This window comes from Actinomadura napierensis, assembly GCF_039529375.1.
Lineage (GTDB): Bacteria > Actinomycetota > Actinomycetes > Streptosporangiales > Streptosporangiaceae > Spirillospora > Spirillospora napierensis.
This window is the reverse complement of record NZ_BAAAMR010000009.1, coordinates 1-55806: the sequence shown is the minus strand read 5'-3', so window position 1 is coordinate 55806 and position 55806 is coordinate 1. Positions and strand designations below refer to the sequence as shown.

The 55806-nt window shown below is 72.0% G+C and carries 56 protein-coding genes and 1 pseudogene (1 of these 57 only partly in view); 35 read left to right on the top strand and 22 right to left on the bottom strand.

Annotated features, from left to right (window positions below; translation table 11 throughout):
* The 4 genes from ABD296_RS07830 to ABD296_RS07815 all read right to left on the bottom strand — a co-directional run.
* Positions 1–221, bottom strand: the start of a protein-coding gene (locus ABD296_RS07830; RefSeq protein WP_344263203.1) for a hypothetical protein. 1330 nt of this gene lie to the left of the window's left edge; 221 of the gene's 1551 nt are visible here — the first part of the coding sequence; the start codon lies at positions 219–221; the stop codon falls past the left edge of the window.
* 171 nt (positions 222–392) lie between these two features.
* The gene (locus ABD296_RS07825; RefSeq protein WP_344263059.1) at positions 393–641 is read right to left on the bottom strand and encodes a hypothetical protein; all 249 of its coding nucleotides are present in this window, start codon (positions 639–641) and stop codon (positions 393–395) included.
* Between the two features lie 141 nt (positions 642–782).
* Positions 783–1559, bottom strand: coding sequence for a cytochrome b/b6 domain-containing protein (locus ABD296_RS07820; protein WP_344263058.1), 777 nt, complete (start codon positions 1557–1559; stop codon positions 783–785).
* Positions 1546–2247: a molybdopterin-dependent oxidoreductase gene (locus tag ABD296_RS07815; RefSeq protein ID WP_344263057.1), complete on the bottom strand. Its 702-nt coding sequence runs from the start codon at positions 2245–2247 to the stop codon at positions 1546–1548. The genes ABD296_RS07820 and ABD296_RS07815 overlap by 14 nt, the downstream gene beginning before the upstream one ends.
* 157 nt (positions 2248–2404) lie before the next feature.
* On the opposite strand from ABD296_RS07815, the gene ABD296_RS07810 reads away from it, so the two are divergent.
* The 3 genes from ABD296_RS07810 to ABD296_RS07800 all read left to right on the top strand — a co-directional run bounded on the left by ABD296_RS07810 (position 2405) and on the right by ABD296_RS07800 (position 7453).
* On the top strand, positions 2405–2986 hold the full coding sequence (locus ABD296_RS07810) for an HhH-GPD-type base excision DNA repair protein (RefSeq protein WP_344263055.1): 582 nt from the start codon (positions 2405–2407) through the stop codon (positions 2984–2986).
* Positions 2987–3388: 402 nt separating this feature from the next.
* Positions 3389–5527: a SpoIIE family protein phosphatase gene (locus ABD296_RS07805; protein WP_344263053.1), complete on the top strand. Its 2139-nt coding sequence runs from the start codon at positions 3389–3391 to the stop codon at positions 5525–5527.
* A 264-nt stretch (positions 5528–5791) separates the two neighbouring features.
* Positions 5792–7453: an RNA polymerase sigma factor gene (locus ABD296_RS07800; RefSeq protein ID WP_344263051.1), complete on the top strand. Its 1662-nt coding sequence runs from the start codon at positions 5792–5794 to the stop codon at positions 7451–7453.
* 96 nt (positions 7454–7549) lie between these two features.
* Here ABD296_RS07800 and ABD296_RS07795 read toward each other — a convergent pair whose 3' ends face one another.
* Positions 7550–8290, bottom strand: coding sequence for a YaaA family protein (locus tag ABD296_RS07795; protein WP_344263049.1), 741 nt, complete (start codon positions 8288–8290; stop codon positions 7550–7552).
* Positions 8291–8331: 41 nt separating this feature from the next.
* On the opposite strand from ABD296_RS07795, the gene ABD296_RS07790 reads away from it, so the two are divergent.
* Entirely contained in the window at positions 8332–9075 is a 744-nt protein-coding gene (locus tag ABD296_RS07790) for a GNAT family N-acetyltransferase (RefSeq protein ID WP_344263046.1), read from the top strand.
* Positions 9076–9271: 196 nt separating this feature from the next.
* Here ABD296_RS07790 and ABD296_RS07785 read toward each other — a convergent pair whose 3' ends face one another.
* From ABD296_RS07785 to ABD296_RS07775, 3 genes are all read right to left on the bottom strand, one after another.
* Positions 9272–9496 carry a DUF7455 domain-containing protein gene (locus tag ABD296_RS07785; RefSeq protein WP_344263044.1) on the bottom strand — a complete coding sequence of 75 codons (225 nt, stop codon included), beginning with the start codon at positions 9494–9496 and terminating at the stop codon, positions 9272–9274.
* Positions 9497–9633: 137 nt separating this feature from the next.
* Complete coding sequence (locus ABD296_RS07780; protein ID WP_344263042.1) at positions 9634–10707, bottom strand: ABC transporter permease; 1074 nt, start codon at positions 10705–10707, stop codon at positions 9634–9636.
* A complete protein-coding gene (locus ABD296_RS07775; RefSeq protein WP_344263040.1) occupies positions 10704–11606 on the bottom strand; it encodes an ABC transporter ATP-binding protein in 903 nt (300 codons plus the stop codon). Before ABD296_RS07775 ends, ABD296_RS07780 begins: the two co-directional genes overlap by 4 nt.
* Positions 11607–11832: 226 nt before the next feature.
* Between ABD296_RS07775 and ABD296_RS07770 the strand changes: the two genes are divergently transcribed.
* On the top strand, positions 11833–13923 hold the full coding sequence (locus tag ABD296_RS07770; protein ID WP_407061449.1) for a DNA gyrase/topoisomerase IV subunit B: 2091 nt from the start codon (positions 11833–11835) through the stop codon (positions 13921–13923).
* 167 nt (positions 13924–14090) lie between these two features.
* On the opposite strand, the gene ABD296_RS07765 is transcribed toward ABD296_RS07770, so the two are convergent.
* Positions 14091–14960 carry a hypothetical protein gene (locus ABD296_RS07765; RefSeq protein WP_344263038.1) on the bottom strand — a complete coding sequence of 290 codons (870 nt, stop codon included), beginning with the start codon at positions 14958–14960 and terminating at the stop codon, positions 14091–14093.
* 255 nt (positions 14961–15215) lie between these two features.
* Here ABD296_RS07765 and ABD296_RS07760 point away from each other — a divergent pair, with 255 nt between their 5' ends.
* The 7 genes from ABD296_RS07760 (at position 15216) to ABD296_RS07730 (ending at position 20877) form a co-directional block, all read left to right on the top strand.
* Positions 15216–15698 carry a hypothetical protein gene (locus tag ABD296_RS07760; RefSeq protein WP_344263036.1) on the top strand — a complete coding sequence of 161 codons (483 nt, stop codon included), beginning with the start codon at positions 15216–15218 and terminating at the stop codon, positions 15696–15698.
* Complete coding sequence (locus tag ABD296_RS07755; protein WP_344263033.1) at positions 15695–16831, top strand: sensor histidine kinase; 1137 nt, start codon at positions 15695–15697, stop codon at positions 16829–16831. The genes ABD296_RS07760 and ABD296_RS07755 overlap by 4 nt, the downstream gene beginning before the upstream one ends.
* Positions 16832–16847: 16 nt before the next feature.
* Complete coding sequence (locus ABD296_RS07750) at positions 16848–17510, top strand: response regulator transcription factor (RefSeq protein WP_344263031.1); 663 nt, start codon at positions 16848–16850, stop codon at positions 17508–17510.
* Between the two features lie 122 nt (positions 17511–17632).
* Positions 17633–17989, top strand: coding sequence for a hypothetical protein (locus ABD296_RS07745; RefSeq protein ID WP_344263029.1), 357 nt, complete (start codon positions 17633–17635; stop codon positions 17987–17989).
* A 53-nt stretch (positions 17990–18042) separates the two neighbouring features.
* Positions 18043–18405, top strand: coding sequence for a nuclear transport factor 2 family protein (locus tag ABD296_RS07740; RefSeq protein WP_344263027.1), 363 nt, complete (start codon positions 18043–18045; stop codon positions 18403–18405).
* A gap of 45 nt (positions 18406–18450) precedes the next feature.
* Complete coding sequence (locus tag ABD296_RS07735; RefSeq protein ID WP_344263025.1) at positions 18451–19002, top strand: flavoprotein; 552 nt, start codon at positions 18451–18453, stop codon at positions 19000–19002.
* Between the two features lie 195 nt (positions 19003–19197).
* Entirely contained in the window at positions 19198–20877 is a 1680-nt protein-coding gene (locus tag ABD296_RS07730) for a purine-cytosine permease family protein (protein ID WP_344263023.1), read from the top strand.
* A gap of 59 nt (positions 20878–20936) precedes the next feature.
* On the opposite strand, the gene ABD296_RS07725 is transcribed toward ABD296_RS07730, so the two are convergent.
* Complete coding sequence (locus tag ABD296_RS07725; RefSeq protein ID WP_344263021.1) at positions 20937–21146, bottom strand: DUF397 domain-containing protein; 210 nt, start codon at positions 21144–21146, stop codon at positions 20937–20939.
* Positions 21143–21994, bottom strand: coding sequence for a helix-turn-helix domain-containing protein (locus ABD296_RS07720; protein ID WP_344263019.1), 852 nt, complete (start codon positions 21992–21994; stop codon positions 21143–21145). The genes ABD296_RS07725 and ABD296_RS07720 overlap by 4 nt, the downstream gene beginning before the upstream one ends.
* Positions 21995–22153: 159 nt before the next feature.
* Between ABD296_RS07720 and ABD296_RS50515 the strand changes: the two are divergent.
* Positions 22154–22534, top strand: a pseudogene (locus ABD296_RS50515) (ATP-binding protein); the annotation flags it as partial.
* A 251-nt stretch (positions 22535–22785) separates the two neighbouring features.
* Positions 22786–22911: a hypothetical protein gene (locus ABD296_RS07715; RefSeq protein WP_344263016.1), complete on the top strand. Its 126-nt coding sequence runs from the start codon at positions 22786–22788 to the stop codon at positions 22909–22911.
* Positions 22912–22944: 33 nt separating this feature from the next.
* On the opposite strand, the gene ABD296_RS07710 is transcribed toward ABD296_RS07715, so the two are convergent.
* The gene (locus ABD296_RS07710) at positions 22945–25440 is read right to left on the bottom strand and encodes a DNA gyrase/topoisomerase IV subunit A (RefSeq protein WP_344263014.1); all 2496 of its coding nucleotides are present in this window, start codon (positions 25438–25440) and stop codon (positions 22945–22947) included.
* 174 nt (positions 25441–25614) lie between these two features.
* On the opposite strand from ABD296_RS07710, the gene ABD296_RS07705 reads away from it, so the two are divergent.
* Positions 25615–26781: a lactate 2-monooxygenase gene (locus tag ABD296_RS07705; RefSeq protein ID WP_344263012.1), complete on the top strand. Its 1167-nt coding sequence runs from the start codon at positions 25615–25617 to the stop codon at positions 26779–26781.
* Here the strand turns inward: ABD296_RS07705 and ABD296_RS07700 are convergent.
* Positions 26735–28210: an FUSC family protein gene (locus ABD296_RS07700; RefSeq protein ID WP_344263010.1), complete on the bottom strand. Its 1476-nt coding sequence runs from the start codon at positions 28208–28210 to the stop codon at positions 26735–26737. The two genes, ABD296_RS07705 and ABD296_RS07700, sit on opposite strands and share 47 nt — an antisense overlap.
* Before the next feature lie 50 nt (positions 28211–28260).
* On the opposite strand from ABD296_RS07700, the gene ABD296_RS07695 reads away from it, so the two are divergent.
* The 5 genes from ABD296_RS07695 (at position 28261) to ABD296_RS07675 (ending at position 32609) form a co-directional block, all read left to right on the top strand.
* The gene (locus ABD296_RS07695) at positions 28261–28695 is read left to right on the top strand and encodes a MarR family winged helix-turn-helix transcriptional regulator (RefSeq protein WP_344263008.1); all 435 of its coding nucleotides are present in this window, start codon (positions 28261–28263) and stop codon (positions 28693–28695) included.
* Between the two features lie 53 nt (positions 28696–28748).
* Positions 28749–30041: an alpha-amylase family glycosyl hydrolase gene (locus ABD296_RS07690; RefSeq protein ID WP_344263006.1), complete on the top strand. Its 1293-nt coding sequence runs from the start codon at positions 28749–28751 to the stop codon at positions 30039–30041.
* A gap of 91 nt (positions 30042–30132) precedes the next feature.
* Positions 30133–30789 (top strand): ATP-binding cassette domain-containing protein, encoded by a 657-nt coding sequence (locus ABD296_RS07685; RefSeq protein WP_344263004.1) that lies wholly within the window; start codon positions 30133–30135, stop codon positions 30787–30789.
* A 75-nt stretch (positions 30790–30864) separates the two neighbouring features.
* Positions 30865–32007 carry a sensor histidine kinase gene (locus tag ABD296_RS07680; RefSeq protein ID WP_344263002.1) on the top strand — a complete coding sequence of 381 codons (1143 nt, stop codon included), beginning with the start codon at positions 30865–30867 and terminating at the stop codon, positions 32005–32007.
* Positions 32004–32609: a response regulator transcription factor gene (locus ABD296_RS07675; protein WP_344263000.1), complete on the top strand. Its 606-nt coding sequence runs from the start codon at positions 32004–32006 to the stop codon at positions 32607–32609. The genes ABD296_RS07680 and ABD296_RS07675 overlap by 4 nt, the downstream gene beginning before the upstream one ends.
* 224 nt (positions 32610–32833) lie before the next feature.
* Here the strand turns inward: ABD296_RS07675 and ABD296_RS07670 are convergent, their stop codons facing one another.
* The 5 genes from ABD296_RS07670 to ABD296_RS07650 all read right to left on the bottom strand — a co-directional run bounded on the left by ABD296_RS07670 (position 32834) and on the right by ABD296_RS07650 (position 36759).
* The gene (locus ABD296_RS07670) at positions 32834–33523 is read right to left on the bottom strand and encodes a class I SAM-dependent methyltransferase (protein ID WP_344262998.1); all 690 of its coding nucleotides are present in this window, start codon (positions 33521–33523) and stop codon (positions 32834–32836) included.
* Positions 33524–33562: 39 nt separating this feature from the next.
* The gene (locus tag ABD296_RS07665; RefSeq protein ID WP_344262996.1) at positions 33563–34324 is read right to left on the bottom strand and encodes an SDR family NAD(P)-dependent oxidoreductase; all 762 of its coding nucleotides are present in this window, start codon (positions 34322–34324) and stop codon (positions 33563–33565) included.
* A 309-nt stretch (positions 34325–34633) separates the two neighbouring features.
* Positions 34634–35215 (bottom strand): TetR/AcrR family transcriptional regulator, encoded by a 582-nt coding sequence (locus tag ABD296_RS07660; protein WP_344262994.1) that lies wholly within the window; start codon positions 35213–35215, stop codon positions 34634–34636.
* A gap of 40 nt (positions 35216–35255) precedes the next feature.
* Positions 35256–35828 (bottom strand): hypothetical protein, encoded by a 573-nt coding sequence (locus tag ABD296_RS07655; RefSeq protein WP_344262992.1) that lies wholly within the window; start codon positions 35826–35828, stop codon positions 35256–35258.
* A 97-nt stretch (positions 35829–35925) separates the two neighbouring features.
* A complete protein-coding gene (locus ABD296_RS07650; RefSeq protein WP_344262990.1) occupies positions 35926–36759 on the bottom strand; it encodes a hypothetical protein in 834 nt (277 codons plus the stop codon).
* Positions 36760–36932: 173 nt separating this feature from the next.
* Here ABD296_RS07650 and ABD296_RS07645 point away from each other — a divergent pair, with 173 nt between their 5' ends.
* From ABD296_RS07645 to ABD296_RS07590, 12 genes are all read left to right on the top strand, one after another.
* Positions 36933–38204, top strand: a complete 1272-nt coding sequence (locus ABD296_RS07645) for a sensor histidine kinase (RefSeq protein ID WP_344262988.1) — start codon at positions 36933–36935, stop codon at positions 38202–38204.
* Positions 38192–38839 carry a response regulator transcription factor gene (locus ABD296_RS07640; RefSeq protein WP_344262986.1) on the top strand — a complete coding sequence of 216 codons (648 nt, stop codon included), beginning with the start codon at positions 38192–38194 and terminating at the stop codon, positions 38837–38839. The genes ABD296_RS07645 and ABD296_RS07640 overlap by 13 nt, the downstream gene beginning before the upstream one ends.
* Entirely contained in the window at positions 38836–39669 is an 834-nt protein-coding gene (locus ABD296_RS07635) for a DUF4097 family beta strand repeat-containing protein (RefSeq protein WP_344262984.1), read from the top strand. Before ABD296_RS07640 ends, ABD296_RS07635 begins: the two co-directional genes overlap by 4 nt.
* Before the next feature lie 701 nt (positions 39670–40370).
* Entirely contained in the window at positions 40371–41444 is a 1074-nt protein-coding gene (locus ABD296_RS07630; protein WP_344262982.1) for a methionine ABC transporter ATP-binding protein, read from the top strand.
* On the top strand, positions 41441–42097 hold the full coding sequence (locus ABD296_RS07625; RefSeq protein WP_344262980.1) for a methionine ABC transporter permease: 657 nt from the start codon (positions 41441–41443) through the stop codon (positions 42095–42097). Before ABD296_RS07630 ends, ABD296_RS07625 begins: the two co-directional genes overlap by 4 nt.
* A 32-nt stretch (positions 42098–42129) precedes the next feature.
* Positions 42130–42945 carry a MetQ/NlpA family ABC transporter substrate-binding protein gene (locus ABD296_RS07620; protein ID WP_344262978.1) on the top strand — a complete coding sequence of 272 codons (816 nt, stop codon included), beginning with the start codon at positions 42130–42132 and terminating at the stop codon, positions 42943–42945.
* Between the two features lie 98 nt (positions 42946–43043).
* On the top strand, positions 43044–44018 hold the full coding sequence (locus tag ABD296_RS07615) for an STM4015 family protein (RefSeq protein WP_344262976.1): 975 nt from the start codon (positions 43044–43046) through the stop codon (positions 44016–44018).
* Positions 44019–44040: 22 nt separating this feature from the next.
* Positions 44041–45126: an STM4014 family protein gene (locus ABD296_RS07610; RefSeq protein ID WP_344262974.1), complete on the top strand. Its 1086-nt coding sequence runs from the start codon at positions 44041–44043 to the stop codon at positions 45124–45126.
* Positions 45114–45914, top strand: coding sequence for an STM4013/SEN3800 family hydrolase (locus ABD296_RS07605; protein WP_344262972.1), 801 nt, complete (start codon positions 45114–45116; stop codon positions 45912–45914). The genes ABD296_RS07610 and ABD296_RS07605 overlap by 13 nt, the downstream gene beginning before the upstream one ends.
* Positions 45911–47203 carry an STM4012 family radical SAM protein gene (locus ABD296_RS07600; RefSeq protein ID WP_344262970.1) on the top strand — a complete coding sequence of 431 codons (1293 nt, stop codon included), beginning with the start codon at positions 45911–45913 and terminating at the stop codon, positions 47201–47203. The genes ABD296_RS07605 and ABD296_RS07600 overlap by 4 nt, the downstream gene beginning before the upstream one ends.
* Complete coding sequence (locus ABD296_RS07595; RefSeq protein ID WP_344262968.1) at positions 47203–48057, top strand: STM4011 family radical SAM protein; 855 nt, start codon at positions 47203–47205, stop codon at positions 48055–48057. Before ABD296_RS07600 ends, ABD296_RS07595 begins: the two co-directional genes overlap by 1 nt.
* 270 nt (positions 48058–48327) lie before the next feature.
* On the top strand, positions 48328–48714 hold the full coding sequence (locus ABD296_RS07590; protein ID WP_344262966.1) for an ATP-binding protein: 387 nt from the start codon (positions 48328–48330) through the stop codon (positions 48712–48714).
* Positions 48715–48813: 99 nt separating this feature from the next.
* Here ABD296_RS07590 and ABD296_RS07585 read toward each other — a convergent pair whose 3' ends face one another.
* The 3 genes from ABD296_RS07585 to ABD296_RS07575 form a co-directional block, all read right to left on the bottom strand.
* On the bottom strand, positions 48814–49965 hold the full coding sequence (locus ABD296_RS07585; protein ID WP_344262964.1) for a DUF6745 domain-containing protein: 1152 nt from the start codon (positions 49963–49965) through the stop codon (positions 48814–48816).
* Between the two features lie 12 nt (positions 49966–49977).
* Positions 49978–50304: a hypothetical protein gene (locus tag ABD296_RS07580; RefSeq protein WP_344262962.1), complete on the bottom strand. Its 327-nt coding sequence runs from the start codon at positions 50302–50304 to the stop codon at positions 49978–49980.
* A 79-nt stretch (positions 50305–50383) separates the two neighbouring features.
* Positions 50384–51754 (bottom strand): threonine/serine exporter family protein, encoded by a 1371-nt coding sequence (locus tag ABD296_RS07575; protein ID WP_344262960.1) that lies wholly within the window; start codon positions 51752–51754, stop codon positions 50384–50386.
* A 146-nt stretch (positions 51755–51900) separates the two neighbouring features.
* On the opposite strand from ABD296_RS07575, the gene ABD296_RS07570 reads away from it, so the two are divergent.
* Complete coding sequence (locus ABD296_RS07570) at positions 51901–53994, top strand: RecQ family ATP-dependent DNA helicase (protein ID WP_344262958.1); 2094 nt, start codon at positions 51901–51903, stop codon at positions 53992–53994.
* A 282-nt stretch (positions 53995–54276) separates the two neighbouring features.
* On the opposite strand, the gene ABD296_RS07565 is transcribed toward ABD296_RS07570, so the two are convergent.
* Positions 54277–54846 carry a CGNR zinc finger domain-containing protein gene (locus ABD296_RS07565; protein WP_344262956.1) on the bottom strand — a complete coding sequence of 190 codons (570 nt, stop codon included), beginning with the start codon at positions 54844–54846 and terminating at the stop codon, positions 54277–54279.
* 84 nt (positions 54847–54930) lie between these two features.
* On the opposite strand from ABD296_RS07565, the gene ABD296_RS07560 reads away from it, so the two are divergent.
* Together ABD296_RS07560 and ABD296_RS07555 are read left to right on the top strand one after the other, a co-directional pair.
* On the top strand, positions 54931–55422 hold the full coding sequence (locus ABD296_RS07560; RefSeq protein WP_344262954.1) for a carboxymuconolactone decarboxylase family protein: 492 nt from the start codon (positions 54931–54933) through the stop codon (positions 55420–55422).
* On the top strand, positions 55419–55806 hold a 388-nt coding region (locus ABD296_RS07555; RefSeq protein ID WP_344262952.1), incomplete at its 3' end, for an HPP family protein. The genes ABD296_RS07560 and ABD296_RS07555, both read left to right, overlap by 4 nt.

Sequence of the window (55806 nt, the reverse complement as noted above, 5' to 3'; positions counted from 1 at the left end):
GCCTGCCGGGGCGTGCCCAGGTACGCCATCCCGGTGAGCAGCGCGAGCGCGGCGGGCGTCCCGGCGCGCGCGGCGTGGTCGGCCAGCGCCTCGCCGATGACCACCTCGACGTCCCCGGCGGTCACCCGGTGGCCCCACCAGGAGCCGAGGATCTCGCTGACGATCAGCTCGGCGTCCAGCGGGCTGCGCACGGCCAGCAGTTCGCGGGCGTGCCGCAGCATCCCGTCGAAGATCTCGGAGACCTCGCCGGGCGGGGCGGACCCGGCCCGCGCCGGATCCCCGGACGAGGAACGGCGGCTGGGAGGACTCACGGTCCCTAGTTTCTCAGATCCCGCGGCGGCGCGCGCCCGTAAGGCGCCGGACCGCCCCGCGGGACGGGACCGTTCCGGGGCTCAGCCGTCCACCCCGGTTCCCTGGGTCCGCCCTGACGGCGGCTCGGATTTCAGCATGCCGACGAGATGTTCGCGCGCCATGCGCTCCACGCGCGCGGGCGTCGGGTCGAGCCCGAGGTGGGCCATGCACGCCTGGACGTCGGCGACGCACTGGTCCACCGCGTCCGAGGTGAAGTTCGCGAACTCGTCGGCGAGCCGCCGCGTGAGAGCGTCGCGGGTCTCGCTCCGGTGATCGGTCAGTGCAGGCATCTGCGCACACCTCCGCGCACGGGGTCCCGGCGGACGGGGATTGCCGCCGGCCGAGGCGCAGTGCGCGTGGATCACCCCTGGTAGGGGGCTTCCGCCCGAACGTCGCCTCGATGTCTCATTCCAGCGCGTTCCTGGGGAGAGTCAAGACATACCGGGGCGTCGTTTCGCAAATTCTGGACCGCCTTCTCCGGTCGCGCCGGAGACCTCCTCGCCCGATGCCGTGCCGGACCCGCCGTCCGGCGCTCTGGCGGCGCCCCGTTGGACCGCGTCCAACCAGCCCGGGTGGTGCCTGGCCGCCCAGTCGCGGTCGACGCGGCCGGTGAGCATCCCGCCGAGCGCGTTCTTGTCCCGGAACGCCTCCCACAGGTGCCCCGCCACGACGATGACGATGATGAGGAAGAGCCAGTCGTGCACGAATGTGGCGCCCGTGCGCCAATGGACCGGCCACGGGTCCGGGAACGTCAGCATCTCCCCGGTGCCGAGCATCAGCAGGATCGCGCCCGCCGTGAACGCCGCGTTCAGTTTCTGGCCGGCGTTGAACTTGCCCACGGGCAGGACGCCACGGCCGTGCCGCACGGCCCTGCGGTCGCCACGCTTCAGCCACTCCCAGTCGTGCGGCGCGAACCTGTTGAGGCTGCGCAGGTCGGTCCGGAACGCCCTGGAGACGAGGCCGAGGACGATGGGGGCCGGCAACGCGAAACCGCACCACACGTGGACGGTCTTCACCAGTTCGCGGTGCCCGACCACCGTGGACAGCATCGGCAGGTAGAGCATGCCCGCCGTGACGAGGCACACCCCCATCAGCAGCGCGGTCACATGGTGGATCGCCCGTTCGGCCCGCGTGAACCGCAGCATCCACACCGGCCGTGCCGGCCCGGGGCGGGTCGGTTCGTGACGGACGGCGTCATGTGGGTGCATCGTCACGTCCGTTCGACCGGCCGACCCAGGCGTCCACGTCGTAGCCGAGGTCCTCCCAGTAGCCCGGCTTGACCTTGTCGGTGAGTTCGATGCCGCCCAGCCACTTCAGGGACTTGTAGCCGTACATGGGCGCGACATAGAGCCGGGTGGGGCCGCCGTGGTCATGCGTGACCGGCTTGCCGTCCATCTGCGTCGCGACTAGGACGTCGCGGCGTCGCGCCTGGGCCAGTGTCAGCGACTCGGTGTAGACGCCGTCGAACGACTTGAACCGGACGGCCTTGGCCTGCGGTGACACCCCCACCGCGTCCAGGAGGTCGGGGAGGGCGACGCCCACCCACCGCACGTCCGGCACCCGCCAGCCCGTCACGCATTGGAAGTCCTTGTCGAGCACCGTCTGCGGCAGGCGCGCCAGGTCGGCCATGCTGAACGCCTGAGGCTTGTCGACCAGGCCGCCCACGGTTATCCGGTGCGTGGCGACACTGTGCCGCTTAACGCTTCCGGTGACGGAGTAGTAACGGAACCCTCCGGCCGCAGGGAGGACGTCCTGGATCCCGCCCACGGGCGCCAGGGCGCGGTTCACCTTGTTCTGTACGGATGCCCCCACGGCGACCCCCGCGACGCCGAGGCCGAGCATCCCGAGCACGACCCGCCGCCCTACGGGACTGCCTTCTGCCGGCTCCTCGTTCACCTCTCCATTCGAGCACTGCGACCTGTGAACCGCCAGGTTCCGGGCGCCCTCGTAAGACTTCTGACAGATTCGACGCCGCCGGCGCCGCCGACCGGGAGGCGGCGCCGGCCGCCTGTACCGGCCGACCGGCACCGGACGGCGGTCCTAAGCTGGCCCCATGGCCACGAAGGTTCACCTAGCGCAGCGGCCCGAGGCCGACGAACTGCTGGGCCGCAGCCCGCTCGCCGCATTGGTGGGAATGCTCCTCGACCAGCAGATCCCGATGGAATGGGCGTTCTCGGGCCCTTACACGATCGCGCAGCGGCTCGGGACGGACGATCTCCACGCCCACGAGATCGCCGCCTGCGATCCGGAGCGGTTCGCGGCGCTGTTGTCGGAGAAGCCGGCCGTGCACCGTTACCCCGGTTCGATGGCCAAGCGGGTGCAGCAGTTGTGCCGGTACGTCGTCGAGAACTACGACGGGGACGCCGAGAGGGTGTGGAAGGACGCGGCCGACGGCAAGGAGCTGTTCAAGCGGCTGAACGGGCTGCCCGGCTTCGGCAGGCAGAAGGCGCAGATCTTCCTGGCGCTGCTGGGCAAGCAGTACGGGGTCCGGCCGGAGGGCTGGCGGGAGGCGGCGGGCGCGTACGGCGAGGAGGGCTCGCACCGGTCGGTCGCCGACATCACCGGCCCGGAGTCGCTGGCGAAGGTGCGCGCCTTCAAACAGGAGACGAAGGCCGCCGCCAAGGCCGGTAAGTAGCGCCGGCGGGTAAGGGAAGCCGGACACAGAAACAGTCTTTATCGCCTTTTTTCTACCAAATCGGGCGGAGGGTGGCCGGAACGGCCGGCGACCGGAAACTCGCCGAAGCGGCGGGGTTGGCCGCCCATCCCGCCCCGGGCGCCGTAACATCGCCTACTCGCCCTCCTCATGGGCCGCGTCCGGCGTCCCGTAGGAAGGCGTCCGAATCCCGCGCCGTCGCATGGGAGCACAGAGACAAGGATGTCCTTCAGGGCTTCCGTAGGCGGCGAACCACCGGGATGATGAATACCTGACTCCGACCGGTGTTGTGATGGAGGCGGGAGCGCTAGCCTGCTCCCATTCACTCATAGTGATGAAAACTTGTCGCGCGGTACGGGACCCTCTGGGGCGGAGGTGTTGTCCATGAGCACCGAGACGTCCGTTCCCCAACCCCGCGTCTCAGGGGTGGAGGGGCAGCCCATGGATGCGTCCGACTCCGCGCTGTACGCGACCCTGCTGAAGGAGGCCCCCGGCGGCCTGGCGTTCTTCGACGGCGACCTGCGCTGCCGCAGGGCCAACGACGCGCTCGCGGCGCTGCTCGGCGTGGACGTCCGCGACCTGCAGCGGCGGCGCCCCGCCGAGGTGCTGCCCGAGACCCTGGCGGGCGCGTTCGAGACGGCGCTGCGCACCGTGCTCGCCGAGGACCGCCCGCTGGCCGACCTCGACCTCGTCGTCCCCGCCGACGGCGAGCCCGGACGCGCGGGAGAGGCGGCGGCGGTCGCCACCGCCGTCGAGGAGCGCATCCTCGCCTGCACGTGGCTGCCCGCCCGCGGGTCCGGCGGCGAGCGGCTCGGCGTCGTGCTGACCGCGCTGGACGTGACCGAGCGGCGCCGCGCCGAGGAGGTCATCCGGCGCAAGGAGCAGCGCTACCGCTCGCTCGTGGAGGCCAGCGCCCAGGTGGTCTGGGTGGCCGCGCCCGGCGGCGGCGTGATCGACGACGCCCCGGAATGGCGCGCGATCACCGGCCAGGCCTCCGAGGACTACGCCGTCGGCGGCTGGATGGCGGTCGTCCACCCCGAGGACCGTCCCCGCATCGAGGCGGCCTGGCGCGAATGCGTCGCGGAGAACCGGGTCTTCGAGACCAACTACCGGATCCGCACCAAGAGCGGCACGTACCGGCACTTCGACGTGCGGGCCGTCCCGATCCGGCGCGGTGACGAGGTCATCGAGTGGGTCGGTGCCAACACCGACGTCACGGGCCAGCGCGAGGCCGAGGAGATGCGCGGGCGGCTGACCGAGCAGCTGTCGGCCGCGGCGCTGCGCACCGCGCGGCTCCAGCAGGCCACCTCGATGCTCGCCGAGGCGCTGACCGTCTCGCAGGTCGTCCAGGTGATCACCGAGGTCGGGCGGTCCGCCATCGGCGCCGACTACTCGGCCGTGGCGCTGCTGGACGACGACAAGCTGCGCCTCAGCATCGTCACCCCGTCCCAGCCCGGCGCGGAGGGCGACGCCCGCCCGGCCTCTCGGGACGACATCAAGGTCGCCGACCAGACCGTCATGTCCGTCGCGGTGCGCGAGAGCCGGCCGTTCCTGGCCGAGCACCCCGACAGCCTGCGCCTGCAACTCGGCCGCGACGAGAAGGAGCTGTTCGCCCAGCATCCCGAGGAGCGCGCCTGGGTGGGCCTGCCCCTGCTGGCCGCGGGCGCCCCGATAGGCGCGCTGCGCTTCTCCTTCACCCGGCCCAGGGAGATCACCGAGGAGGAGCGGGTCTTCCTGGAGGCGCTCGCCGGGCAGTGCGCCCTGGCGGTGGAGCGCGCGCTGCTGTTCGAACGCGAGCACCGGACCGCCGAGGAGCTCCAGCGCAGCCTTCTCCCCAGTGACCTCCCGCAGCTGCCCGGCATGGTGCTGGCGGCCCGCTACAACCCGGCCACCCGCCATGTCCAGGTCGGCGGCGACTGGTACGACGTCTTCCGGCTCCCCGACGACCGGCTCGCGGTCGCGGTGGGCGACGTCATGGGCAAGGGCGTGCTCGCCGCGGCCGGAATGGGACGCGTCCGCAACGCGCTGCGCGCGCTCGCGCTGAACGACCCGCGGCCCGCCGCGGTGCTCGCCGGACTCGACCGGCTGTTCAGCGCCACCGAGGACGAGGAGCAGTTCACCACGGTCGCGTACGCGGTCATCGACCCCGAGACGGGCCGCGGCGCCTTCAGCAACGCCGGCCACCCGCCACCCCTTCTGATCTCTCCGGACGCGCCCGCGCGCGTGAGCACGCGCGAGCCCGGCACGCCGCTCGGCTGGCCGAGCCAGCGGCAGCAGACAAGTTTTTCCATCGAGACCGGCAACACTGTGGTCTTCTATTCCGATGGACTTGTGGAGAACCGTAGGCGTGGGGTGGACGCCGGGCTGGAGGAACTCGTCGCGACGGCCGCGGACGCCCCACCTGAAGTGGTAGGAGATCCAGAAAGACTCGTCGACTTCCTGGTCGATCGGATGCTTGCCGGGTACGAGCAGGTAGACGATGTGACCGTGCTCGCCCTGCACGTCCCGCCCAAGTCCTGGTGAAACCCGAGTGAAGCCCGCCGCAGACGGTGAGAAGTCGGTCCCGCCCGTACGAAGGACCGCCTCGCGCCCTCTAAGGTGGAGAGTTACCGGGTAGGACCTCAGGGCGGAATGCGCAGCAGTGCCAGAATGCTTGACCCAGTGAGAGCGGGTACGCTGCGGTCCCGCACCGGGAGGTCCGCCCAGTGTGTGGTCCCACCCAGTGTGAGGCCGGGCCCGTCAGGGCACTTGGGTCAACCAAGCCACACGTTCGTTCGAGAGGTATTTGTGTCGCCTGCTAGCTCGACCTCGAAAGCGTCAGATCTGCACGATCACGTCATCGCGCAACTGATCGAGCGTGGACGGTCCCAGGGTTACCTCGAAGCCGACGACGTACGCCGTACGTTCGAGGAGGCCGACATCCCCGTGTCGAAGGCCTCCAGCATTCTGCGGAGCCTCAGCAAGGAGGGTGTGACCGTCGTGGTGAGCGCTGCCGATTCCGCGGCGCCCAAGCGTTCGCGCAAGCGCGCGGCGCCGCCGGCGCGCAGGCCCAGGACCGCCGCTGCCGCCAAGGAGCAGCCCGACACGGTGACCGCGGTCGTCGGCGACGACGCGGCCCCCGAGGAGCCCGCGCCGCGCCCGGAGGCCCCGAGGCCCGCGGCGCCCAAGCCCGCTCCGCCCAAGTCCGCCAAGGCCAAGCCGAAGAAGGCCGCGCCCGCCAAGAAGGCCGCCGCGCAGCCCGCGGCGGTCAAGGCGGCCGCCCCGGCCAAGAAGTCCGACGACCCCGAACTCGACGACGAGGTCGACGTCGACCTCGAAGAGGACCTGAACGACCTCGAGGTCGAACTCGTCGAGGACGCGCCCGCCGAGGTCGAGGAGACGCCCGACGGCGAGGAGGACGAGGCCCCGGCCGCGCCCGCCGCCGAGAAGGCCGCCCCGGCCGCCAAGAAGGGCGGCGACGCCCCGGCCGAGGAGGAGGGCTTCACCCTCGGCGACGACGACGAGGACGCGCCCGCCCAGCAGATCGCCGCGGCCGGCGCCACCGCCGACCCGGTCAAGGACTACCTCAAGCAGATCGGCAAGGTCCCGCTGCTCAACGCCGAGCAGGAGGTCGAGCTGGCCAAGCGGATCGAGGCCGGCCTGTTCGCCGAGGAGCGCCTGGCCGCCGACGGCCCGGCGCTGGGCGAGGAGGACCTCGAGGACTTCGAGTGGATCGCCGAGGACGGCCGCCGCGCCAAGAACCACCTGCTGGAGGCCAACCTCCGGCTCGTGGTCTCGCTGGCCAAGCGCTACACCGGCCGCGGCATGCTGTTCCTGGACCTGATCCAGGAGGGCAACCTCGGCCTGATCCGCGCGGTCGAGAAGTTCGACTACACCAAGGGCTACAAGTTCTCCACGTACGCCACCTGGTGGATCCGGCAGGCGATCACCCGCGCGATGGCCGACCAGGCCCGCACCATCCGCATCCCGGTGCACATGGTCGAGGTCATCAACAAGCTGGCCCGCGTGCAGCGCCAGATGCTCCAGGACCTGGGCCGCGAGCCCACCCCGGAGGAGCTGGCCAAGGAACTCGACATGACCCCGGAGAAGGTCGTCGAGGTGCAGAAGTACGGCCGCGAGCCGATCTCCCTGCACACCCCGCTCGGTGAGGACGGCGACAGCGAGTTCGGCGACCTCATCGAGGACTCCGAGGCGATCGTCCCGGCCGACGCGGTCAGCTTCACGCTGCTGCAGGAGCAGCTGCACTCGGTGCTCGACACGCTGAGCGAGCGCGAGGCGGGCGTGGTGTCGATGCGGTTCGGGCTGACCGACGGCCAGCCGAAGACGCTGGACGAGATCGGCAAGGTGTACGGGGTGACCCGGGAGCGCATCCGGCAGATCGAGTCCAAGACCATGTCGAAGCTGCGCCACCCGTCCCGCTCGCAGGTGCTGCGGGACTACCTCGACTGACACGTTCTTGTCACCGTGAAGGCCCCCGTCCGGCGGACGGGGGCCTTCACGGTGGTGCGCCGGCGCGTGCGTCCGCGCGGCGCGGGCGGCGGTCCGTCAGGAATGCAGGATCACGTCGAGGTTCGCGCCGTTCAGCTCGGCGGTGTGCCCGAGGCCGGTGACGGCCTTCAGCAGCTCCTCGGGCGTCGCGGGATCGGCGCCCGCCTTGATCAGGTCATGGGCGATCGCGCCCCGGGTCGCCTTGGCCATGTGGCTGACGACCGTCCGTTCGGGCGCGCCGTCCACGATCCGCTCGCGGAAGACGCGGACCGCGACGGCCGGCCCGGGAGCCTTCCAGGCCGACGCGTACGGACCGGAGCGCATGTCGACGATCAGCCCGTCCAGGTCGAGCGTCTTCCGCATCACCGGCCGCCAGAACGTCCCCAGACGGCCCATGGGCGGCAGCGACACCGACATGGACAGCCGGTAGGGCGGGACGCGGTCGGTGAGCCGCAGCGCGCCCCACAGGCCCGAGAAGACCACGATGCGCTCGGCGGCGGCCCGCGCGTCCAGGCTCGGCAGGTCCAGGTTGTCGTAGAGGACGCCCGTGTACAGCCGCGCCGCGGGCAGCGCGGGCGCCTCGCGCAGCGCCCTGTTGCGCTCCAGCGCCTCGTCGACCTGCCCGGCCGGCAGCCCGAGGACCTCCGGCGCGTCCTTGCGGCGGGACGCCCTGGTCAGGGCGGTGATGACCCGCTTGCGCGCCGCGGTCAGCCCCGGGAAGCTCAGCGAGGCCGGGTCGAGGGGCGGCCCGTCGCCCTCGGTAGCCTTCTTCTCCGACGGCGGCAGCAGGATGTGCACGTTCCCCCCGAAAGACGGTGTTCTCTGATGGCTGGCGTTTGATGTCGAAATACTCGACGGTCCAGGGGCCACGGGACCTCGACCGGCTCGTGGCCGAGGCCTGGCCCGCGCGGTCCGTCCAGGATATTGGGGGGTGGCTGCTGCGCCACGCCGACGGCGTCACCAAGCGGGCCAACTCCGTCCTGCCCCTGGGAGCTCCTGAGGACCTCGACGGGGCGCTGCGGCGGACGGAGCGCTTCTACGGCGAGCGCGGGCTGCCTGCGGTGTTCTCCATGAGCGAGCGCGCGCGGCCGGACGGGCTCAACGCGCTCCTGGAGGCGCGGGGCTACGAGCTGGTCGATCCGACGCTCGGCATGGCGGCCGATATCGACGGCCCGTACGAGCGGGACGGCGTGGAGATCGCGGACGAGCCGTCCGCCGGCTGGCTGGACGTCTGGTGGTCGGTGGACGGCCGTTACGACCACCAGTTGCCGACGGCGACGCAGATCCTGACCGGCGTCCCGGCGGGGTACGCATCCCTCGACGGCGTGGCCGTGGGCCGGGGCGTCCCGCAGGGCGAGTGGCTGGGGATCTACGCGATGGCCGTGTCGCCGGAGGCGCGCCGCCGCGGGCTGGGGCGGCGTGTCCTGCGCGCGCTGCTCGGCTGGGGGCGCGAGCAGGGCTGCGAGCGGGCGTACCTGGTCGTCGTCGAGCGGAACGCCCCGGCGCGGGCGATGTACGCGGCCGAGGGGTTCACCGAGTCGGGCGGATACCACTATCGCGTGAAGAGCGTCACGCCGGCGTGAGAAGGCCGGCGGCGCGATGGTCCGCGTCACCGGCCGGCCATTTCATGGATACGCAGCGTGATGAATTGATCACTCAACGAATCCATTCGGTCATTGCCCGGGATGGGGTCCGATGGGACCCGCGACTGAAATGCGAACGGCGGTCACCGTCTCCGGTGACCGCCGCCCGCGGGGCGTGCTATTTCGATGCCTGCCGCTAGTCGTCCACGGCGGCGGCCGGGGTTTCGTTGAGCCTGTCGGTCTCATCCTGAATGTCGGCCCCGTTGGCGCGCAGGGCCTCCGTGTACTTACGCCCGTGGTGGGCGCAGAACAGAAGGTCGCCGCCGCCTACAAGGACCGCACGAACGTAGGCCTGGGCGCCGCAGCGGTCGCACCGGTCGGCGACGGTCAGCGGCTTGGTCGGGGCAAGGGCTCCAGTCACGGCACCTTCCTCATGCTCGGGGTCGGTACTTAGGACAACATCTAACCCGACGTGGACGTTCCCAACCTGCTTCTTCGTACGCCCACAGCAGAATGGCCCAATTAGTGACCGAGGTCACATCGTCCGGCCTGCGATTGTCACGCGGCGTCCCAGCGGAAGAGGCGCATGGCGACGAGCCCGCCCACCACCGCGAAACCGAGCAGGATTCCCATCTGCGGCAGCGCGGACATCGGCCCGAGGCCGCGGCCCATCACGTTCAGCATCCCGGTGTTCAGATACCGCAGCGGGAAGATGTAGGCCAGCGTCCGCATCCACGTCGGCGAGGCGTCCAGCGGGAAGAACGAGCCGCCGAGGAACGCCATCGGCAGCACCACCAGCTGCGTCACCGCCTGGGCCGTCTCCTGCGTCTTCGCCCATGCGCCGATCACCATCCCGATCGCCAGGAAGGCCAGCACCCCCGAGAGCACCATGGGGATGGCCATCCACCAGTAGTGGCCGAGTTTCAGCCCGAACACCGGCAGTTGCGCCACCGCCACGAACAACCCGAACTGCACGAGCGCCACGGCCAGGCTCACCGCGACCCGCGCGGCGAACACCGTGGGCACCGGCGCGGGGGACAGCTGGAGGCGGCGCAGGATGCCCTTCGTCCGCCACGTCACGAGCGTCTGGGACGCCCCGAACACGCCGGCCGACGCCAGCGCCCAGCCCAGCAGGCTCGGCGTGAAGAACTGGATCGCCTTGAGCGAGTCGTCCTCCACCTGCTGCGAGGTCACGCGGTAGGCGGGCGGCTTGCCGGTCGCCGCCTGGTTCGCGCCCTGGACGATCGAGTTCATCAGGCCCTGCACGGTCCCGGACTTCACCTGGTCGGCCGCCGAGTAGTGCACGACCAGCTGGTTCCCGACCTGCTCCACCGCCGCGTCCGCGTCGCCCTTGGTGACCTTGTGCAGCGCGTTGTGCCGGTCCGAGGTCTTGGACAGCTTGAGGGTGTCGCCGAGCTCGTCGCCCCCGTGCGCCATCGCCTGGTCCAGGATCGACACCCGGCCGATCTCCAGCACCTTCACCTTGGAGGTGCTCTGGTGGCCGAACACGCCGCCGAAGATCACCAGGAACATCAGCGGGAACAGAACGGTGAAGAACAGCGCGCCCCGGTCCCGCCGGAAGCCCAGGAACATCGCCCGGGACAGGCTCTTGAAACTCTCCAGTGTGCTCACGCCCTGTACTCCCGTCCGGTGAGCTCCAGAAAGACGTCCTCGAGGGTGGCGCCGCGGATCTGCACCCCGTCCAGCGCGTCCTTGGCGGCCATGGCCGCCACCACCGCGGAGGGGTCCCGGGTGGAGATCGTCAGCGAGACGCCGTCGTCCTCGGCGTCGTCGGCGCCGGGCAGCCGGCGCGCGTCGGCCTCGTTCAGCACGCCGCTGGCGATGCTGATGCGGGCCGGCGCGTCCAGCCCGCGCACCAGCACCGCGGGCGGCCCGAGCCGCAGGATCCGGCCCGAGTCCATGATCGCGACCCGGTCGCACAGCGACTCGGCCTCGTCCATGTAATGCGTGGTCAGGACGATGGTGCGGCCCTCGGTGTTGATGGCGCGCAGCACATCCCACAGGTTGCGCCGCGCCTGCGGGTCCAGCGCGGCGGTCGGCTCGTCCAGGAACACCAGCTCCGGGTCGTGCACGAGCGCGCACGCGATCGACAGCCGCTGCGCCTGCCCGCCCGACAGCTTCTCCACCCGCACGTCCGCCTTGTCGGAGAGCCCGACGGTCTCCAGCATCGCGTCGGCCTTCTTCGCCGGGACGCCGTACAGCGACCCGAACGTCCGGAGCTGCTCGCGCGCGGTGAGCCGCTCGAAGAACGACGACGCCTGCAGCTGCACGCCGATCCGGGGGAGCAGCCGCGGGTTGCGCGGCCACGGGGGGAGACCGAGGACCGAGACCGTCCCCTCGTCGGCCTGCCGCAGCCCCTCGACGATCTCCAGGGTCGTCGTCTTGCCGGCCCCGTTGGGCCCGAGGATCCCGAAGAACTCGCCCTCGTCGACGGCGAACGTCACCCCGTCCACCGCGTTGACGTCCCCGTAGCGCTTACGGAGGCCGCTGACCTCGATCGTTTCTGCCATGGGCAGGACATTAGGGAAGCGTGACGGGCCGGTGCACCCACCTATAGGTGGACGTTGCGGCGGTCCACCCCCGGTTGGGGGAGAATCGGACGGACCGCGGGGGACCGGCGGGAAGATCGTCCGCACGCGCGTGCCGGAAAGGCCGAGGCGGCGAGCCCTTCGAACGTTTGTCGGTGCCCGGGGGTACCCTCTTGCCGAATGTCCTACCCCCGAGGAGCACACGCAGTTGACCGCCGCGACCGCCGAAGCGATGACCGATGACCCGCACGGCTACTCCGCCCGGCACCTCTCGGTGCTGGAGGGGCTGGAGGCCGTGCGGAAGCGACCCGGGATGTACATCGGGTCGACCGACAGCCGTGGCCTGGCGCACTGCCTGTGGGAGATCGTCGACAACAGCGTCGACGAGGCCCTGGCCGGGTACTGCACGCACATCAGCGTGACGATGCGCGCCGACGGGTCGTTCGAGGTGGGCGACAACGGCCGCGGCATCCCGGTCGACCTGGAGCCGAAGACGGGCCTGCCCGGCGTCGAGCTGGTGATGACCAGGCTGCACGCCGGAGGCAAGTTCGGCGGGGTGTCCTACACCGCGTCCGGCGGCCTGCACGGCGTCGGCGCGTCCGTGGTGAACGCCCTGTCGGCCCGGCTGGACGTCGAGGTCGACCGCGAGGGCCACACCCACGCGATCAGCTTCCGGCGCGGCCTGCCCGGCGAGTTCGCCGACGACGGCCGCCCGAACGCCCGGTTCAAGAAGAAGTCGGGGCTGCGGCAGATCCGCAAGGTCGCCAGGAAGGTGACCGGCAACCGCACCCGGTTCTGGCCCGACATGCAGATCTTCCTCCAGGACGCCACGGTCGAGCAGTCCCTCGTCCTGGACCGGATGCGCCAGACCGCCTTCCTGATCCCGGGCCTGACCATCGACGTCCGCGACGAGCGCGGCGAGGAGGTCGTCGAGGAGAGGTTCCGCTTCGACGGCGGCATCAGCGAGTACTGCACCTACCTGGCCAAGGACGCCGCCCTGGTCGAGGTGCTGCGGCTGCAGGGCCGCGGGCACTTCACCGAGACCGTCCCGGTGCTGGACGAGCAGGGCCACCTGACCCCGACCGACGTGGAGCGCGACTTGGAGGTCGACGTCGCGCTGCGCTGGGGCACCGGCTACGACACGGTCACCAGGTCGTTCGTGAACGTGATCGCCACCCCGAAGGGCGGCACCCACCTGCGCGGGTTCGACCGCGCGGTGCTCAAGGTCGTCAACGAGCAGCTGCGCGCCACCCGGCTGCTGAAGAACGGCGACGAGGACGTCATCAAGGAGGACGTCCTGGAGGGCCTGACCGCGGTGGTGACGGTCCGGCTTCCCGAGCCGCAGTTCGAGGGGCAGACCAAGGAGATCCTCGGCACCTCCGCGGCCACCCGGATCGTCTCGCAGGTGGTCACGCGGGAGCTGAAGGAGATCTTCGAGAACCCACCGCGCGGCCAGAAGCAGCCGCTGCGGGCCGTGCTGGAGAAGATCGTCGGGGCGGCCAAGACCCGGATCGCGGCCCGCACCCAGCGCGACAACCAGCGCCGCAAGACCGCGCTGGAGAACTCGGCGCTGCCGGCCAAGCTGGTCGACTGCCGCAACGCCGACGACCGCAGCGAGCTGTTCATCGTCGAGGGCGACTCGGCGCTCGGCACCGCCAAGCTGGCCCGCGACTCCGAGTTCCAGGCGCTGCTGCCGATCCGGGGCAAGATCCTCAACGTGCAGAAGGCGTCCGTCGCGGACATGCTGAAGAACGCCGAGTGCGCCGCGATCATCCAGGTGATCGGGGCCGGGTCGGGCCGCACGTTCGACATCGACGCCGCCCGCTACGGCCGGATCATCCTGATGGCCGACGCCGACGTCGACGGGTCGCACATCCGCACGCTGCTGCTGACGCTGCTGTTCCGCTACATGCGGCCGATGCTGGAGGCGGGGCGGGTGTTCACGGCGGTCCCGCCGCTGCACCGGATCGAGCTGGTCAAGCCCAAGAAGGGCCAGGAGAAGTACGTCTACTGCTACAGCGACGGCGAGCTGACCCGCAAGCTGGTGGAGTTCGAGCGCAAGGGCCAGCGCTGGAAGGAGCCCATCCAGCGGTACAAGGGCCTCGGTGAGATGGACGCCGACCAGCTCGCGGAGACCACGATGGACCCGCGCCACCGCATCCTGCGCCGGATCCGGGTGGAGGACGCGGACGAGGCGGCGAAGATCTTCGATCTGCTGATGGGCAGCGATGTGGCGCCGCGCCGGGAGTTCATCACCGCCGGCGCGTCCGAGCTGGACACCGAGCGCATCGATCTGTAGGCGCATCGGTTCGCGCAGGCGCACGGATCTGTGGGCGCACGGATTTGTGGACGCGCCGGCATGTGGCCGGCGCTCCGGGGGCGGTGCGGGTGCCGCCCCCGGGTGCCGGTGACGCCCGGTGCGGGGCCGGGGCCGTCAGGTCGTGCACGGCCCCGGGGAGGGGCGGGTCAGCGGCCGATCCGCAGGTCGCGCAGCCGCTGGATCGGGTCCTGCGCCTTGCGCTGCACGGCGGCCGACGTCGGCGGGGCGTACGTCGCGAGCGCGAGGTAGGTGTCGAACGACGCGGTGTTCTGGCCCGACGCCGAGGGCAGCCCGGCCTTCCAGTCGATCACCGGCCCGAACAGCCCGCAGCCGGACGTCTTCGGCACCGCGAAGGCGGTGTCGGAGGCCGGCGTGTGCAGGACCGGCGGGTGGTGGAAGGTGTCGTTCGGGTCGCCCTCGTCGACGACGCTGATCTGGCCGAGGTCGACGCCGAGGTTCAGCTTGACCGGGTCTTTCTTGGAGCCGATCGAGCAGCCCTTCCCGACCGCGTCGTTGATGATCTTGATCTTCATCTCCAGCCCTGCGTTGGGCAGGTCGAAGGTGAAGCCGCCGGTGTACTTCGGCTGCACCTGGACCTTGTTGAACGGCAGGTCGTCGAGGCCGGGGACGTTCAGCCCGAGCAGCCCGAGCACGCCGCCCGGGACGGTCATCGGCTTGCCCGTCAGCGTCACGCTGGTGAACTCCGACGGGGACGAGGCGTCGGCCTGGACCGACTGGACGGTGATCCGCATCGGCTGGGTGATGGTCTGGCCGAGCCCGCCGAGCTTCATGGTCCCGCCGGTCACGACCATCTGCATGCACAGCCCGAGGGACGGGTCGATGCCGGCGGGCAGCGGCGGGCAGTCCTTGGCGAAGTCGAACGCCGGCACGCCGGGCGCGGGCGCCTCGGTGGCCGTCGAGGGGGTCCGGGGGGTCGCCTGGGCGGGTGCGGCGACCGCGCCGAGCGCCAGGGCGAGGGGCGCCGCCACGGAGGCGGCGCGGAGGATGGATTTCACGGGTTCTGGACGCGCCTTTCGTCACGATGCGCGGACCGCTGGTTGGAGCGATCCACGCCGGAGTGGTACCCGATTCAAAAACGTGAGCGTTTCTCGAAGCAAGATCGCGGAGCTGGCCGGTTTCGGCCAGCTGCCACGGGCAACGTTCGGCGGTGAACCACTGGTCACGGAGGGTTCTCCACCCGCCGGTGGAGGCCCGCAAGTCCAGCCGGACGCCGATCCCCGGCACGGCCGCCCGGACCTACGGTCGAGACCATGAACACCGCCGACAACGTGCTCATCGCCCTCGCCGTGCTCGCGCTCGTCCTCTACCGGCAGCTGCGCTCCCGGCCGGTCGGCGAGCGCAGGCTCTACACCCTCCCCGCCGTCCTCGCCGTCATCGGCGTGGCGCAGGGCGGCCTGCTGGACCAGGCGCACGCGGGATTGAGCGTCGCGCTCCTGGCGGTCGAGGCCGTCACCGCCGTCGCGTTCGGCGCCCTACGCGCGGTGACCGTCCGGCTGTGGCGGGCGGACGACGGCGAGCTGTGGCGGCGCGGCACCGCCTGGACGCTCGCGGCGTGGCTGGTGTCGATCCTCAGCCGCGTCGGGTTCCTGGCGGCGGGGCACGCGCTCGGCCTGAAGGTCGGCTCCAGCGTCTTCCTGGTCTTCCTCGCCCTGACGCTGATCGTCCAGAACCTGCTGGTCGCGTGGCGCGGACGGCGCCTCACCGCGGCCGCACCGGTTGGCGTCGCATCGTGAGGTTCGGACCCTTCGCCGTCGAGGAGCGGCTCGTCCGGACGGTCGCGATCTCGGTCGTGCTGATCTGGGGCGCCGTGGCCTACCTCCACGGGCTCCTGCGGGGAATGCCCGCCCCGGCCCTGCACGGCACGGGGCTGGCGGTCGTCCTGCTCAACGCCGCGACGTTCGTCCTGCTGGGAACCGGCCTGTGGCTGGGCCGGCCGAAGGACTCCCCGTGGCGCTGGGCGGGGATCTCGCTGCTGCTCGCCTCGATGGGGACGTCGCTGTCGCTCTACCCGATCGCCCCGCACGGCGGGGGCGGCTACTACTTCTCGATGGCGGCCCTGTGGGCGCTGCTGATGCGGATCCCGGCGCGCTGGGGCCTCGGCCTCGGGACGGCGACCGTGGTCTCCGTGGCCGCGCTGGGCGAGGCCGCCGGGCACGGGCCCGACTACGGGCTGCTGGCCGCGTTCGTCGGCCTGACCCTCGGCGCCCTCGCCAGCCGGCAGAGCGTCCTCGCGCAGGAGGCCACCCGCCGCGCGGAGGCGGCCAACGCGGTGCTGGCCGAGCGCTCGCACATCGCGCGGGAGATCCACGACATCCTCGCGCACTCGCTGTCGGCGCAGATCGTCCACCTGGAGGGCGCGCGGCTGCTGCTGTCCCGGGACGGGGACCGCGTGCAGGCCCTCGACCGGGTGGAGCGCGCCCGCAACCTGGCCCGCTCCGGCCTGGAGGAGACCCGCCGGGCGCTGGCGACGCTGCGCGGGGAGATCCGCGAGCCGAAGGACGTCATCGCGGAGCTGGCCGAGGAGTTCTACGTCGGCACCGGCCGCCCGTGCGACGTCCAGGTGACGGGCGCGCCGCGCGAGCTGACGCCGCAGGCGGGGCTCGCCGTCGTCCGCACCGCCCAGGAGGCGCTCACCAACGTCCGCAAGCACGCGCCGGGAGCCCGCTCCCATGTCACGCTGCGCTATCTCAGCGACGCCGTCGAGCTCGAGGTGTCCGACACCGGCGGCACCGAGCCCGTCCTGGAGATCGAGGGCGGCGGCTACGGGCTGGTCGGCATGCGGGAGCGGGCGGAACTGATCGGTGGGACCCTGGAGACCGGGCCGGAGGGCAGGGGATTCCGCGTCGCCCTCCGGGTGCCGGCGTGACACGAGGCGGGGCACGGTGAGCGACGAGACGAGGATCCTGGTCGTCGACGACCAGACGGTGGTGCGGGAGGGCCTGGTCCTGCTGCTGGAGCTGCTGCCCGGCATCGAGGTGGCCGGGTCGGCCGGCGACGGCGAGCAGGCCGTCGCCATGGTCGCCGAGCTGTCCCCCGACGTGGTGCTCATGGACCTGCGGATGCCGCGGGTGGACGGGGTGGAGGCGACCCGGCGGATCAAGGCGGCGCACCCGCGGGTCGAGGTCGTCGTGCTGACCACCTACGCCGACGACGAGTCGATCTTCGCGGCGCTGCGCGCCGGCGCCCGCGGGTACCTGACCAAGGACGCCGGCGCCGACGACATCGCCCGCGCGGTCGCCTCCGTCCGCGGCGGCGCGGCGCAGCTCGACCCGGCGATCCAGCGCCGCCTGGTCGAGGCGGTCGCCGCCGACCGGCGCCCGGCCCGGCGGCCCGGCGGCGAGCTGCCCGACGGGCTGACCCGGCGCGAGGCCGAGGTGCTCGCGCTGATCGCGCAGGGCCGCTCGAACGCCGAGATCGCCGGCGACCTGTTCATCAGCGAGGCGACCGTGAAGACGCACATCAACAACCTGTTCGCCAAGGCGGGCCTGCGGGACCGCGCGCAGGCCGTCACGTACGCCTTCCGGCACGGGCTGGCCGGGTCCTAGACCGGTCCGCGGGGCGGGGACGATCAATCGGTCAGCGGGCGGCAAGACCTCGGTCAAGGCGCCCGCCCCGGGGCGGCGCCGTCCCCAGCATGGGAGGTCCCGGAACCCGGAAGGACCTCGGCGTGCACAGAACCCTGATGATCGCGGAGTACCTGCGGCCGTACGCGCAGTGGCGGATCGCCCGCCCCGACCGCACCGACGACTGCCGCAACGCCCGCGCCGCGATCGGCCTCATCGACGCGGCCGCGTACGTGACGCAGCTGGACGACTGCGACCGCGTGATCGTCCGGATGGCCGTCGCCGGCTGCTTCGCCAAGGGCCGTTTCGACCCCGGCCCCGAGGGCGAGGCGCTCGTCCGCGACTGGCACTACGAGGAGGCCGTGGACGGCCCGGCGGACCTGCTGGAGGGCCTGGCCGCGTGCGCGGAGCGCGCCTGCGCCGACCGCGCCGACCGTCCCGCCGTCCTCAGCCTGCCCTAGGCGCGGCCGGACGCGCGGGGGTAGCCAAGCGTGCGCTTGGTAGCCTCGGTCGCATGCCGACCGAGGAACAGATGAAGAGCGCGCTCCAGGCCTATGTCGACGGCTTCAACTCCGGCGACCCCGCGGCCGTCACCAGCCTGTTCGCCGACGACGCCGTGGTGGCCGACCCGGTCGGCAACCCGCCGATCGAGGGCCGCGCGGCGATCGACGAGTTCTACACCGGAGCCGTCGGCGCCGGCGCGAAGCTCTCGCTCGACGCCCCCATCCGCGGCTCGCACGGCGACCGCGCCGCGATGGCCTTCAGCGTGCACATGCCCGGCATGCGCATCCGGGTCATCGACATCATGACCTTCGGCGACGACGGCAGGATCGTCCGGATGGAGGCGCACTGGGGGCCCGGCGACGTCGAGTCCTGACCGGCCCGTGGGAGGGTGGGACCCGGTCGAGAACCTGGAGGTCGGGTGCCCGCGCGTCCGGTGCTGTACGTGATCGCCTGCGGCGGGCGGCCCGCCGCAGAACTGCCGGCCTTCGTCGAGCGGCTGCTCGGCGACGGCTGGACGGTCTGCGTCGTCGCGACGCCGTCCGGCACGAAGTTCGTCGACGCGCCGCGCCTGTCCGGGCTGACGGGCTTCCCCGTCCGATCGGACTACAAGCGGCCCGAGGAGCCCGACGTGCTGCCGCCCGCCGACGCGTTCGCGGTCGCGCCCGCCACCTTCAACACGGTCAATAAATGGGCGCACGGGACCAGCGACACGCTGGCGCTCGGCCTGCTCAACGAGGCCGTCGGCCTGGGCCGCCCCATCGTCGCCGCGCCCTGGCCCAACGCGGCGCTCGCGCGCCACCCGGTCTTCACCCGCAGCATCGCCGAACTGCGCGCCTGGGGCGTCACCGTCCTGCTGGACCCGGACCGCCTCCCGAACCCCGACTCCGAGAAGCCGAGCGGCGCGGCGTTCCCCTGGACGGAGCTCCACGACCACCTGCTCTCGCTCCGCGCCGGTCTGACAGAGAAATGACCCGGCCGACCGGACCGGCCGAAACCCGCCCGGACTCGGCGCATGCCCCGCCCGCCGGTACGAACCCGCAGGCCAGAGCCCCTGCGCCACCGGACGACCCGGCGTAACGGGGCGCAACCGGTTCCGACACCCCGGAGAAACATCCCGTTCCTAGCTTCTGCGGTGCCCGCCGCCCCGCTAGGAAAGGAGCCGGGTTTGGATCTGGCCGAGAACCCGCAGATGGAGGACTACTCCCTGCGGTACACGCCAAGCGCGTTCCGCACCTGGTCGCCGTGGATGGTGTTCCTGAGCTGCCTGGTGGGACTGTCCGCCATGGCCGGATACGCGCTGGACGCCGCGTTCGTCAACGAGTTCGGCTTCGGCAGCTCGCTACTGGGGTTCGCCGTCGCGAGCGTGGTCACGCTGCCGCTGACCATCGTCATCGCGTTCGCCATCACCCGCAGGCACATCGACATCGACCTGCTCACCCGCGGCTCCGGGTTCGGCTACCTGGGCTCCACGGTGACCTCGCTGGTCTACGCGACCTACACGCTGATCTTCCTCGCCTACGAGGGCGCGATCATGGCGCAGGCGGTGACCGCGCTCTTCCACGTCGACGTCCACATCTCGTACGTGATCGTGTCCGTCGTCATGGTGCCGCTGACGCTCTACGGGATGACCTTCAGCTCGAAGTTCCAGGCGTGGACGTGGCCGCTGTGGATCCTGCTGATCGGCTTCGCCCTGGCCATCGCGGCGACGTCCCCCTCCGCCGGCCACCACATGGTCCACCCGGTCACGGCGCACGGCGCGGTGGCCGTCGGCGGCCTCACCCTGACCGCGGTGTTCACCATCGCCGCCGCGCAGCTGTCGTTCGCGGTGCAGATCGGTGAGCAGGGCGACTACCTGCGGCTGATGCCCGATCCCGAGGGCGCGGCGGGCCGCCGCAGATGGCGGCTGGCGGTGCTGATGGGCGGCCCTGGCCTGTCCCTGTTCGCCATCGTCATCTTCTTCGCGTCCACGCTGCTCGTCGGCTACGCCGACACCGAGACGACGCCCGACCACGTCGCGGTCCCGGTCGACCTGTTCACGGTCGTGTACGAGCGCGCGGTCGGCGACCACACGGTGGCGCTCGTCCTCGCGGGCGTCCTGGTGCTGCTCTCGCAGATCAAGATCAACATCATGAACACCTACTCGGGCTCGCTGTCGTGGTCGAACTTCTTCTCCCGGCTGCTGCACCGGCACCCCGGCCGCGCGGTGTGGGTGGTCCTCCAGGTCGCCCTCGCGCTGGTCCTCATGGAGATCGACATCTTCGCCCACATCGTCACCGTGCTGGCCTGGTACGCCAACATCGGCATCGCCTGGATCGCCGCCATGGCGTCCGACCTGGTGATCAACAAGCGGTGGCTCAGGCTCAGCCCGCCCGAGGCGGAGTTCCGCCGCGCCCACCTGTACAACGTGAACCCGGTCGGCTTCGGCTCGATGGTCGCCGCCGCGGCCGTCTCGATCGTCGCCTACTACGGTGCGTTCGGCTCCACGGCCGCCGACCTGTCGCCCTTCATCGCCTTCGTCCTCGCGCTGGCGCTGCCGCCCCTCGTCGCGGCGGCCACCCGAGGCCGCTGGTACATCGCGCGGACGAGCGTGTTCCCCGACGGCGCGACCGAACTGCCCTGCGCGGTGTGCGGCGGGTCCTACGACGTCGTGGACATGGCCACCTGCCCGTTCCACCAGGGGTACATCTGCTCGCTGTGCTGCTCCACCGAGGGCTCCTGCCGGGACGCCTGCAAGCCCAGCGCCTGGCGCCCGCCCAAGGGGCCCGTCCTGCTCGGGATGCCCGGCGCGGCGCCGGCCCCGTCCGTCTCCACGTCCCTCGACCAGGCCCCGGAAGCCCTGCGATGACCGACGTCCTCATCGTGTTCATCAGGGCGACACGCCGCAGGACAACGATGCGGACGGTGTCAGCGGAGGTCGTGGGCGCCTGTTTTGATGGTGCGGACGAACGCGGACCACGCATGGGGAGTGAGCGCCAGGACGGGGCCGTCCGCGTCCTTGGAATCGCGGACGGCGCACGCCGCCCCCAAGCCGGCCACCTCCACGCAGTCGTCGCCTGCGGGTTGGGAGTAGCTGCTCTTGCGCCAGACGATCACAAGCCGGGGGGCAGGACTCATTCGATCACCTCAATCAGGCGGTCGCGCGTCGCCTGTGGATCGAGCGCGACTGCGCACAGCCGACCGAACCTGAGCATATAGGTACGTAGTTCGTCCTTCTCTTCGAGCATCCGGGCATCGACGGCGGTCTCCAGGAAGACGATGTCCCGCTCTCCCGGATCTGAGAAGCCGAGGTGGGTGAAGGCTTCGCCCGCCCCTTGGTACAGCCCGGCCCCGGTCGGAACGAGCTGGACGGTGACGTGCGGCAGGGCGGTCATCTCCACGAGATGCCGTAGCTGCGGTTCACGGATGCGAGGGTCGACCATTCTTGCGATCACGTTCTCGTCGATCACGGCGTGCAGGCGGCACGGTGCTTCGGGCCGCGTAAGGAGCTGCTGACGCTTCAGCCGGGCGTCGACATGCCGCTTGATCTCCGCGGGGTCCTCGATTCCCACGACCGGTGGAAGCGCCTTCATGTACGCGGCCGTCTGGAGAAGTCCCGGCAGGTAGATCGTCTGGTAGGTCCGGATGCTCGAAGCCGCCGCCTCGAAACCCGGGAACTCGCTTCGGAAGACGTCGTTGTATCTCGTCCACCATCCGCGTTCGCGTGCTCCCTGGGCGAGGCGTTTCAGGGCTTGGCGTTCGTCGCCCTCTATTCCGTAGAGGTCGCACAGGTCCGTGACCGCGTCGCTGTTCGGTGTGATCCACTTGGCCTTCTCGATGTAGTTCAGTTTGGTGGCGCTCCAGCGAAGCCGCCTGCACACCTCTGTGGTGGTCAGGCCGGCCTCCTTGCGGGCGGCCACCAGCTTGCGGCTCAACGCGCGCTTCTTGATCGTCGGGCTGTATCCGCTGGCGTGGATCTCACTCACCGTGACACCTTCCCACGGCTGCGGTGACGGTGTCCGGTGATCCGTTGATAGAGACTCTTTTAGAGAATCTATTGCGATCTTGCAAATGAATCGCGACTCTATGTGTCGACGGCAACACGTTCGGCGAGGAAGCCGGGTCGGCCCAGGAGGGTGATCTTCATGTCGGGTCTCGTGGACGGTGCGGGGGACGCGGAGTGGGGGGCGGAGGTGATCCGGGGTGGCGGGTGCGTGGTGTGGGCGCTTCCCGTGGACGCGACGTGCGCCGCGTTCGCTCGGACGCGGTTGGCGGCGACCATGCGTGCGCTGCGGATGCCCGACGTGCTCGTCCGCGACGCGGAGACGATGGTGTCGGAGCTGGCGACCAACACCTACCGGCACGCGCCCGGGACCTCGGCCGAGCTGTACGCCTACCGGACGGGGGAACGGGCGCGGATCGTCGTGAAGGTCTTCGACGGTGCGTCCTGGAAGGGCACCGCGCCGCCGGGGTCGCCCTCGTCCCCGCTGGACGAGGGCGGCCGGGGGCTGGAGCTGGTGAAGGCGCTCGCGTGGGAACACGGCGGGTTCTGGGGCGTGCACCGCAGCCGGTCCAGGCTGGCGTTCGCGCCCGTCGCCGGGAAGGCCGCCTACTTCGCGTTGCCGATGCCGGGCGTCACGCTGCCGGTCCCGCGCAAGGATCCCGCCGGGGCGGCGCGGGAGCTGGAGGCGGCGCTCGCCGGGCGGGGCCTCCGATCGCTGCACCGGTGCCAGGGCTGGGACATGGCGGTGCTGTCCGTCCGCGCGGAGATCACCGTGTGGGCGCGGCGGCACGGGTTCGTCGTCACGATGCCGTCCGTGGGACCGTCCGGTATCCGCTGTGGGAGGTCACCGAGGTGGCCGAGGCGATCGTGCGGTGCGGCGAGGACCTCGACGCCGGGTGAGCCGGGCCCGCGGGTCGCGGGCCCGGCTCACCGTCATGCGTCGTCGGTCTCGGTCTCGGAGTCCGGCGGGACGGGGCCGATGGGGCCGCTGATCGACACGATGCGGGTCGTCAGCCGCTCGCCGGAGCCGTCCCGGCGGCCGAGCGTCGCGTTCAGCGTGGCAGGCTTGCCGTTCGCGCCGGCGGCGCGCAGCGGGGTCGGCGCGGCCCACGCCTGGAGCAGGACGTCCTCGCCCTTGAGGAACCGGTGCGCGCGGACGCCGCCGGTCGCGCGGCCCTTGGCCGGGAAGTCGGCGAAGTCGGCCAGCTTGATCGCGCCGGTCTGGGTGCCGGGCAGCGCCGACGACGAACCGGAGATCGTGATCACCCGGGCCTCGCGGCCGGGGTCGAGCGCGCCGAACCACAGCACGCGGGTCTCGGCGCCGAGCTTGATGCCGGCCACGCCGCCGGCGGCGCGGCCCTGCGGGCGGACGAGGGACGCCGGGAAGTGCAGCAGCTGCGCGTCGGTGCTGATGAAGACGAGGTGCTGGTCCTCCGACATCAGCTGGACGGCGCCGACCACCCGGTCGCCCTCCTTGAGGCCGATGACCTCGAACTCGTCGCGGTTGGCGGGGAACTCGGGGACCACCCGCTTGACCACGCCCTGGGCGGTGCCGAGGGCGAGCCCGCCGCCCTCGTCCGTCAGCGCCGCCATGCCGACGACCGTCTCGTCCGGTTCCAGCTCGACGTACTCGGTCACCGGCGCGCCGCCCGCCAGGGACGGCGGCGTCGCCGCCGGGGGCAGCCCCGGCAGGTCGAGGACGTCGATGCGGATCATCCGCCCGAACGAGGTCACCGCGCCGACCTGCCCGCGGGCCGTCGCCGGGACGACCGAGATCAGCACGTCGTGCGGGGCGCGCGGACCGCTGTCGGGCAGCGGCTCGGGGCCGTGCGTGCGGGCCAGCAGCCCGGTGGACGACAGCAGCACCGTGCACGGGTCGTCCGCCACCTCCAGGGGCACGGCGGCCGCCGCGGTGTGGCCGGAGGACTCCAGCAGGATCGTGCGGCGCGGGGTGGTGTACTCGGAGGCGACCTCGCCCAGCTCCTTGGACACCAGGCCGCGCAGCTTCCTCTCCGACTCCAGGATCGCGGTCAGCCGGGCGATCTCCTTGGCCAGCTGCTCCTTCTCCTTCTCCAGCTCGAGCCGGTCGAAGCGGGTGAGGCGGCGCAGCGGGGTGTCCAGGATGTACTGGGCCTGGATCTCCGACAGCTCGAAGATCTGCATCAGCCGCTGCTTGGCCTGCGCGGCGTCGTCGCTCTGCCGGATGACCTGGATGACCTCGTCGATGTTCAGCAGCGCGACCAGCAGGCCGTCGACGAGGTGCAGGCGGTCCTCGCGCTTCTTGCGGCGGAACATCGACCGGCGCCGCACGACCTCGATGCGGTGGTCGACGTAGACCTGCAGCAGTTCGCGCAGGCCGAGGGTGCGGGGCCGGCCGTCGACGAGCGCGACGTTGTTGATGCCGAAGGTCTCCTCCATCGGCGTCAGCTTGTAGAGGTCCTGCAGGACGGCCTCGGGGTTGAAGCCGTTCTTGATCTCGATGACCAGGCGCAGGCCGACGTTGCGGTCGGTGAGGTCCTTCAGGTCGGCGATGCCCTGGATCTTCTTGGCGTTGACCAGTTCCTTGATCTTGGCCTTGACGCGCTCCGGGCCGACCGCGTACGGCAGCTCGCTGACGACGATGCCCTTGCGCCGCGGCGTGACGTTCTCGATGGTCGTGGTGGCGCGGGTGCGGAACGTCCCGCGGCCCTTCTCGTAGGCGTCGCGGATGCCCTCCAGCCCGACGATCATGCCGCCGGTCGGCAGGTCGGGGCCGGGGACGAAGCGCATCAGGTCGTCGAGGGTGGCGTCGGGGTGGTCGATCAGGTGCCGGGCCGCCGAGATCACCTCGCCGAGGTTGTGCGGGGCCATGTTGGTGGCCATCCCGACCGCGATCCCGGACGCGCCGTTCACCAGCAGGTTGGGGAACGCGGCGGGCAGGACCTCGGGCTCCTGCTCCTGGCCGTCGTAGTTCGGCCGGAAGTCGACGGTGTCCTCGTCGATGGAGGCGACCATCATCAGCGCCTCGCGCGACATGCGGGCCTCGGTGTACCGCATGGCGGCGGGCATGTCGTCGCCGCCGAGCGAGCCGAAGTTGCCGTGCCCGTCGACCAGCGGCATGCGCATCGCCCACGGCTGGGCCATCCGCACCATCGCGTCGTAGATCGCGCTGTCGCCGTGCGGGTGCAGCTTGCCCATGACCTCGCCGACGACGCGCGCGCACTTGACGTGCCCGCGGTCGGGGCGCAGCCCCATCTCGTTCATCGAGTACAGGATCCGCCGCTGGACGGGCTTCAGCCCGTCGCGGGCGTCGGGAAGCGCCCGCTGGTAGATCACCGAGTACGCGTACTCGAGGTAGCTGCCGCGCATCTCCTCGGAGACGTCGACGTCGACGATGTTCTCCTCGAAGTCCGGCGGCGGGGGAGGGGCTTGGGATCCGCGTCGTGCCATGCCCCACATTGTGGCCGGTCCCGCCGACATCTTTCGCCCGCCCCACCGGATGAGGCGCGGATCGGATCGCGGAGCCGCCGCGGCGTCCGATCCGGTCAGCGGCCGTGGCAGATTGGTTCCGGACGGTTTCCGCCCGCGGCCGCGCCCCGGCCGCGTCCCCCGTGGAGGTATCCGATGAGCGCGCTGGCCGACTTCCAGAACTCCATCTACCTGCAGGGACTCGGCGACGTGCGGCCCTCGCTGCCGACCGACCTGACGCGGCTGGAGGGGCTGGCCGAGGGCGTCCTGTCGGCGCAGGCGTTCGGATACGTGGCCGGATCGGCCGGCAGTGAGACGACCGCGCGGGCCAACCGGGAAGCGTTCGACCGATGGCGGATCGTGCCGCGATTCCTGCGGGACGTGGCGCACCGCGACCTGTCGGTGGAGGTCCTCGGCACCGCGATGCCCTCGCCGGTCCTGCTCGCGCCGATCGGCGTGCAGTCGATCCTCCACCCGGACGGGGAGCTCGCCACCGCGCGGGCGGCGGGGGCCGAGGGGGTGACCATGGTGCTGAGCACAGCGTCCTCCCACTCCATCGAGGAGGTCGCGGAGGCCAACGGCGAGAGCGTGCCCCGCTGGTACCAGCTCTATTGGCCGAAGGACCGGGACCTCGCCGTCAGCTTCCTGGAGCGGGCCAAGGCGGCGGGCTACACGGCGCTGGTCGTCACGCTCGACACGTTCACGCTGGCGTGGCGGCCCCGCGACCTGGACCAGGCGTACCTGCCGTTTCTGCGCGGCATCGGGGTCGCCAATTACCTCAGCGACCCGGTCTTCCAGAAGAAGGTCGGCGGCCCGATCACCGACGCCAACCGCGACGCCGCGATCCTGCACTGGGTCGCCACCTTCGGCAACCCCTCGCTCACCTGGGACGACCTCGTCTTCCTGCGGGACCACTGGGACGGGCCGATCGCGCTGAAGGGCGTCCAGCACCCCGACGACGCGCGCCGCGCGGTGGACGCGGGGATGGACGGCGTGATCGTGTCCAACCACGGCGGGCGCCAGGTGGACGGCGCCATCGCCTCGCTGGACGCGCTGCCCGGCGTCGTCGAGGCCGTCCGCGACCAGGCCACCGTCCTGTTCGACAGCGGCATCCGCACGGGTTCGGACGTGGTGAAGGCGCTCGCCCTCGGCGCCAAGGCGGTGCTGCTGGCGCGTCCGTACGCCTACGGGCTGGCGCTCGGCGGGCAGGCCGGCGTACAGCACGTCCTGCGCTGCATCCAGGCCGAGCTGGAGCTGACCCTGGCGCTGTCGGGGGTCACCCGGCCGGAGGAGCTTTCTCCGGAGGTCCTGGTTCGCGCGTAGGCGCTGTTGTAGGCGGGGCCCCTCTTGCGCGCGGGGCGTAGATCTCGTGGATGCGGGCCAGCCCCGCATCGATGGCGTGCGCGGCCGGGTCGTCGTCGTTCAATGCGAGCGGCTTGTAAGACGCGCCGTTATGTCGTCCGGCTATAGCGCGCCGTACGGCGCCCACGTTGGCGCGTAATGCCTTGGCGCCGGGCCCGAGGGCGCGGACGTGAGGCACGGTCTCGCGTAGGACGTCGACGACATCGGCATGGTGCGGCCGGGTGCGGGTGACGAACCGGTGCAGCCGTAGCGGCCCGTAGACGGTGTCCAGCTCGGTGACGGAGTCCTCGAAGCGCGCGCGGGCGTGCGGCTCGTCCTTCAGGACGTCGGTAAGGGCGGCCAGCGACTCGGACGCCCGGCGGCGCAGGACGTCCCTGGAGCGGAACGGCAGGACGGACCATGCCGCCCCGACGCCGATGACGACGCCGGCGAGGATCGCTTCGAGGCGCGTCTGCAGAAGCGGTATGGCGGACTGGCCGAAGTACCCGTACAGCAGCGACAGAGCGGCCGTGACGCCGCCCGTCCAGTAGGCGTAGCTCCACTGGCGCAACCACGCCGCCGCGCCCAGCACGGCGAAGATGAGGACGACCGCGTCGGGATCCCGTGGCGCGAACACCCCGGATACCAGCGCGGCCAGGACCGTCCCTCCGGCTGCGCCGAGCGCGCGCAGCAGACCCTTGTGGAGGGCGTCGCCGCGTCCGCGCGCACCGTTGCACACGATGAACGCCGTCAGGACGACCCACGACCAGTGGTCGGGGAACAGCCAGTGCCCGGCAGCGAACGCCGTGCACAGGGCAACGCCCATCTGCGCCGCCATGCGGGTGCTGGCGTGCATCTTCTTGCCTCGTGGGGGCGCAGATGCGGGAGCCTTCGTGCGCCCGGCGCGCCATGGGCGTTCTACGGCGAGCTGTACGGCGGTCACCCAGAAGTAGGCGATGAACGCCACCGCGGGCGCCCACAGGAGGTGGGTCGATGGCGCGCCGGGAGCACCGTGGGGGATGACGAGCAGGGCGATCGCTGGGAGCATCATCAGCGTGCCGGCCTTGGTGAAGCGGGGTCCGAAGCGGCGGATCCAGACCCCGGACGTGACGAGGGCGGCGAAGGCGGCGTCGCCCGCGAACGCGTCGTCGCGCATGAGGGTGCCGAGGCCCACCGACCCGAGGGCGACGGCGGGCATGACGACGAACCCGTTCAGGCGGTCGGGCAACGGGGCGCCCCGATGCGCTCTGGAAAGGGTGAGGGACAGCACGACGGCCTGCATCACGGAGTCGATGCGCAGATGCGCCGCGTGCTCCAGCAGGAGCGTCGACCCGAAGGCCGCCAGGACGGCGGCCATCGTGGTGGCCGCGACGATGGTCGGAGCCTTGAGGGCGCCGATGGTCCCGGTCATGCCCGCCGCCATGCCCACCCCCACGATTTAGTAAGGAATAGCGTAGCATTATGGCGAGCGATCGGCCCGAGGTGCCGGCGGAGGCGGTGGTGGAGATCCGCCGCGGGGTGATGCGCATGGCGCGCCGGATGCGCTCCTCGCGCTCCCCGGACGCGCTGAGCGGCAACAAGCTGATCGTGCTCGGGCACCTGGCTCGCCGCGGCCCCAGCTCGGCGGGGGAGGTGGCGGAGGCGGAGGGGCAGCGGCCCCAGTCGCTGACCAGGGTTTTCGCCGAGCTCGAAGAGGCCGGGCTGATCGTCCGCGCCCGCGACGAGCGGGACCGGCGGCAGTTCGTGCTGACCCTCACCAGGGCCGGCGCCGAGGCGCTCAGGCACGACCTCCGGGAGCGCGACGCCTGGCTGGCCGGTGCGCTCGCCGGGCTGGGCGACACCGAGCGCGAGGTGCTGCGGATCGCCGCCCGGTTGATGGATCGGCTCGCAGAATAGTTCGCTACTGCTTACTATTTTTGGATCGACGATTACCGGGTAGGGAGACGCGCATGCGCTGGCCCGATCACGCCATCTGGTGGCACGTGTACCCGCTCGGCTTCACCGGCGCCGAACGGGCCGCCCTCCCGTCCGGCGCCCCGCCCGAGCATCGGCTGGACCGGATCGCGGCATGGCTTGACCATCTGCTCGCGCTCGGCTGCAACGGCCTCGCCCTCGGACCGGTGTTCGCGTCCGAGACCCACGGCTACGACACCGTCGACCACTTCCGCGTGGACCCCCGCCTGGGGGACGAGGCCGACCTGCTGCGGCTCGTGGAGGCGGCGTCGGCGCGAGGCGTCCGGGTCCTGCTAGACGGGGTCTTCAACCATGTCGGACGGGGCTTTCCGCAGTTCGCCGACGTCCAGGCGCGAGGTGAGGCGTCACCGTACGCGGGGTGGTTCGTCCCCGACGAGAGCGGTGACTTCCGCACGTTCGAGGGCCACCACAAGCTCGTCATGCTGAACCACGATGAGCCGGAGGTCGCCGACTACGCCGTCCAGGTCATGAGCCACTGGCTGGAACGCGGCATAGACGGATGGCGGCTGGACGCCGCGTACGCCGTCCCGGCCGGCTTCTGGAGGACGGTCACCGACCGCGTCCGCGCGCGCTTCCCCGACGCATGGCTCGTGGGCGAGGTCATCCACGGCGACTACGCGGGCATTGTGGAAAGCGCCGGATTCGACTCCGTCACCCAGTACGAACTATGGAAGGCCATCTGGAGCTCGCTGAACGACCGCAACTTCTTCGAACTGGCCCATGCGCTCACCCGCCACGACGGGATGCTCCAGACGTTCGTCCCGCAGACCTTCCTGGGCAACCACGACGTGACGCGCATTGCCAGCCGTCTCGATGACGAACGCCATCTCGCCCACGCGCTCGTCATCCTGCTCACCAGCGCCGGCGTCCCGTCCATCTATGCAGGCGACGAGTTCACGTTCCACGGCATCAAGGAGGAACGCGAAGGCGGCGACGACGCCATCCGGCCGGCCTTCCCGGAGCGCCCCGGCGAAGCGCCCGGCCATGGCGCCTCCTACCACCGGCTCCACCAGGACCTCATCGGCCTGCGGCGTCGCCATCCCTGGCTCGTCCGCGCGCACACGACGGTCGCCACCTTGACCAATACGACCCTGTCCTACACAGTTGGGCAGGGCGACGAGCGTCTGGGAGTCGTCCTCAACCTCGCCGACGAGCCCGCCAAGGCGGACCTGCCGGCCGCCGGTTGGACGTGCGTCGCCGGTGAGGCGGACTTCCACGGCGACGGCGCCCTGATCCCTCCGCAGGGCTGGGCCGTGGCGCACCCATGACATATGTCACCGGTGACCACTGCGAACCTCACGACCCGTTCCTGACGTCCATGACTGCCCGCCTCGATCGCCCGGCGGCAGCATGGAGCACATGAGGGCACACGTGATCGAGGTACGCGACCTGCAGCTGAACGAGGCCGTGCGAGACGTCTCGTTCACCGTGGCCAAGGGCGAGGTGTACGCGTTGCTCGGCCGGTACGGATCCGGCAAGACCACCCTGCTGGAGATGCTCGCCGGCCTGCGGCGCCCCACGGGCGGGACCCTCCGCGTCCGCAGCGCCGACCCCTACACCGACCGCGGCGCCGCCCGCTCCGGGGCCGTCTGGCGGGACGGCGGGCTGTTCCCCGGGCTGACCGTCGCCGAGATCATCGACGCCTGGCGGCGCTGGACGCTCGACCCGATCACCCGCGACGAGGCGCTCCGCCTGGCGCGCCTCTCCGGCCACGCCGGCACCCCGTTCGAGCGGCTCGACGCCGGGCGGCGGCGCCTGCTCGACCTCGCGCTCGCCCTGATCGGGCGGTCCGACGTGGTCTTCCTCGACGAGCCCACCACCGGGCTCGACGAGGCCGCCGCCCGCGAGGTCTGGTCCGTCCTGCTGACGCTGGCCGCCCAGGGCGGCACGGTCGTGATCAGCACCCGGGACCCCGGCGAGGCGTGCCGCGCCGACCGCGTCGGCGTGCTGGACGGCGGCCGCCTGGTCACCGGCCGCTCCGCGGACCGGCTCGGCACCGGCGCCCGCGCGGCCTGACACCGGCAGGAGCCCCCCGACCGGCATGTCCCCCGACGACCGGCATCTCCCTTGACGAGCGCATACGCTGGGCGCGTGCAGCCGAGGATCCCGCGCCCCACCGTGATCGCCGCGATCATGGTCGGACTGACGGCGTTCACCCTGGCCGGGTTCCTGCTGCCCGCGCTCTGGTACGAGGTCTTCGACCGCCACGACCCCGGGCGCATCCTGCTCGCCGTGGCCGCCGTCGCGATCGTCTTCGCCCTCTACGGCCGGCTGCTCTGGCTCAACCTGATGCGCCGCACCGCGCCCGGCCACCGGTTCGGGCTGGCCGCGATCGCCGTGATCTGCTGGACGCTGCCGCCGCTGCTCGGCACCGACCACGGCTGGGGCAACGCGCTGCTCGTCCCGGCCGGACTGATCGCCGTCGTGCTGCCGGTGCGCCCGGCGACCGCGGTGACGGCCGCCGCCACCGTCCTGACCCCCGCCTACGGGATCGTCCTCGGGCTGCCCGCGTTGAGCGCCCTGTACGACTTCGCCGGCGTGCCGCTCGCCGCGTTCTCCGGATACGTGCAGGTATGGCTGTTCCACGTCGTCCAGGAACTGCGGGAGGCCCGCGCCGAGATGGCCCGCTCCGCGGTGGGCGAGGAGCGGCTCCGCTTCGCCCGCGACCTGCACGACGTCCTCGGCCACAGCCTCCAGGCCGTCGCGCTCCGCGCCGAGGTCGCCGAACGGTACCTGGACCGCGACCCCGGCCGCGTCCGCAAGGAGCTGACCGAGATCCAGACGATGGCGCGCGACTCCGTCCGCGACGTCCGCGAGGTCGTCCGCGGCTACCGGGCCACGTCCCTGCGCACCGAACTGGACGGCATGTCGGCCGTCCTGCGCGCCGCCGGGATCCGCTGCGACCGGCCCGAGGTGTCCCCGGAACTCCCCGCCCACGTGCACGAACCGCTCGGCTGGGTCGCCCGCGAGGCCGCCACCAACGTGCTCCGGCACTCCAGCGCCACCTGGTGCGAGATCACCGTGGACGCCGGCCGCGACCGCGTCCGCGTGGAGATCGTCAACGACGGCGCGCCGCGCCGCGCCGCCGGCGGCGGCAGCGGCAGCGGCCTTACCGGCCTCGCCGAGCGGATCACCGCCGCCGGCGGGCGCTTCACCGCCGGCCCCGCCGGCGACGGCACGTTCCGGGTGACCGCCGCCGTCCCGGCGGCCCCCGCACCGAGGGGAGCGGCATGATCCGGGTCCTGCTGGCCGACGACCACCTGCTGATCAGGGAGGCCCTCGTCCTGCTGCTGGAGACCGAGGACGGCATCGAGGTCGCCGCTGATGTCGGACGCGGCGACGACGCCGTCGACCGCGCCCTCGCCCTGAAACCCGACGTCGCCGTCCTCGACATCGACATGCCCGGCCTGGACGGCCTCGCCGCCGCCGAACGCCTCGCCCGCGACCTGCCCGGCTGCCGCCTGGTGATCGTCACCGCGCACGGCCGTCCCGGCAACCTGCGCCGCGCCATGGCCGCCGGCGTCCGCGGCTTCCTCGGCAAGGACGCCCCCGGCTCCCAGCTCGCCGAGGTCATCCGGCAGGTCGCCGCCGGCGCCCGCTACATCGACCCGCAGCTCGCCGCCGACGCCCTCGCCGCCGAGGAGTGCCCGCTCACCCCCCGTGAACTGGACACCCTGCGCGCCGCCGCCGACGGGTCCCCCGTCTCCCGCATCGCGCGCGGCCTCGGCCTGTCGGAGGGCACCGTCCGCAACTACCTGTCCGCCGCCGTCACCAAACTCGGCGTCGACAACCGCCACGCCGCCGTCAACACCGCCCGCGACCTAGGCTGGCTGTAACCACCGCCCCCGCCGACCGGCACTGGACGCCCACCCCTCAACGCCCACCCCTCAACGACCGCCGCTCAACGACCGCCGCTCAACGACCGCCGCTCAACGACCGCTGTTCCGCGACCGTTGTTCCGCGACCGCCGCTCAACGGGGGCCGCCGCTCAACGGGGCCGCTCAGCGGGCGCTGCGCACCCGGTGCTGTTCCGCCGGTGCTGTTCAGCTGGACGCGGGTGTCAGCGGCGGGCCAGGAGGAGGGAGCCGCGCTTCGTCACGGGGAGGGGAGTGCGGAGCCGGGTCGCGGCCTCGGCGGCCTGGGGGCGGGGCACGTGGCGGGCGACCAGGTAGTCGCGGATCGCGGCGCGGTCGGGCAGCGTGATCAGCGGGGCGTCCCAGCGCTCGACCTCCACCTCGCGGAACACCTCGCAGACGCGCGCGGGCGCGTCCTCGGCGTCGAAGCCGGACGGTTCGGGCCGCCAGACCGGCGCCAGCTCCGGGCTGTCGGTCCGGCAGATCGCCGACACCAGCAGCGTCCCGCCCGGTGCGAGCACCCGCCGCGCCTCGCGCAGGGCGAGCCCCGGATCGTCGAGGCGGTAGAGCAGGTCGACGGCGACGGCGGCGTCGAACGCCCCGTCGAGGAAGGGCAGGCGGAGCGCGTTCCCCCGCACGCGCAGTCCCGGGTGGGCGCGCAGCAGCGTGGCGGACGCGTCCAGCCCCACCAGCGTGAACGGCGGCGGATCGGGGAGGGCGCGGTTGAGCGCGCCCTCCCCGCAGCCGATGTCCAGCACCCGGGCCGCCCTCGCCGCCAGCAGCTTGGCGGCGATGTGGTCGTGCAGGCTCCGCGCTCCGATCAGGTACTTGCGGGTGACCCGCGCGGCGAGGCGGAAACGCTCCGGGTCGGCGTCATGGTCGGGCGGCAGAGCCATACCTGGAGTCTGCCCAACCGCGGGCGCCGAGAAGCGTCGTCAGGCGGTGGTGCCGCCGTCGACGACCATGTCGTGGCCGACCAGGTAAGCGGACTCGTCGGAGGCCAGCCAGACGACGGCGCCGGCGACCTCGGACGGGTCGCTCGGCCGTCCCGCGGGGATCGCCGCCCTCAGCCGCTCATCGCGGTCCGCCCGGCTCTCGCCCGGCCGCAACGACATGGGGGTGTCGCTGGCCCCCGGGCTGACCGCGTTGATGCGGACCCCCTCGCCGATGTGATCGATGGCCGCCGTGCGGGTCAGCACGCTGACACCCGCCTTGGACGCGGCGTACGCGGCCATCCCGGGCAGGCGTCCGTGCACGCCGATGTTGGAGGAGACGTTCACGATGGCGCCGCCGCCGTGCGCGCGCATATGGGCGATCTCGTGCTTCATCGACAGGAAGACCCCGGTCAGGTTCACATCGATGACCGCGCGCCAGTCATCGTCGTCGACGTCGGTGACCGGCCCTGTCGCGCCGAGGATCCCGGCGTTGTTCACCGCGACGTGCAGGCCGCCGTGGCGTCCGGTGACCGCCGCCACCATGGCGGCGGCATCGCCGGGGACGGTCAGGTCCGCGACCACATGGTCAGCGTGGCCGCCCTCGGCCCGGATCTCCTTGACGGCCTCGGTCAGCGCGCTCTCGTCGCGCCCGGCCAGGACCACCGTGGCGCCCTCCCGCGCGAAGGCGCGCGCGAGGGCGCGCCCGATCCCGCCGGCGCCGCCGGTGATCAGCACGACCCGGCCGGTGAAGCGTTCCCGCATGACGAACTCTCCCTTTTCTGGAATGATAGGTCTCAAATAAAGATCTCAAGTAGCCCACGTCTGAGCCCGGCCGCTGTGGGCGACGCCCCGCGCTCGGCCGACGGCAGTGAGCTTCCGTTCGGGCCGTCGGACGGCACCGGCCGTTCGCTCGGCCCCTCGGGCGGGCGTTGCGTCGGCCGTTCCGCCGGGCGTGCGGTCGGGCCTCTCGGGCCTTCCGTTGGGCGGAGGGTCGCCCGGGTGGACCGGCGTTCAGTCGAGCCCCGCGCGTGGCCGTCCCGCGCCGCGCGGCCTGCCTCGGCCGGTGGGCGATCAGGCGAGGAGGGCTTGGGCTTGGTGGGCGGCGTCCCGGAGCCGGCCGTCCTCCGCGGGGGCTCGGCCCAGGACGCGCATGCCTTGGAAGAGCACCAGCAGCAGCCGGGCGAGGGCGCGCGGATCGGCGCTCTCGGGCAGCTCGTGCTGGGCGCGGGCGCGGGTCAGCGCCGAGGTGAGGGACGCTTCGAGGAAGTTCCAACTCGCCTCGACCAGGCGGGCGGCCTCGGCGTCCCGGGCGGCCAGCTCGACCGCCGTGTTCACCACCAGGCAGCCGAGCCGCGGACGCTCCCGGCCCGCCTCCGCGGCATAGCGCTCGATCAGCGCCCGGACGGCCGGCAGGACCGGACCGGGCTGCGACAGTGCCTCGGCGATCTTAGGGTCGGTCGTCTCGAGGTAGCGTTCGAGCGCCCGCAGGAAGAGCTCGTGCTTGCCGCCGAAGGTCGCGTAGATGCTCGCGCGGGCGATGCCGAGATGCGCGACGAGGTCGGCCATGGAGGTCGCCTCGTACCCGCGCTCCCAGAACAGCTCCAGCGCGCGCTGCAGCGCGGCGTCCGGATCGAACTCCTTCGTGCGTGCCATGGGCCCGACCGTACGGCTATTGAGACCGATTGGTCAAATATCAGGCTTCCGTGCGCACCGGGACGGCGGGCCGGTCCAGGTCCAGGGTGTCCAGCACCGCCCCGTCCGTCGCGAGGGCCTCCAGCACGGGGCCGCGCCGGGCGCCCCAGACCACGACGATGTGCCCGTGTCCCGGGACGTCCAGGAAGCGCTTGCCCACCCGGACCCTGGCCACCTCGGCCGAGGCCCGCAGCCGCGCCTCGTTCACCCACTTCGCGCCCCAGGGCAGCAGCCGGTTGGCGTTCCGCACCGTGCGCCCCGAGCCGTACTGGTACAGGTACCGGCCCATCTCGCCCGACGAGCGCCGCACCAGCGGGTCATAGGGCGCCGAACCGCCGCCCCCGCCCAGGCCCATCCACTCGCCGTCCCGCCGATGGAACGTCCTGCCCTCGATGAACGGATCGACCCCGGAGCCGCCCCACTGGTGTAGGAACGTGACAACGGCGACGTCGCCGTCCATGTCGAGGCCGAGCGGAAGGAAGTCCCGTTCCTCGTCGAAGGTGTCGGGGGTGGGATCGGGCATACCGTCCCGAAGGAGCCGCAGGCACTCCTCATGCACCTCGTGGTCGTTCATGTTCGGGGACCTCTGATCGTGCAGGCAGGGCGAGGGGCCCTCCCGCTTGGGAGGGCCCCGACGTTCGACTCACTCTAGAGGTCCGGCTCGTCTGGTTTCACCCGTCTGGCGTACTCGCGTCGATGCTTTGCCATCTGTCCTTCATCCGCCCGTCTTCCACCCCTCTCACACCCGCCCCCGCCCAGGTGACAGGACCGCCCGGCCGCACGTTCTCGGGTCGGCGACCCTCCTCTCCTCGTACGTCTGCGGTCGGTTGCACGCACGGTCCGCCGGTGCGGAGCGCCCGCGCCGTTTCCGGTCGGGATTCCTCTTCCCCGGGTGCGTCGATGAGCGGCTGCGTGGACCGTGTGCCGGTGTGGAGGGCCCCTGCAGCCTCGGGTCGGCGACCCTCTTCTTCGGGTGTGTTGGTGGGCGGTTGTACGGACGATGCGGTGGTGTTGAGGGACCGCGCGGCCAGGGCTGTGAGCGTGCAGGCGAGCGGTAGTTCCAGGCCGGCCGCCATCGCCAGGGCGAGGGCGCGTTCCGGACCGGGTGCCGAGGTCAGGACGTCGAACCACGCGTCCATGGCCAGCAGGACGCCGGTGGCGGCGGCGGTCAGGCCGTGCCGCGGGTCGCGGCGCGCGAGCAGCACGCCGGTGCCCAGCATTCCGGCGGCGATCATCGCGTCCAGCCCCATCCAGGCCATCGGCCAGTTCGACACGTGGGCGGTGGACGGCAGGGTCCGGGCGAGCACGACCATCCACGGCACCATCACGGCGGCGCCGCCGGCGAGGCCCAGGGCGATGCGTCGCTCCCACCGGCGGCGCCGTGTCAGGCCGCCCAGTGTCAGGCCGCCCAGTGTCAGGCGGAGCGGTGCGGCGGGGGAGGTGGTCCGCCGGGGCCTCCGGCGGCGGGCGGGGGCGGAGGTGAAGGGGGCGGTGTTCGCGACCATGAGCGGACTCCCTGGTGATCCGGCACCACTTGCCGGGGGCGAGATCAACACTGGCCGCGGAACGGCTCACGATCAGTAGCGCGCCTATCCGAATAGGGGTGGCACCAGGTTCACCCCCGGACCGGATGTTCACTCCATGGCGGTGCCGGAACTGGGGCAATACGGTTGCGTCCATGGCATCCATCTCTCCGGCCCGGCGTGCTTTCGCGCACGCTCCGTGGTCGCCGGCGGCGTGGCGCGACACCACGTTCGTCGCCTCGGGGGTGCCGCTGCAGTTCGCCGGCTGGGCCGTGCTGTGCGCGGTCTGGCCCTTCTGGGCGCCGGTGAACGTGACGCCGATCATGCTGGTGCTGGTGGGATCGTGCGTGGTGACGCTGCTGGTGCTGCGCCCGCTGACGCGATGGCAGCGGGAACGGTGCTGGGCGATGCTGGGGTTGCACATCCCGTCCATGCCGGGGTTCGACGAGGGCCGCGGATGGGAGGTGCTGCGCCGGCTGCGCTCGCCGGAGGTGTGGCGGGTGCTGCGGTACCACCTGGTCGTGGGGCCGCTCCTGGCGCTCGGCGGGCTGGCCACCATCACGGCCTGGGCGGGCGGGGTGATCCTCGCGTTCAGCCACGCGTACGCCTGGACGCTGCCCGCCTCGAGCGCCATGAGCGTGACCGACAAGGCCGGCACGATCCGTGTCAGCCTCTTGACGATCGCCGGCGTCCTGCTGCTGATCGCGGCGCCGTGGATAGCGGCCGGGGTCCGGAGCCTGGACGCGCGCGCGGCCGTCGCGCTGCTCGGCCCCGACCGCGCCGCCGAGCTGGAGCGGCGGGTCGAGGACCTGGCCGAGAAGCGCGCCAGCGTCGTCGACGCCGCCGACCTCGAACGCCGCCGCATCGAGCGCGACCTGCACGACGGCGCGCAGCAGCGGCTGGTCTCGCTCGCGCTGAATCTGGGGCTGGCCCGCGAGACCCTCACCGGCGTGCCGGACGAGGCCATGCGGGTGATCGTCGAGGCGCACGAGGAGTCGAAGGAGGCGCTGACCGAGCTGCGCAACCTCATCCGCGGGCTCCACCCGGCGGTGCTGGAGGACCGGGGTCTGGACGCCGCGCTGTCCGGCATCACGGCACGGGTGCCGCTGGAGGTCCGGCTGCGGGTCGAGGTGGAGCCGCGGGCCTCCTCCACCGTCGAGGCGGTGGCGTACTTCGTGGTGTCCGAGGCGCTCACCAACGTCGTCAAGCACGCCAGGGCGACCGCGGTGGACGTCACCGCGCTGCGCCGCGGCGACCGGCTGCTCCTCACCGTCGCCGACGACGGCGTGGGCGGCGCGGACTTCTCCACGGGCACCGGGCTGACCGGGCTCGCGCGCCGGGTCCGGTCGGTGGACGGTACGTTCCGGATCATCAGCCCCGCCGGGGGCCCGACGACCGTCACCGTGGAGTTGCCGTGCGCATTGTGATCGCCGAGGACTCGGTCCTGCTGCGAGCCGGGCTGATCAAGCTGCTGGAGACCTCCGGTTTCGAGGTGGCGGCGGCGGTCGGCGAGGCGGAGGGCCTGCTGGCGGCGGTGCGCGAGCACCGTCCGGACGCCGCGATCATCGATGTGCGGATGCCGCCGGGCTTCAGCGACGAGGGCGTCCGGGCCGCGCTGGTGATGCGGCGGGAGGCGCCCGAGGTCGCGGTGCTGCTGCTCTCGCAGTACGTCGAGGAGCGGTACGCGGCAGACCTGCTGTCGACCAGCACCAGCGGCGTCGGGTACCTGCTCAAGGACCGGGTCGCGGACGTGTCGGTGTTCCTGGACGCGCTGCGCCGGGTGGCCGCAGGCGGAACCGCCCTGGACCCCGAGGTCGTCTCGCAGCTGCTCCTGCGCCGTCACCGCGACCCCCTCGACCGGCTGACCCCGCGTGAGAAGGAGGTCCTGGCGCTGATGGCGGAGGGCCGTTCGAACGCGGGGATCGCCGCGGCCCTCGTGGTGAGCGAGAGCGCCGTCGCCAAGCACATCAACAGCATCTTCGCCAAGCTCGACCTCCCGCACGCCGAGGGTGACCATCGCCGTGTGCTGGCGGTGCTGCGGTTCCTGGACGGAGAGACATGACCTCCACCGAGACCCGTGGCGGCACCGCGCCGCCAGCCGCCGCCGGCCGCCCACGGCGCCGCGGCGTCTGGGTCCTCCTCGCGATCGTGACCGCGGTCGCGGTGGTGGCGCCCGTCTGCCTGGCGGTGTGGGGGCGCGACATGCGGCGCACCGCGGAGCACGTCACCCCCTACCACCAGGCGATCAAGGAACTGCGGCTCGACACCGGGAGCTCCGAGGTGTCGATCGGGACCGGCCCGGACGGCCAGGCGCGGGTCTACAAGCGGCTGAGCTGGGCTGTGCGCAAGCCGGTCGTGAGGGAGTCGCTCAAGGACGGCGTGCTGTCGATCGCCTCCGAGTGTCCCCGGGCGCTGAGCGTCTATGGCGGCTGGGAATGCGGCGCCGACATCGATGTCCGGGTGCCGGCCGGCGTGCGGGTCGCGGCCGTGTCGGGCTCGGGGGAGATCACCGTGCGCGGGATCACGGGCGACCTGGACCTGCGGACCGGGTCGGGCGAGATCCGGGTGGCCGACGTGCGGGGCGCGCTGCGGGCGCGGGTCGGTTCGGGGACGATCCGCGGCACCGGGCTGGCCTCGCCGGAGGCGCGGGTGGACGTGGCCGCCGGCGAGCTCGACCTGCGCTACGCCGAGCCGCCGCGGCTGGTGGACGTGACGGCCGGCGCCGGCTCGGTGAAGATCATCGTGCCGGCGGGCTCGCAGTACCGGGTCCAGGGCTGGACCGGCTCGGGTGATACGCATCTCAACCCGGCCCTCGTCGACGACCGGTCCGACCGGCTGATCTCGGTCCGCAGCGGCTCCGGGGCGTCCTACGTCGACTACCGCGACGACTGACCGCCCGCAGCCCCCCGCCCTCGCATGGAGGGCCCGGCCCGCCGTCCGCACGCCTCCCGCCGGTCGCGCGCGGCTCGGCTCGCACGCAGCCTGCGGCGGACGGGTAGCGGGCGCTGACCGGCCGATTCTCGCCATCGGGGCGATTTGCGTCATTTGTCGTTGGTTGGTTGACTGATGACATGAGCCTCGTACGCCCGTGCCGTGAGCGCGGCCCGCTGACCCCGCGGGCCATGCGGCGTACGTGCTGCCGGCGAATGTGTGACCGCTGAGGGCCCCTGACTGAGCCTCGCGCCCCGAAGCGAGCGAACTCCGAGACCCGAGTCGCGCATGAACTTCCAACGCCATCTGCTGAGCCACGCCCCGTACCCCCCTGGTCGGACCTGACCGGCCCGCGCCCGATCGAACGCGAGACCGCCATGCGCGGGCTCCGGCCGTCCGGCCGGTCCCGTCGTGGCCATCGTCGGGCGGCCGTCCGGGACGCGGAAGTGGAATCGCGTTCTGTGGATAACCGCCGCCGCGGCCCGGCCCCCGCACGTCCGGCCCCCGCACGTCCGGCCCCCGCACGTCCGGCCCCCGCACGTCCGGCCCCCGCACGTCCGGGCGCCGCCGCTCCCTGATCGGGCGCGCCTTCAGGGGCGGACCCGTCCACCACCCGCACCGCCGCCGGCCCCGGCGGCGCCCGTCCGCACGGATGATTCTCTGTGATCCAGATCGAAAAACTTCGGAAGGTGCACCGCGCCCGCGGGCGCGAGGTGACCGCCGTCGACGGCGTCGACCTGACCGTCCGCGAGGGCGAGGTCTTCGGCGTGCTCGGCCCGAGCGGCGCCGGCAAGAGCACCCTGCTGCGCTGCGTCAACCTGCTGGAACGGCCGGACGAGGGCCGGGTCGTGGTCGGCGGGCGCGACCTGCTCGCGCTGCGCGGCGCCGAGCTGCGCCGCGCCCGCCAGGGCATCGGCATGATCCACCAGCACTTCGGCCTGCTCGGCAGCCGCACGGTGGCCGGCAACGTCGCGTTCCCGCTGGAGGTCATGGGCGTTCCGCGCGCCGAACGCGCCGAGCGCGTCGCCGAACTGCTGGACCTGGTCGGCCTCACCGGGCATGCCAAGGCCTACCCGGCGCAGATCTCCGGCGGCCAGAAGCAGCGCGTCGGCATCGCCCGGGCGCTCGCCGGGCGGCCGAAGGTGCTCCTCTCCGACGAGGCGACCTCCGCGCTCGACCCGGAGACCACCGCGTCGATCCTGGAGCTGCTGCGCGACCTGAACCGGCGCCTCGGCCTCACCGTCCTGCTGATCACCCACGAGATGGACGTGGTCAAGCGGATCTGCGACTCGGCCGCGGTGATGCGCGAGGGCAGGTTCACCGAGTCGGGGCCGGTGACCGAGCTGCTCGCGCGCCCCGGGTCGGAGCTGGCGCGCGGGCTGTTCCCGCTGCCGGCCGCCGAACCGCGCGACGGCACGACCCTCGTCGAGGTCACCTTCGTGGGCGGGGCGACCGACCAGCCGTTCGTGTCGGCGCTGGCCCGCAAGTACTCGCTGGACGTCAACATCCTCGGCGGCGCCGTGGAGACCGTCGGCGGCGAGCGGGTCGGGCGCCTGCAGCTCGAACTGCCGGGCGACCCGTCCGTGAACGCGGCGCAGCTGGCATTCCTGCGCGAGTCCGGCCTGGCCGTCGAGGTCAGGACATCCGCGTCCGCCACGACACGGCCGCCGGCCACCGACGGCGGGACGCCCGCCGCCCGCCCGATCCCCGCGCCCGCCGAGGAGGACGCCCGATGAGCTGGGACGAGGTCATGCCGCTGCTGTGGCCCGCCACCCGCGAGACGCTCTACATGACCGGGGTGGCCGCGCTCTTCACCGCCGTGCTCGGGCTGCTGCTCGGCGTGCTGCTGGTGGTCACCGAGCGCGGCGGGCTGCTGCCCGCGCCGCCGGTCAACAAGGTCCTCGGCGTGGTGGTCAACATCGGCCGGTCGCTGCCGTTCCTGATCCTGATGGTGGCGATCATCCCCTTCACCCGGATCGTGGTGGGCACCAGCATCGGCAACGCCGCCGCGATCGTCCCGCTGACGGTCGGCGCCATCCCCTTCTACGCGCGGCTCGTCGAGATCGCGCTGCGCGAGGTGGACCCCGGCGTGATCGCCGCGGCGGACGCGATGGGCGCGACCCGCCGCGAGATCGTCGGCAAGGTGCTGCTGCGCGAGGCCCGGCCCGGCCTGGTGTCCGGGCTGACCGTCACCGTGATCGCGCTGATCGGCTACACCGCGATGGCCGGCACGGTCGGCGGCGGCGGGCTCGGCAACCTCGCCGTCACCTACGGCTACGAGCGCTTCGAGACGAAGGTCATGGTCGCGACCGTGCTGCTGCTCGTCGTCCTCGTCCTGATCATCCAGGCGGTGGGGGACCTCGTCGCCCGCCGCCTGTCCCACAAGTGACACCGCTCTCCCCGCACAGAAAGGCACTCCTCGTGCTCCGCAAGATCACCATCGCGCTCGCCTCCCTCGGCCTGGTCGCGGGCCTGGCGGCCTGCGGCTCCTCGGACGCGTCCGACGATCCGGACGCCCCGCTGAAGGTCGCCGTGAACCCCGTCCCGCACGGGGACATCCTGAAGTACGTCAAGGACAATCTGGCGGGCAAGGCCGGGCTGAAGCTGGACATCGTGACCTTCGACGACTACCAGCAGCCCAACACCGCGCTGAAGGAGAAGCAGGTCACGGCCAACTACTTCCAGCACGTGCCCTTCATGGAGGAGTACGAGAAGAAGTCCGGGACCAAGCTGACGTTCGTCGCGCCCGTCCACCTGGAGCCGCTCGGCGTGTACTCCAGCAAGGTGAAGAGCCTGCAGGCGATCCCGCAGAACGCGACCGTGGCGGTGCCGAACGACCCCGCGAACGAGGGGCGCTCGCTGAAGCTGCTCGCCGACAACGGGCTGCTGACGCTGAAGCCGGGGGCGCCCACGAGCGCCACGGAGAGGGACATCGCGAGCAACCCCAAGCACCTGAAGTTCAAGCCGCTGAAGGCCGCGCAGCTGCCGCGCTCGCTCGACGACGTGGACGCGGCGGTCATCAACGGCAACTACGCGCTCGAGGCGAACCTGTCGCCGGCCAAGGACGCGCTCGCCGCCGAGAAGCCGGAGGGCAATCCCTACGCCAACGGCATCGTCACGCTGCCGGAGAACGCGAACGACCCGCGCGTGAAGAAGCTCGTCCAGCTGCTGCGCGGGCCCGAGGTGCGCAAGTACGTGCAGGACAAGTACAAGGGCTCGGTGCTGGTGGCGTCCTGAGCAGGGGTGTCGGTGATGTGCTGATCGCGCCGAAATTGCCATGGTTTGTCCGTCGGTCCTGATAGGACATGGTCCCGACGAACTCGCGAAAGGGACCCATGGGCGTTTACCAGCATCTCGAGGAATATGCCGGCCTTCCGGTGGCCACCTTCGACTGCGAGACAGGGGTGGCGGACGAGGAGGACGACGGCGCCGCGACCGGCGGGCCGGGGACCGGCGAGAGTCTCCCGCCCGCCGGTGAGGCCGCCTGGTACGTCGGGACGATGTTCGAGGAGGAGCCCTTCGCCGACACGTTCGCGCGGTTCCTGCAGACCGTCGACACCGGCGAGGTCACGGCGCTCATCATCGGCTACTGGGGCGCGTCCTACGACGAGAACCACGCCGACCCGGTCGCGCTACTGACCGCCAACGCCGCGGCGTTCCCCAAGCTGAAGTCGCTCTTCCTCGGTGACATCACCGGTGAGGAGTCGGAGATCTCCTGGATCGAGCACGGCGACGTCTCGCCGCTGTTCACCGCCTTCCCGGACCTGGAGCGCTTCGAGATCCGCGGCGCGCAGGGTCTCGTGCTGTCCCCGATCAAGAGCACGCGCCTGCGGGTGCTGCGCTTCGAGTCGGGCGGGCTGCCCGCGCGGATCGTCCAGGCCGTGGACGCGAGCGAGCTGCCGAACCTGGAGCACCTCGACCTGTGGCTGGGCGAGGACGGCTACGGCGGTGACGCGACCGTCGCGGACCTGGCCCCGTCCCTGTCCGGCGAGCGGCTGCCCGCGCTGCGCCATCTCGGCCTGGAGGACAGCCAGATCCAGGACGAGATCGCCGCGGCGGTCGCGGGCGCGCCCGTCGTGGCGCGGCTGGAGTCGCTGAGCCTGGCGATGGGCGTCCTCACCGACCAGGGCGCGGAGGCGCTGCTGTCCGGGCAGCCCCTCACCCACCTGCGCAAGCTGGACCTGCACCACCACTTCCTGTCCGACGCCATGGTGGAACGCGTGAAGGCCGCGCTCCCCGGCGTCGAGGTCGATCTGAGCGAGCAGGAGAAGCCGCACGGCGACTGGCACTACATCGCGGTGTCGGAATGAGCGTTCGCGACGCGGTGGGCGGATGAGGTTCGTCGTGGTCGGGTCGCCGGGCGACCGGCGCCCCGCGCTGTTCGCGCGGGCGTGCCGGTCGTGCGGCCTGCCCGAACCCCGGCTCATCGCCTGGACGGACGTACTGCGCGGCGCGAGCATCGTCCTCGACCCCGGCGACGTGCTCCGCATCGACTCCCCCGGAGAGGACCCGGCGGCGGACGCGCTCCTGCGCGGGCCGGGCGACCCGTCCCGTGTGGGCGGCGGTGGACGCTGGTACGCGACGTTCACCGCGGCGCTGGAGCGGATCCAGGACGCTGCCGCGCGCGCGGGCGCCCGCCTCCTCGGCGACGTCGAGGAGATCGCGGTCATGTTCGACAAGCGGCGATCGCACGCACGGATGGCGGCCCAGGACGTGCCCGTTCCACATGCGCTGCCACCAGTGGGCTCCTACGCGGAACTGCGCGCGCACATGGACGAGCTGGGGGAGCGGAGGGTCTTCCTCAAGCCGGCGCACGGTTCGTCGGCGTCCGGTGTCGTCGCCTTGCAGAGCGCGCCGGGTGGCCGCGTCCGGGCCGTCACGTCGGCCGCCTTGAGCGAGGGCGGCCTGTTCAACTCGTTGCGGGTCCGCGCCTACGAGAGGGAGCGGGAGGTCGCGGTGCTCGTCGACTCTCTTGCACCCGACGGGCTGCATGTGGAGCGCTGGCTGCCCAAGGCGTCGCTCGGCGGCCGGGTGTTCGACCTGCGGGTGGTCATCATCGGCGGCACTCCCACGCACGTGGTCGCCCGGACGAGCCGCAGTCCCATGACCAACCTGCACCTCGGTGGCACGAGAGGCGACATCGCAGCGGTCCGGCGCGCGCTCGGGCCGGATGGTTGGCGCCGGGCACTCGACGTGTGCGCGCGGGCGGCGGTCTGTTTTCCGCGGAGCCCGATGGTGGGCGTCGACCTGCTCGTCCTCCAGGGGATGAAGCGGTTCGCCGTCTGCGAGGTCAACGCGTTCGGCGACCTGCTTCCTGGGCTCACCGGCCTGCCCGGCGGCCCGGCGGAGGGGCTGGACACCTACACCGCCCAGATCAGAGCCGCACTGCCGGAGACTGCCGCCGCATGTACGACATGAACGAGGTCATCGGCAGCCATGACCTGCTGCTGGTGACGCTAGACACGCTGCGCTACGACGTGGCCGCCGAACTGGCCGCCGCCGGCGAAACGCCCACCCTGGCCTCGCTCCTCCCAGGGGGCCGTTGGGAACGCCGCCACACGCCGGGCAGTTTCACCTATGCCGCGCACGCGGCGATGCTGGCCGGCTTCCTGCCCACGCCTGCGTCCCCCGGTCTGCACCCGCGACCGTTCGCGGGGACATTTCCGGGCAGCGAGACCACCGCGGCCGGGACTTGGACGTTCGAGGCCGCAGACCTGCCCACCGGACTCGCGTCCGCCGGCTACCACACGGTGTGCGTCGGCGGCGTCGGCTTCTTCAACAAGCTCACCCCACTCGGATCCGCACTCCCATCGCTGTTCGCCGAAAGCCATTGGGAGCCCGGATTCGGCGTGACCGATCCTGCATCGCTGCCCAACCAGTTCGACCGGATAGCCGACGTCATGGCGCGGCTGCCCGCCGAGCGCCGTCTGTTCCTGCTCCTGAACGTCGCGTCCCTGCATCAGCCCAACTGGTTCTACCTGGACGGCGCTACGCGCGCGCACGGGGACACGCGTGCCAGCCACGCCGCCGCACTACGCCATGTCGACGCTCATATAGGGCGCTTGTTCGAGTTGATGCGCCGTCCTTGCTTCGTCATCGTCTGTTCCGACCACGGGACGGCGTACGGAGAGGACGGCCACACCGGTCACCGCATCGGCCACGAGGTCGTGTGGACGGTTCCGTACGGGGAGTTCGTTCTTTCGTGACCACCACCGCCCCCTACCAGGCGTACGTCTATGCCTATCCGCACAAGACCGCGTACCGTCCGCTGGAACCCGAACCCTCGTTGCGGGAGGTGTGGGCGGCAGAACCATCGGATTCGCTGTTCCTCTACATGCATGTGCCGTTCTGCGAGATGAGGTGCGGCTTCTGCAACCTCTTCACCCGGACGGGCGCGCCCGAAGAACTGACCGGTGCATATCTGGACGCCCTCGACCGCCAGGCGACCGCCGTACTGGACGCGCTGGGCGGCGGCGCGTCGCTCGCCACCGCCGCATTCGGCGGCGGAACCCCCACCTACTTCACCGCGCCGGAGTTGGAACGGCTCTGCGACATCGCCGATAGGTTCCCCGGTTTCGGCGCGGTCCCGTTGGGAGTGGAGACGTCTCCGGCCACCGCGACAACGGACCGGCTGACCGTGCTCGCGCAACGCGGCACCACCCGCGTCTCCATCGGCGTGCAGAGCTTCATCGACGAGGAGGCGCGCGCTGCGGTGCGCCCCCAGAAGCGCGTCGAAGTGGAGGCGGCCCTCGACCGGATCAGGGCCGTGGGCTTCCCGACGCTCAACATCGACCTCATCTACGGCATCGACGGGCAGACGCCCGCCACATGGCTGCATTCCCTGAACGCCGCATTGAAATGGCGGCCGGAGGAGATCTACCTCTATCCGCTCTATGTCCGTCCGCTCACCGGCCTGGGACGTCGCGCGCAGGACTGGGACGACCAGCGCCTCACCCTCTACCGGATCGGCCGGGACCATCTCCTCAGCGAAGGCTATGAGCAGGTCTCGATGCGCATGTTCCGGTTGCCCGGCCACGGGGTGGGCGGCACGGAGTACTGCTGCCAGACCGACGGAATGATCGGCCTGGGCTGCGGAGCGCGTTCGTACACGGCCGGCCTGCACTACTCGTTCGAGTACGCGGTCGAGCAGCGGCACGTCCGGTCCATCATCGACGGCTATGTGTGCGAGGACGACTTCAGCACCGCGCGGGTCGGATTCGGACTGGACGCGGAGGAACAGCGCCGACGCCATTTCCTCCAGTCGCTCCTTCAAGCGAGCGGGCTCGACCGTGGCTCCTACAAGGCGCGTTTCGGCAGCGACCCCTGCGCCGACTTCTCCACCGACCTGAGAACGCTCGACGACCGAGGCTGGCTGGAAACGACCGATGGGACCATCCGGCTGACCCCCGAGGGCCTCGCCCATTCCGATGCCGTCGGCCCGGCGCTGTTCTCCCGCCAGGTGAAGGAACTGATGGCCTCGTACAAGGCGCGCTGATGGAACACCTCACGATCCTCTACAGAGGGCCGCTCGCCAGCTGTGACTACGACTGTCCCTACTGCCCCTTCGCCAAACGGCGCGACACGCCCCAGCAACTGCGCGCCGACCGAGCCGCCCTTGAGCGCTTCACCGAGTGGGTCGCCGACCAGGACCATCGCGTGTCGATCCTGTTCACGCCCTGGGGCGAAGGGCTCATCAGGTCCTGGTATCGGCGGGCGCTCGCGGAACTGAGCCATCTGCCGCACGTCGAGCGCGTCGCGATTCAGACCAACCTCAGCCACCGGGTCTCGTGGACGTCCGGGGCGGACCCGTCCAAGCTCGCGCTGTGGGCGACGTACCACCCCGGCCAGGTTCCCTATGAGCGCTTCCTGGGAAAGTGCCGCGAACTCACCGAACGCGGCATCCGCCACAGCGTCGGGATCGTCGGCGAGCCCGGCCACCTGGAGGCGGCACGCCGCCTGCGCGCCGAACTGCCCGCCGGCACCTACCTGTGGGTCAACGCCGCCGAGGGACGCGCCTACAGCGAGGAGGAGGCCGCCTGCTGGACGGCCCTGGACCCGTTGTTCCCGCTCAGCCGCCGTCCGCACGCGAGCCGCGGTCTCGCCTGCCGTACCGGCGAGACCGTCGTGTCGGTCGACGGCGAGGGCACGGTGCGCCGCTGCCACTTCGTCCCGGCCGTTCTGGGCAACCTCTATGACGGTTCGTTCCGCGACGCGCTCGCCCCGCGGCCTTGCCCCCAGGACACGTGCGACTGCCATATCGGCTATGTCCACCTGGAGCCGCTCGGCCTCTACGACACGTTCGCCGGGGGTGTCCTCGAACGCGTCCCCGCGCTGCTCGGCCAGATGTAGCCGGACGGTGACCCACGTCTGCGACCTGCCTCGACGACGCCGCACGACCGGTGCGGCGGGCGTCCCGTACCACCTTGCAATTCTCCGCCGGGCCCGCCACGCTGTGGGTGGTCCGAGATGGTCACTACACGGAGCCGAATGACTGCGAACGGTGAACGAATCAGGCGGTGGCCGTACCGCGCCGACGGTACGGACGGAGGGATCGGATCCCGTGCACGCCCGCCCCTGAGGGCGCATGCTGGCGGTAGCAGGCGACCGTTAGGCGATGCCGTGGACTTTCTCGAACGCCCCCACTTCGTCCTCGCGCTGAGGCCGGTGGACACATCGGTGCGTGCGGCGCGCGACGTCGTCCGCGCCGCGTTGGAGGGATGGGACCGCCCGGACACCACAGGCGACGTCGAGCTCATCACGAGCGAACTGGTCACCAACGCGATCCGTCATGCCAGCGCCGTCACCCTCGTGCTGTACCTGCCCGACGACAAGACGGCCATGGTGGAGGTATGGGACGACAACCCCGAAGGGCCGGCCGAACCCCCGCACGACATGCAGGCCGAAAGCGGCCGCGGGCTCTTCCTCGTCGGTGCGCTGTCCCGCGTCTGGGGGTGGCGGCAGACCGACGAGGGGAAGGTCACCTGGGCGCAGGCCATCACCCCCTGAACCGGGCGGGCGCCTCTTGGTGACTGGGGAAGTGCTACCAAGAGGCCCCCGCCACGAGGACGGACGGCGCGTACCTTCTGGGAGCCGCCGTCCAGGGGCTCACGTCTGTTTCCGCGGGTGATAGTCGACTTCGTCGACACCGAACGTCCACGCCACGCCCGCGCGCGCGGTGCGCGTGGACGGCGGGACCCGCAGGTAGTAGGTGCGGTGCGTCCCGTCCGGTTCCGGCGTGGAGTTGACCACCTCGACCATGACGACGGGCTCGTCGCCGGGGAGGTCGATGGACCACAGCGCACCGGTCTCGTCCTGGTGCAGGGGCCGGGCACCCGTCTCCGCCAGGTAGCGGTCATAGCCGAAGATCTCCAGCATGACCCGGCGCAGTTCCGCGTTCTCCTCCGATGAGATGCGGTCCGCCGTGAGGCCGGTGAGCGATGCCGCGAAATCGGGCGGGATCGGCATGCCGCGCCATGCGTGCAGGGAGAACCCGTCGGGATATGCCAAGGCGGGGCCGTCACCGCGGTGCAGCCGTCCCGGTTCGTCCCGGTGCAGTTCGCACGGACGCTCGGACATGATGACCAGCCGCTCGTAGGGCCACCACCAGCCGGCCGAACGCGCCGCTTCCGCCAGGCCCGCCAGGGGCCCCTCCAGCCGGCCCAGCGACTCGAACAACGCCAGCCACGGCGCGTCGTGCTGGCCGAGGACGGCGTCGAGTGTCGCGGCCCGCAGGAGGGCTTCCGCCGCGTTCTCCTCCGGCGTCGGCTGCGGGTCGCCCGCCCTGACGGACCTGGCCCGCGCCTGCTCTCCGATGGCCCCGCGCACCCGCGTGACCAGCGATTGGAGCTGGTTCCAGAGAAGGCCGCCGGTCTCGCTCCAAGTCCGCGGCCACTGCTCCGGCCCCTGTTCAGAGCAGGCCGCGGTACGTTCGGCCTCCCATAGGCGGGTCCGCACCTCGGCCAGGACGCTCGCCCCTGCGGAAGCCCCATCGAGGTCGGTGTCGGCCTGCTCGACCAGGTCGTCGAGCCCGGCCTTCCGCAACGCTCCGGTATGCCCGGCGAGCACCGCGGCGGCGACGGCCCCGCGCGCGGGCGACGGCACCCACACGAACCGTTCGGGGACGGCCAGGCCGGCGGCCGCGTAGGCGGCCGCCACCGCCATCTCGGCCCGCATGCGGTCGGCGGGATCGGTGCGGAACGCCGCCGCCTGCCAGTCGCCGACCACGAAGTGCGCTTCGCGCCGCATCTCGGTGAACACGTCCGCCGCCCCTCAGTCCGCCACGACCCGGACGGAGCCCGGCACGTACTCGCGCTGGCGGATCACCTTGTACCAGCCCTTGGGCAGGGGGATCGCCGCGTGCTCCTCGTGCACAAGCCGTCCCCCGGACGGCAGGTGCAGGTGGTCGGGCGCGAGCGGGTCGGGGATCCGCAGCAGTGAACCCGGCGCGGACAGCGCGTGCGCGTGCCCCGTCGCTTCGCCCAGCGCGAGCACCATGCGCCCACGGCCGTCCCTCGGGGAGGGCGGAAGGTCCCGGACGGACTGCGGGACCTGCTCCTCCGGCACGGGCAGGATCAGGACGTCTCCCTGTCGGTACATGCCGCGAACGTAGCGCCCGCCACCGACAGTTCCGGCAGGCCCGGGACGGCAGTCCCAGAGGCGGCCCGAAGGAGCGGTGTCAGAAGCCCCGGGTGCGGCGCGCTGCAGGTCGTGCCCAGCGTCCGCCCGCCGTGAGCCCGACGCGCTGGAACGCGCGCACGAGCTCGCCACCGAGGTTGACGCCGGCGCCTAGCGCGAGGGCCACGGACAGTGCACCGATGAGGCTCAGCACTCCCGACTGCGGGGAGCCGGTATTCAGCTCGACCATCCCGCGATAGAGCGCCGTCCCCGGCAGCAGGGGACCGATGGCCGGCACCACGTAGGGCATCACCGGTGCCCCGTGGCGGCGTGCCAGCCAGTTCGCCAGCACACCGACGACGATCGCCGCCACCGCTGAGGCCAGCACCGGCGGAACGTTCCATCCTCTGAGCAGCACGTAAATCGTCCAGATCAGCGCGCCGCCGAGGGCGGAGGCCAGGAGCACGTCCCGAGGCGCCGCGAGCGACACGGCGAACGTCACCGACACCGCGGCGGCCGCTATCAGGGGGACGGGTCTCAGCGTCGCCGGGGCGGTGGGCAGATGGCTCACGTCGATCGGCACGTTGACGTTCACCGCGATGTACACGACGGCGCCGAGGCCCGCGACGATGGCGGCGATCATGAAGAAGACCTCCAGCCCGCGCGCGGCCGCGCTGACGAGGTCGCCGGTGATGCCGTCCTGGATGCTCGCCACCAGCGGTCGCCCCGGCAGCAGCGCGAGGATCGCGCCCGTGACGATGGTCGAGGCGTGCTCGGGGTTGCCCATCGCGACCACGATGGCGGCGCCCGCCGCGACGAGCGCGGCGGCCACCGTCAGCTGGAAGAACTCGGCGATGCCGCGGCGGGCGAGGGCCGCGGCGGTGCGGTCGCCCAGTAGGGTGGCGGCGAACGCCGTCCCGGCGACCAGGGGACCGCCGCCGGAAAGGACACTGGCGGAGGCGGCGATGAGCCCTAGTGAGACGACGATGAGCCACGACGGGTACGGGCCGCGCCCCCTTTTCATCAGCGCGAGCCGTCTGTGGGCCTCGTCCAGTTCCAGCATCCCGATGGACGCCTCCTGGACGAGGGCGTGCAACCTGGTGAGGCGCCAGTAGGCCGGCGTGCGGCGCCGGATGGCCCGGGCCCCCGTCATCGGTGGCGCGCCCTTACCGGGGTGGGCCGAGACAAGGATGCTGGTCAGCGTCACCTGGACCTCGCACCGGGGGAGTTCGTAGGCGACCGCCAGACCCAGCATCGCCTCGTTCACGCGCTCGGTGGTCTCGCCGCTGGCCAGCAGGAGCTCGCCGACGCGCAGGACCAGGTCGACCGCGCGGGGGTCGACGACTTCGCTCGGCTCGTCCTCCGGGGGCTCCGGCGGAGACCCGTCCATCAGGACGTGCCACGTCCGCCGCAAGCGTTCCGCCGCGCCCATCCCCCGCAGGTGTCCTTCCGCCGTGAAACCGATCTTCCCGGCAGGCTACCCGCGGCCGTTCCCATGATCACCGGCGGGACCCGTGAGGTTATCCACAGAACGTGATTCTGGTGCGACCGTCCGAGCTGCGCTGATACCAAGGAGCCATGAGCACTCCCGACGGACTCCGCGACGACGCCGAGCGCTGCCTGCGCGCCCTCGCCGGCGAGCACGCCCGCCTCCGCGACGACCAGTGGACGGCCATCCGCGCCCTCGTCGTCGACCGGCGCCGCGCCCTGGTCGTGCAGCGCACCGGGTGGGGCAAGTCCGCGGTCTACTTCGTGGCGACGCGGCTGCTGCGCGAGCGCGGCGCCGGCCCGACCGTGATCGTCTCACCGCTGCTGGCGCTGATGCGCAACCAGATCGAGGCCGCCGACCGGGCCGGCATCCACGCCCGCACGATCAACTCCGCCAACACCGACGACTGGCGGCACATCTTCGCCGAGGTGGAGGCCGGCGAGGTCGACGTCCTGCTGGTCAGCCCAGAACGGCTCAACAACCCCGACTTCCGCGACCTGGTGCTGCCCCAGCTCGCCGCGGGGGCCGGGCTCGTCGTGGTCGACGAGGCGCACTGCATCTCCGACTGGGGCCACGACTTCCGTCCCGACTACCGGCGCCTGCGCACCCTGCTGGCCGAACTGCCGTCCGGTGTCCCCGTCCTCGCCACGACCGCCACCGCCAACGCCCGCGTCACCCAGGACGTCGCCGAGCAGCTCGCCGGCGACGACGCCCTCGTCCTGCGCGGCCCGCTCGAACGCGATTCGCTCCACCTCGCGGTCGTCAGCGTGCCCACCGCCGAGCAGCGCATCGCCTGGCTCGGCGAGCACCTGGCGTCCCTGCCGGGATCGGGCATCATCTACACCCTCACCATCGCCGCCGCCCACGAGATCACCGGATACCTCCGCGACCGCGGCCACGAGGTGGCCGTCTACACCGGCCAGACCGAGCCCGCCGAGCGTCTCCAGGCCGAACAGGACCTCCAGGCCAACCGGCTGAAGGCGCTCGTGGCCACCAGCGCCCTCGGGATGGGCTTCGACAAGCCCGACCTCGGCTTCATCGTGCACGTCGGCGCCCCGCAGTCGCCGGTCGCCTACTACCAGCAGATCGGGCGCGCCGGCCGCGGCGTCGAGCGCGCCGAGGTGATCCTTCTGCCCGGCCGGGAGGACCGCGAGATCTGGGCCTACTTCGCCAGCCTCGCCTTCCCGCCGGAGCAGGTCGTCCGCGCCACCCTCGACGTGCTGGACGCCGCCGACCGCCCGCTGTCGACCGGCGCCCTCGAACCCCAGGTCGACCTGAGCCGCAACCGCCTGGAGATGATGCTGAAGGTCCTCGACGTCGACGGCGCCGTCCACCGCGTGAAGGGCGGCTGGACGTCGACCGGCCGCCCCTGGGCCTACGACCGCGAACGCTACGAGCGCGTCACGTCCGAACGCCGCCGCGAGCAGCAGGCCATGCTCGACTACATCGCGACGACGTCCTGCCGCGAGGAGTTCCTCCGCGCCCAGCTGGACGACCCCGCCGCGGCGCCCTGCGGCCGCTGCGACAACTGCACCGGCGAGCACCGGGCCGCCGACGTCACCTCCGAGGGCGCCGCCCAGGCCCGCGACCGCCTGCACCGTCCCGGCGTCGACGTCGCGCCCCGCCGCATGTGGCCCACCGGCGTCAAGGACGACCTCGGCGTCTCCGGCCGCATCAAGCCGGACCTGCAGGCCGACACCGGACGCGCCCTCGGCCGGCTCACCGACATCGGCTGGGGCAACCGGCTCCGCGAGCTGTTCGCCGCCGCCGACACCGACGTCCCGGCCGACATGGTCGACGCCGTCATCAAGGTCCTCGCCGCCTGGGACTGGTCCGCCCGCCCCACCGGCGTCATCACGATCGGCTCGCGCTCCCGTCCCCGCCTCGTGAGCACCTTCGGCCACCGCATCGCCGAGATCGGCCGCCTTCCCCACCTGGGCGAGCTGGTCCCGGTGGGCGAGCCCGTCCCACGCCGGCACAACAGCGCCCAGCGCCTCCGCTCCGTGTGGAACTCGCTGACGCTCCCCGACCCCGTCGCCATCGCCGCGAAGGAGGCCCCAGGACCCCTGCTCCTGATCGACGACCGCATCGAGACCGGATGGACCATGACCGTCGCCACCCGTCTGCTGAAGGAGGCGGGAGCCCAGACGATCCTCCCCCTGGTCCTAGCCACCCCCAACTGACCCCCCACCCCGACCCGCGCCGGGCGTGGTCCGCGCTGGCCTGGGTTCGTGCCGGCCTGGGTTCCTGCCGGGCGTGGTTTGCGCTGGCCTGCATGGGGTCCGGCCTCGCCTTGACTTCGATTGGGGTCGCTGCGGCGGCGCGGACGGGCACCGTGCGCGTCCGGGGGCGCGCAGCATAGGTCGGTTTGGGCATGGTGGTCTCCACCATGGCCGGCATGGAGGGCGCCGTACTCGGCGAGTCTGACGGCGCGCATGTCTTCGTTGGGGCTTGTCCGGGCGCGGTTAGTGGTGCTGGTGGTAGTGGCGGGCGGCGCGGGCTCTGTTTCCGCAGGCGATGGAGCACCACTCCTGACGCGGGTGCCTTTTGACGAAGTAGAGCACGCAGCGTGGCGCAGGGCAGACCCGTACCTGGGCCGCGATCGGGTCGGAGAAGAAGCCGATGGCCGCGTCGGCGAGCGCGGCGGTCAGCCGCGCGGCGGTGCCGTCGACCGTGGGCGCGAGCTGCTCGTGCGGCTCGTCCTGCCAGCGGAGCTGCCGCAGGACGGGGGACGCGGCGCGGTTGAGCAGGTCGAGGGCCTGGTCGAAGGGCGGTAGCGCGTCGGCGTCCGCGCGGCTGGGCGGCGCGGGGGCGACGAGGCGGGCGAAGAGCGCGCGGACGGCCTGGCGCAGTTCCACGACCTGCACGCGGACGGCCTCGTCCGCCGTGAACGCGGCCGTGTCGAGGTAGGGGGACAGGTCCTGCTCGCGGACCCAGGCGGTGAGGCCCTCGGGCGTGGCGAAGCGGTCGGTCAGGCCGGTGCGCCCGGCGCGGATCGTCCCGGCGAGGCGAAGCGCCGGCGGTTCGTCGCTCATGTCACAAGTCTAACGGGATGTGGGCTTGATCGGCGTTATGTTATAACGGATCAGCTCGTTGAGATCCGTTAGAAGGAGCGCGTCATGATCGAGGCCGTGCGGAACGATCCGAAGCTGGACGCGCTGGAGAAACGCCTCGGCCACATGCCGAACATGCTGCGGGTCATGGCGAACGCCCCCGCGGTGCTGGACGGATACCTGGGGCTGTCCCGCTCGCTCAAGAAGGCGTCGCTGCCGCCCGCGACGGCCGAGCGCATCGCGCTGGCGGTCGGCGCGGCGAACGACTGCGGGTACTGCGTCGCGGCGCACACCCACGGCGCCCGCGGCGCGGGGCTGAGCGACGACGAGGTGGAGGCGGCGAAGGCCGGGACGTCCGCGGACCCGAAGGAGGCGGCCGTGGTGGCGTTCGCCCGGGAGTTGACCGAGAGCCGCGGCCGGGCCGACGACGCGGCGGTGCGGGAAGCCGGGTGGAGCGAGGCGCAGGTCCTGGAGATCATCGGGATCGTCGCGCTGCAGACGCTGACGAACTACGTCAACAAGGTCGCCGGGACCGAGAACGATTGGCTGCCGTTGTGAACGCGCGACTACGTCCGGTCTGGGCGACGCTCGTGATGCTGGTGCCGCTGGCGGTGGTGCAGGCGGTGGTGGACGAGCCGCTGCTGGCCCCGCCGCTGGCGGCGTCCGCCGCGCTCCTCGCGGTCGCTCCCGGGACCCCGGCGGCGCGGGCGTCGGCCGTGCTCGCCGGGCACGCGCTGTCGGTCGCCGTGGGGTTCGCGGTGGCGCGGACCGCCGACCCGGGCACGGTCGCGACGACCGCCGGGGCCGGCCTGGCGGTGGCGGCCATGGTGCTCGCCGGGCGGTTCCACGCTCCGGCGGTGGCGTCCGCCGCCCTCGTGGGAGCCGGCGGGGCGGTGGCGCCGGCGGTCGCGCTGCTGGCCGGTGCGCTCGGGGTGGCGGCGC

Excerpts from the sequence above, each read along its gene's own strand:
- ABD296_RS07660 (WP_344262994.1), bottom strand. The coding sequence starts at position 35,215 with ATGGCACGCACGAAGGAGTTCGATCCGGACGCCGCGCTGCAGCGCGCG.
- ABD296_RS07810 (WP_344263055.1), top strand. The coding sequence starts at position 2,405 with ATGGCCACGAAGGTTCACCTAGCGCAGCGGCCCGAGGCCGACGAACTG.
- ABD296_RS07610 (WP_344262974.1), top strand. The coding sequence starts at position 44,041 with ATGAGGTTCGTCGTGGTCGGGTCGCCGGGCGACCGGCGCCCCGCGCTG.
- ABD296_RS07700 (WP_344263010.1), bottom strand. The coding sequence starts at position 28,210 with ATGACCGGGACCATCGGCGCCCTCAAGGCTCCGACCATCGTCGCGGCC.
- ABD296_RS07725 (WP_344263021.1), bottom strand. The coding sequence starts at position 21,146 with ATGAGTCCTGCCCCCCGGCTTGTGATCGTCTGGCGCAAGAGCAGCTAC.
- ABD296_RS07580 (WP_344262962.1), bottom strand. The coding sequence starts at position 50,304 with ATGTACCGACAGGGAGACGTCCTGATCCTGCCCGTGCCGGAGGAGCAG.
- ABD296_RS07625 (WP_344262980.1), top strand. The coding sequence starts at position 41,441 with ATGAGCTGGGACGAGGTCATGCCGCTGCTGTGGCCCGCCACCCGCGAG.
- ABD296_RS07560 (WP_344262954.1), top strand. The coding sequence starts at position 54,931 with ATGATCGAGGCCGTGCGGAACGATCCGAAGCTGGACGCGCTGGAGAAA.
- ABD296_RS07685 (WP_344263004.1), top strand. The coding sequence starts at position 30,133 with ATGAGGGCACACGTGATCGAGGTACGCGACCTGCAGCTGAACGAGGCC.
- ABD296_RS07615 (WP_344262976.1), top strand. The coding sequence starts at position 43,044 with ATGGGCGTTTACCAGCATCTCGAGGAATATGCCGGCCTTCCGGTGGCC.
- ABD296_RS07675 (WP_344263000.1), top strand. The coding sequence starts at position 32,004 with ATGATCCGGGTCCTGCTGGCCGACGACCACCTGCTGATCAGGGAGGCC.
- ABD296_RS07655 (WP_344262992.1), bottom strand. The coding sequence starts at position 35,828 with ATGAACGACCACGAGGTGCATGAGGAGTGCCTGCGGCTCCTTCGGGAC.
- ABD296_RS07790 (WP_344263046.1), top strand. The coding sequence starts at position 8,332 with ATGTCGAAATACTCGACGGTCCAGGGGCCACGGGACCTCGACCGGCTC.
- ABD296_RS07740 (WP_344263027.1), top strand. The coding sequence starts at position 18,043 with ATGCCGACCGAGGAACAGATGAAGAGCGCGCTCCAGGCCTATGTCGAC.
- ABD296_RS07805 (WP_344263053.1), top strand. The coding sequence starts at position 3,389 with ATGAGCACCGAGACGTCCGTTCCCCAACCCCGCGTCTCAGGGGTGGAG.
- ABD296_RS07575 (WP_344262960.1), bottom strand. The coding sequence starts at position 51,754 with ATGGGCGCGGCGGAACGCTTGCGGCGGACGTGGCACGTCCTGATGGAC.
- ABD296_RS07670 (WP_344262998.1), bottom strand. The coding sequence starts at position 33,523 with ATGGCTCTGCCGCCCGACCATGACGCCGACCCGGAGCGTTTCCGCCTC.
- ABD296_RS07605 (WP_344262972.1), top strand. The coding sequence starts at position 45,114 with ATGTACGACATGAACGAGGTCATCGGCAGCCATGACCTGCTGCTGGTG.
- ABD296_RS07775 (WP_344263040.1), bottom strand. The coding sequence starts at position 11,606 with ATGGCAGAAACGATCGAGGTCAGCGGCCTCCGTAAGCGCTACGGGGAC.
- ABD296_RS07825 (WP_344263059.1), bottom strand. The coding sequence starts at position 641 with ATGCCTGCACTGACCGATCACCGGAGCGAGACCCGCGACGCTCTCACG.
- ABD296_RS07565 (WP_344262956.1), bottom strand. The coding sequence starts at position 54,846 with ATGAGCGACGAACCGCCGGCGCTTCGCCTCGCCGGGACGATCCGCGCC.
- ABD296_RS07595 (WP_344262968.1), top strand. The coding sequence starts at position 47,203 with ATGGAACACCTCACGATCCTCTACAGAGGGCCGCTCGCCAGCTGTGAC.
- ABD296_RS07690 (WP_344263006.1), top strand. The coding sequence starts at position 28,749 with ATGCGCTGGCCCGATCACGCCATCTGGTGGCACGTGTACCCGCTCGGC.
- ABD296_RS07570 (WP_344262958.1), top strand. The coding sequence starts at position 51,901 with ATGAGCACTCCCGACGGACTCCGCGACGACGCCGAGCGCTGCCTGCGC.
- ABD296_RS07665 (WP_344262996.1), bottom strand. The coding sequence starts at position 34,324 with ATGCGGGAACGCTTCACCGGCCGGGTCGTGCTGATCACCGGCGGCGCC.
- ABD296_RS07820 (WP_344263058.1), bottom strand. The coding sequence starts at position 1,559 with ATGCACCCACATGACGCCGTCCGTCACGAACCGACCCGCCCCGGGCCG.
- ABD296_RS07710 (WP_344263014.1), bottom strand. The coding sequence starts at position 25,440 with ATGGCACGACGCGGATCCCAAGCCCCTCCCCCGCCGCCGGACTTCGAG.
- ABD296_RS07695 (WP_344263008.1), top strand. The coding sequence starts at position 28,261 with ATGGCGAGCGATCGGCCCGAGGTGCCGGCGGAGGCGGTGGTGGAGATC.
- ABD296_RS07650 (WP_344262990.1), bottom strand. The coding sequence starts at position 36,759 with ATGGTCGCGAACACCGCCCCCTTCACCTCCGCCCCCGCCCGCCGCCGG.
- ABD296_RS07645 (WP_344262988.1), top strand. The coding sequence starts at position 36,933 with ATGGCATCCATCTCTCCGGCCCGGCGTGCTTTCGCGCACGCTCCGTGG.
- ABD296_RS07635 (WP_344262984.1), top strand. The coding sequence starts at position 38,836 with ATGACCTCCACCGAGACCCGTGGCGGCACCGCGCCGCCAGCCGCCGCC.
- ABD296_RS07705 (WP_344263012.1), top strand. The coding sequence starts at position 25,615 with ATGAGCGCGCTGGCCGACTTCCAGAACTCCATCTACCTGCAGGGACTC.
- ABD296_RS07760 (WP_344263036.1), top strand. The coding sequence starts at position 15,216 with ATGAACACCGCCGACAACGTGCTCATCGCCCTCGCCGTGCTCGCGCTC.